The sequence below is a fragment of the Dactylosporangium thailandense genome (assembly GCF_059739745.1).
This window is the reverse complement of sequence record NZ_AP029195.1, coordinates 11,474,700-11,530,802: the sequence shown is the minus strand read 5'-3', so window position 1 is coordinate 11,530,802 and position 56,103 is coordinate 11,474,700. Positions and strand designations below refer to the sequence as shown.

The window sequence follows — 56,103 nt, the reverse complement described above, 5'->3', positions numbered from 1 at the left end:
AGCAGCACCGGGCCCGGGCCGAGCTCGTCGCCCGCCGTGCGCAGGTCGGTCCACGGCCAGGTGCCGGGGGCGCCCTCGTGCTCGCCGGCCCTCCCCCACCGCACCGGGCGGCCGCTCGACTCCCATTCGCGGGCGAACGCCTCGGCGAGGGCGCTCTTGCCGGCGCCCGCCTCGCCCTCGACGAGCGCCACGGACGCGGTGCTGCCGCGGAGCCGGGCGAGCTCGTCGTCGCGCCCGAAGAGCCGCGCCGAGGGCCCGGCGCGGCCGGGCGGGGCGAGGCTCTCGGACTGCGCCAGGATGTCCCGCTCCAGGGCACGCAGCGCCGGGCCCTGGTCGACGCCCAGCTCCGACACGAGGGTGTCGCGGGCCTCGCGCAGGGCGGCCAGGGCGTCTCCCTGGCGGCCGGAGCGGTACAACGCCAGGGCCAGCAGCCGCCAGGACTCCTCGCGCAACGGGTGCGCGGCGACGAACGCGCGCAGGTCCGAGGCCGCCTCCGCCGGGCGGTCGCGCTCCAGCAGGGCCGCGGCCCGGCGCTCCACGGCCAGCTGGTGCAGCTCGTCCAGGCGGTCGATCTCGGCGCGCGCCCACGGCTGGTCCGACCACTCCGCGTAGGCCGGGCCGCGCCACAGCGCCAGGGCCTTGTCCAGGGCCTCGAGGGTGCCGGCGGCCAGCAGGTGCTCGAAGCGGACGGCGTCGACGGAGGCGGGGGCGGCGCGCAGGGCGTACCCGGGCGCGGCGGTCACCAGCAGGCGCGGCTCCGCGCGGGGCGGACGGTCCGGCTCCAGGGCGCGGCGCAGGTCCGCGACGAACGTGCGGATCGCGGCCAGGGCGCCGGGTGGCGCGGTGCCGGACCACACGTCGTCGGCGAGGACACCGACGGGCACGACCCGGCCGCGGGCGACGAGCAGGCGGGCCAGCACCGTGCGGTGGCGGGGGCCCTTGAGCGGTACCGGATCCGGGTCCCGGGCCTCCAGGGGGCCCAGGACGCCGAAGGAGATCACGGCACCGATTATTCGCCGCTGACCCGATGCTGATCGGGCGGGCGCAGGGTGGCGGCATGGAATTCTCGTACCGTCGCGTCGAAGTCGCCCCCGCCGTCTCCCTCAACGTCGCCGTGTGCGGGGCGGGGAGCCCCGTCGTCCTGCTGCACGGCTTCCCGCAGACGCACCTGATGTGGCGGCACGTGGCGCCGGCCCTCGCGGCCGCGGGGCACATGGTCATCTGCCCGGATCTGCGCGGCTACGGCGACAGCGACAAGCCGGACGGTACCGCCGCCTATGCCAAGCGGGTCATGGCCCAGGACGTCGTCGCGCTCGCGCGGGCGCTCGGGTTCGAGCGGTTCGCGCTCGCCGGGCACGACCGCGGGGCCCTCGTCGCGATCCGGGCCGGGCTCGACCACCCGTCCCGCATCACCCACCTCGCCGTGCTGGATGTGCTGCCGACGCTGGATTCCTGGGAGGTACTGCGCGGCACGGCCGGCGTCGTCGGCTTCCACCTGTTCCTGATGGCGGCCCCGGCCCCGCTGCCGGAGCTGCTCATCGCCGGGGCGCCCGACGCGTTCTTCGGGCACTTCCTCGACGCCTGGGGCGACGGTTCCCTGCCGCCGGAGATGCGGCAGCGGTACCTGGGGGCCTCCCGCGACGCGATCCCGTCCATCGTCGCCGACTACCGCGCGACCGCCACGGTCGACGTCGAGCACGACGAGGCCTCCCGGGCCGCGGGCGAGCGGCTCTCGATGCCGGTCACGGTGCTGCAGCAGGACTGGGGCGCCGCGATGGGCTTCGACGCCCGGTCCCGCTGGAGCGCCTGGGCGACGGACCTGCACCACCACACGGTTCCGGCCGGCCACTTCATGGCCGAGGAGGAGCCGGAGCTGGTGACTCGGCACCTGCTTGAGCTGATGGCCCGGTAGCGCGCCCGCGAGAGCGCGCACGGGGGTGCGGGAAACGCAGCATGGCGGTCGAGGAGCCCCGAGCTGGTGACACAGCACCTGCTCCGGCTCCTCGACCGTGCTCCCGCCTCCCCCGTCAGCTGAAGCGGGCGCCCTCGTCGCGGCGGAAGGCCCACGCGGCCAGGGCGGCCATCACGAGGGTCCACGCGGCCAGCGACAGCATCGAGGTCGCCGACACGTGGAAGTCGCCGACCGCGGCCCAGACCAGCTCGACCGCGCCGCGGGTGGGCAGGTACGGGGCGATCGTCTCCACGAAGCCGGGTGCCTGGCCCGGGGCCGAGAGCAGGCCGCCGCCGAACGCCAGCGGGAAGAAGATGATCTGGGCGACGGCCAGGGCGGCCTTCATCGGCAGCGCGTACCCGATGGCGAGGCCCATGAACGTGAACGGCAGCGCGCCGAGGACCACGGCGCCGACGGCGAGCAGCAGGCCCGGCGCGCTCGTGGTGGCCGCGGTGAACAGCCAGCCGATGACGACCACCGGCAGCAGCGAGATGGCCATGAACGTCAGGCCGGACAGGATGCGCCCAGCGAACGCGGCCGCGGGGCCGGCCGGCAGGGTGCGGGTGAACGGGTCCCAGGGCTGGGCGCGGTCCTCGGAGACGCCGACGCCGTAGGTGAACAGGGAGCTCGTCATCACCGCGAACATCACCATGGAGGCCGTGGCGAACGTGGCGCCTTCGGGGTTGTCGCCGGCGAACGGTACGACGAAGAAGAGCATCGACGCGGCCGGGAAGAACGCGCCGCCGACGACGGCGATGGGGATGCGGATCGTCTCGAGAATCCGGAAGCGGGCGTGGGTGAGGGCCAGGGAGGTCATCGCGGCTACCGTCCGGTGCTCGTCAGGGTCAGGAAGGCCTCTTCCAGCGTGGTCGGCTGCACCTGGAGGCCCTGGAAGGGCACGCCGGCGTGGACCAGGTCGCGGACCAGCTGGTCGGCGTCGGGGGTGAGCAGGGAGGTGCGCCCGTCGGCCCGCTCGACGCCGACGACGCCGGGCAGGTCGGGCAGGTCGGCGGCGCTGATGCTGACCCGGTGGATGCCGACCATGGCGCGGATCGCGGCGACGGTGTCGTCGGCCAGGACACGGCCGTGGCCGACGACCACGACCCGGTCCGCGAGGGCCTCGATCTCCTCGAGGTAGTGACTGGTCAGTACCACCGTGCCGCCCTTGTCGGCGAAGTCCCGGATCGCGTCCCAGAGCGCCCGTCGCGCCTGCACGTCGAGGCCGGTGGTGGGCTCGTCCAGGAACACCAGGCTCGGGCGGCCGGCGAAGGCCAGGGCCACGGCCAGGCGGCGCTTCTGCCCGCCCGACAGGCCGCCCGTCTGCCGCCTCGCCAGATCGGTGAGGTCGAAGCGGGCGAGGAGCTCCGCGGACGGTACCGAATCCGGAAAATGACGCGCCACGAACTCCACGCACTCGCGCACCCGCAGCGTGGACGGCAGGCCCGTCTCCTGCGGGGTGACGCCGATGCGGCGGCGGTTCCGCGGGTCGCGCGGGTCACCGCCGAAGAGCTCGACGGTGCCGCCGGTGGGGCGGCGCAGCCCGACGAGGAGGTTGATGAGCGTGGACTTGCCGGCGCCGTTGGGCCCGAGCAGGCCGACGACGCCGCCCTGCGGGATGTCCAGGGACACGTGGTCCAGGGCCAGGGTGTCGCCGTAGCGGCGGCTGACCTCGATGGTGCGGGCGAGCATTACGACTCCTCTTTGGGTGGGTCAATGAGTGCTCGTAAGGCGCTGGTGTAGTCCTCGAACGCGACGCGGCCGCGGTTGGTGAGGCCGGCCGAGGTGGTCGGGGTGCGGCCCCGGAACGACTTGACGACCTCGACATAGCCGGCCTGTTCGAGCTTCGTCAGGTGTACCGAGAGGTTGCCGGCCGTCATGTCGAGCAGCTGCTGCAACCGCGGGAACGTCATCCGGTCGCTGTCGCCGAGGCTCGACAGCGCGGCCATGATCCGCAGGCGCGCCTGCACGTGGATCACCGGGTCCAGCTCACTCACGCTTGCCCCGGAGCTGGAACAGGACCCCGAGCAGGATCAGGCCGCCGCCCCCGCCGAGGGAGATGACGAGCGAGTGCCAGCCGGCCCCGGCCGCGACGCCCGCGATGTTGATGACGGTGAGCCAGGCCCCGAAGACGAACATGTCGCGGGAGACCCAGATCGCGGCGCCGCACATGTACATGGCGGCGACGAGCCCCACGGACGCGCAGGCCCAGAGCAGGCCGCGTTCGGGCTCGGGGAGCAGCTTCGAGAAGTGGCTCATCGTCGTGCCGAGGCCGGTGAAGGCGAAGAACCACGCGAACCCGTACGCCGACCCCTGCCACGACGACCGCCCCTCGACGCCGCGCCCGCGCACCACGCTCACCAGGATCGTGCTGAGCATGGCGAGGGCCATGAGCGCGAAGAGCGTGGCGAGCGGGAGCCAGGCCGGGAGGTTCACGAAGACCCGGCCGTCGGGGCCGTAGCGCAGGAACAGCAGGCCGAACCCGATGAGCCAGGCCAGCCCCCACGGCACGTAGTAGAGCAGCGGGTTGAGCGCGATGGTCTTGGCCGCGTTGGCCTGTTCCTTGTGGATGAGCGCGAGCGATTCAGCAGCCGAGGCGGGCGGCGCATCATCATCGACGGGGGTCATGTAAAGAACTTTACGCCGCAAACTCATTTACGCAACCCTGCGCACGGCTCGCGTGACTGTCCTTGGATCCGCCTTGATACCGATACATCCGTCTTAGAGACCGTCAAGAGGTGTCAGGGCAGTCGTCGTGTTGTGGGCATGCCGGCCCATCGGCAGTGGGTGCGGGCTTGGCGGATGAGTGTGCGGAGGGTGATGATGGCGGCGGCGAGGTAGTGGTAGAAGTCGATGGCCGGCTTCTACGACCCAGCGTCGGCCGGTTTGGATGGGTGCTGGTCGGCCGCGGCGGGCGATGCGGCCGGTCCAGGCTCGTTCGGCGAGGAGTTGCCGGGTCGGGATGGAGTCGTAGCCGGCGTCCAGGTGCACGGTCACGGTGTCCGGCCAGCGGCCGCCGATTTGCGTATGGGCGGCGTCGAGGGTCGGGCCGGGCAGCGGCCCGTCGTGCCGGTTCGCGCCCGCCGCGACGATGCCGAGCGGGACCCCGCCGGCGTCGGTGACGACCGAGCGTTTCCGGCCGCCTTTGCCCCGGTCGACCGGGGACCGGCCCGCATGCGCGCCGCCGGATACGGCTTTGGTGATGCACCCCGTCCACGGCCAGGTCGGTCAGCTGCAGCCCGATCATCCGATCGAACGCGGCCAGGACCAGCGCGTGGATCCGCTCGCCGAGACCGGCCGCCGCCCAGGCCTTCAGCCGGCGGCGGATCGTGGCGTCCGAACAGCCCGGCCCGGCGATCCGCTCATAACCCGACCCGTGCACCAGGGCCTCGATGAGACGCCCTATTGACGGTCCCCTTATTCACGCGTCCTCGGGATTTTTCGGTCCTGGCGCACACTTCGACGGCTCCGGCCTGCCCACGACGTCCGCGAGCCGCGGCCCCCGCTCCCCCGCCTTCGAGCTTGGCCGTCGTGTGATGCGGGCCACGGGAGCCGCTCAGAGCTCGGCCTCGGTCACGGCGAGCCCCAGCAGCCGCCCGCAGCGACCGGCTCCGCCACGGAGAACGGCACCACCCGCCGCCTGATCGCGCGGTGCGACGCGACCCGAACGGCCCCGCTGCGCAGGCCCACGACAGCCGCTTCGGCCGCGACCACCGGCCGGGCCCACCCACCGCGAGCCGACGCGAGCTGGCAACGGGGCCACAGCGGCACCTGCCGCGCGGCCCGACGTGGGCGCATCCTGAGGCCGCGAGCCTGTCCGCCCTCGACCGCGTCGCGCCCCCGAATTCCCGATCCGAACCCACGAACGCGACCCGCCCGGCGACGCCCCGCCAGCCGCACTCCACGGCCCTCGACCAAGACCACGAACGCGACCGACCGCAGCGAAGGCCGGCTGCGCAGCACGTCGGCAGGCCGAACACGCGAGGCCAGGCAGCCGCACAACGCCCGCCGCCCCGGCAGCGCTGCGACACGACCACCAACGACGCCCGCTGCGCAGGCCCACGACGGCCGCCTCGGCCACGACCACCGGCCGGGCTCGGCCCACCGCGACTCGACGCGGCCACTGCGGCACGAACGCTCCGCGACGAAGGCCGGCCCCGACAATTCCAGGCGCGGCCAAGGTCCAAGAGCCCAGGGTCCGGCGTGGTCACGCGCGCGAGCGAGCCAGTCGCGGCCGAAAAAGAGGTCGTCAGCTACAGGTGCGAGCGAGTCCGCCGAACAAAGCCCGAACACGCGGCCCCGGGGCCGTTCCGCTTTATCCCCACGGTACCCCACCCATCCAAGTTGATCTGGGTTTGCGTCACCGTGGCACTACACAGCGGAAGGCCGGCCCCCGTAGGAGCCGGCCTTCCGGTGTGACATGTGTTAGAGGGACGTCGGAGCGGGCTCCAGCGGGTCCACGCGGTGGCGGCCGTCCGGCTCGCCGCCGTCCGACTCCGGTGCCGTCAAAGGCGACGCGTGCTTGCCCTCGCGGCGCAGGCGGCGCTTCTCCTTCGTCGACTCGACCATCGTGTAGAGGGTCGGGACCAGGACCAGGGTCAGCAGGGTCGAGCTCACCAGGCCGCCGATGACCACGATGGCCAGGGGCTGCGAGATGAAGCCGCCCTCGCCCGTCAGGCCGATCGCCATCGGCAGCAGGGCGCAGATCGTGGCGACCGCGGTCATGAGGATCGGGCGCAGGCGGCGCCTTCCGCCCTCGACGACCGCCTCGCGGACGTGCATGCCGGATTCCTGGTACTGGTTGATCAGGTCCATGAGCACGATCGCGTTGGTCACCACGATGCCGATGAGCATGAGCACGCCGATCATGGCGGGCAGGCCCAGGGGCGTGTTCGTGGCCAGGAGCAGGATGATGGCGCCGGTCGCGGCGAACGGGATGGACACCAGCAGGATCAGCGGCTGGGCCACGCTGCGGAACGTCGCCACCATGATGATGAAGACGATCGCGATCGCCGCCAGCATGGCCAGGCCCAGCTGGCCGAAGGCCTCGGCCTGGTCCTGGCTCGCGCCGCCCAGGGTGACCGTCACGCCGGAGGGCAGGCTCAGCGCGTCGAGCTTCTTCTGCAGCTCGGTCGAGACGGCGCCGAGGTTGTCGGTGTCGGCGCGGCCGCTGACCGTGGCGCTGCGGTTGCCGTCGATGCGCGTGATGGCGACCGGGCCGGTGTCCTGGGCGACGTCGGCGATCTGGTCGAGACGCACGAACGGCGGGGTGCCGGGCACCGGGATGGTCAGCGCCTTGAGCTGGTCCAGCGAGGCCGGGGCCGGGCCGGAGCGCAGCACCAGGTCGCGCTGGGAGCCGTCGATGGTCATCTGGGTGAGGTTTTGGCCGCGGTACGCCGCCGCCACGATGCCGCCGACGGCCGCGTCGTTCAGGCCGTACTTCGCGGCGACGTCCCGCTTGACCTTCACGTCGATGCGGGGGTTGCTCGCGGCGAGGTTGTTCTCGATGTCCGCGATGCCGGAGACCTCCTTCATCGCCGCCTGGACCTGCTCGGCGCCCTTGGCGAGCGCGTCGGGGTTGTTGGCCTTGACGATGACCTGGAGCTGGTCGCCGGAGCCGCCACCGCTGCCGCCGGACGTGATCTTCACGGTGCCGAGGCTGTCACCGGCCGCGGCGACCTGGGTGCGCAGCTCGTCGACGACCTTCTCGACGTCGGTGCCGTCCTTCGCGGTGACCGAGAAGTTGGCCGTGTTGCCCGACTGGGCGCCCGCGAAGCCGAAGCCCGCCGAGGCCCCGATCGTGGCCTGGTACGCCTCGATGTCGGAGCGCTTCCCGAGCATGTCCTCGATCTTCTTGGCCGCCGCGTCGGTGGTGGCCAGGCTGGAGCCGACCGGCAGCTCCTGCGAGATGGAGAACTCGGTCTGCCCGGACTGGTCGATGAAGTTGGTCTTCAGCGCACTGGCCAGGCCCATCGTCAGGATGAACACGACGATGCTGAGCCCGACGGTGATCCAGCGGGTGCCCCGGCTGCGGGTGACCCACGAGATGACCGGCACGTAGGCGCGCTGCAGCGGGCTGCGGCGCTCCTTCTCGTGGGCCTTGGCCTCGATCGCCTCGCGCTCCTCGGTGCCGAGGGTCTTGGGCTGGCGCAGGAACCAGTACGCGAGCACCGGCACCACGGTCAGGGCCACGAACAGCGAGGCGAGCAGGGCGACGGCGATGGTGACGGCGAAGGGCCGGAACAGCTCGCCGGCCAGGCCGCCGACGAGGCCGATCGGCAGGAACACGGCGACGGTGGTCAGGGTCGAGGCGACGACCGCGCCGGTGACCTCCTTGACGCCGGTGAGGATGGCGTGGACCTTGGCCTCGCCGTATTCCAGATGTCGTTTGATGTTCTCGAGCACCACGATCGAGTCGTCGACGACGCGGCCGACGGCGATGGTGAGCGCGCCGAGGGTGAGCAGGTTGAGCGAGTAGTCGCCGACCCACAGCCCGATGAGGGCGACGACGACCGACAGCGGGATCGACACCGCGGTGACGAGCGTCGAGCGCAGCGACACCAGGAAGACCAGGATCACCACGACGGCGAAGAGCAGGCCGAGCGCGCCCTCGGTGGACAGGCTCTTGATGGAGGACTCGACGAACGGCGCCTGGTCGAAGACCGACGTGATCTTCGTGTCGCCGCCGAGCTGCTTCTCCAGGTCGGCGAGCTTGTCGCGGACCGCGTGGGAGATCTTCACGGCGTTGCCGTCGGGCGCGGCGGTGACGGAGATGCCGAGGCTCGGCTTGCCGTCGGTGCGCGTGATCGAGGTGGCCTCGACGGTCTTGAGCTCGACCGTGGCCACGTCGCCGAGCTTCGCGGTGGGCGTGACGCTGAGGTTCTTGAGCTCGTCCAGCGTGGTCAGGGTGCCGCCGACCTGCACCGCGAGGGACTTGTCGCCCTCGGTCAGGGTGCCGGCGGGGAAGGACACGCCGTTGGACTTGAGCGCGGCGGTCAGCGACTGCGCGTTGACGCCGGCCGGACCCGCCTTCTGCGGGTTGAGCGTGATGAGCACGTTCTGCGTCTCGGCGCCGGTCACCTCGACCTGGCGCACGCCCTCGATGCCCTGCAGCTCCGGCACGACGACCTGGTTGAGCTGCTGCGCGAAGGCGATCTGGTCGCCCGAGCGGGACGCGGCCAGCACCACGGCCGGCAGGTCGTCGGTGGAGCCGGCGATCACCTGCGGGTCGACGTCCGACGGCAACTGCGTCCGGATACGCGAGATGGCCGTGTTCATCTTGTTGGTGATGTCGTCGACCGAGGAGCCGAAGTCGAACGAGACCTGCACCGTCGCGATGCCTTCGCGGCTGGTGGAGGTGATGTCCGTCAGTCCGGGCACGCCCTGCAGCGCGCCCTCGATCGGCTTGGTCACCTGCTCCTCGACGATGTCCGGCGACACGCCCGGGTAGGACGCGACCACGAAGGCGGCCGGGAAGTCGATCGAGGGGATGAGCTGTTGCTTGAGTTTCGGAATGGCAATGGCGCCGAAGCCCAGGACGACGATCGCGATGATCGCGACCAGCCCCCGGTTCGCCAAACTGAGCCGGGCGAGGAACGACATGTCTGGAGTCTTCTTCCGGTTGGCTTAGACAGACGTTAGTTCGTGTGATGCTAACGGTTCGTCTCGCGCAAAGTTTATCCAGGGGGTACAACATTCCTGTGAACAGTCACAGGGAAGCGCTCCTGCTTCGCGTCGCCGCCGCCGACGAACGGATGCGCGCCCTGCTCGCGTACGACCGCACCAATCCGCTGCTCTCAGTTAACCTCACAATGCAGCAGCTCAAGGTGCTAATGCTCCTGTCGCGGCACGACGGGATCGCCTCGGCCGAGCTCACCCGCCGCCTCGGTGTGAGCCTGGCCACGCTGTCGGGGATCGTGGACCGGCTCGTGACCCAGGGGTACGTCACGCGCACGGAGGATCAGCACGATCGCCGCATCCGCCGCATCCACCTCTCCCCCACCGGGCGCGAGATCCTGCGCGAGCTCACCGACGGCGGGACGAAGGCGCAGCAGCGGCTGCTGGCCCGCCTCGACGACGAGACCCTCGGCATGCTCGCCTCGGTGCTGGAGCGGGTCGTCGAGGTGGCCGTGGCCGACGCCATCGAGCAGGGCGCCGGGCCGGATCACCCCGGCCGCGAGATAGACCGCGCGGCCGCCGGGTAGCCGCACCCCCCATGAGGCGCGCGCTGGTCCTGCTCCTGATCATTGCCAGCATCTCGATCCACGACACGCCGGCAGCCGCGGCAACCCCGGGCGGCATCCACATCCGCGACGGGCGCCTGGTCGAGGCGAACGGGAGCGACCTGGTGCTGCGCGGGGTGAACCACGACTTCATCTGGTACCCGGACAAGAACGGCTCCTTCGCGGCGATCAAGGCCGCCGGGGCCAACGCGGTGCGGGTGCCGCTCGGGATCGGTCGTCAGTTCCGCCGTACGAAACCGCAGGAGGTGCGCACCATCGTCAACCTGTGCCGGCAGGAGCGGCTGGTCTGCATCCTCGACGCGCACGACACGGCCGGCTTCGGCCAGGACAAGAAGGCGGCCCCGATGTCCGACGCGGTCGCGTTCTGGCTGTCGCTGCGGGCCGAGCTCGCCGGGCAGGAGGACCACATCATCGTCAACATCGCCAACGAGCCGTTCGGCGTCGGCGGCGACTGGCCCTGGGTGCAGCAGACCTCGGACGCGATCCGGACGCTGCGCGCGGCCGGGTTCACCCACACGCTCATGGTCGACGCGCCCGGCTGGGGCCAGGACGAGGTGGGCGTCATGCGCGACAACGCCGAGAAGGTCAAGGCGGCCGACCCGACCGGCAACACGCTGTTCGACATCCACATGTACGGCGAGTTCGACAACGCCGCGAAGGTCAACACGTACCTTGGCTCGTTCACCCGGCGCCGGCTGCCGGTCATCATCGGCGAGTTCTCCGGCGAGCACGAGTGGGGCGACCCGGACGAGGACGCGATCATGGCCTACGCCGAGGGGCACTCGGTCGGGTACCTCGGCTGGTCGTGGAGCGGCAACGACAAGCCCTACAGCTATCTGGACCTGGTGCACGACTTCGACCCGGCCAGCCGCACGCCCTGGGGCAAGCGGTTCCTCACGGGCCCGAACGGCATCTCGACGGACACTCGCGAAGCCACGATCTATCGCAACGGTACGGCGGGAGCCTCGCTCAAGGTCACGGACGTGACCTCGAGCAGCGTGCGCCTGAGCTGGCCGCGCCGGGCCGCCGGCACGACCTACCTCGTGATGGCCGTGCGCGGGTCGAGCGAGTCGCGGATGGCGGCGACCTCGCGGCCGGAGATCACGCTGCACGGGCTGAAGGGCTCGACGGAGTACACCTTCGCCGTCTACGCCCGGGGACTGCTCGGCAACCGCTCGCCCCGCTCGGCGCCCGTCTACGCGGTGACGCCGCCGGCCTGAAGCGCCTGCTCGACGGCGTCGCGGACGCGGGCGTCCTGGCGGGTCTTGTTGCGCCTCAGGAGGTACCGGATCAGGAAAATCAGGCCGATCAGCACGGCGAGACCGGCCAGCCACAGCCAGGGAACCGCCCACGTGCGCGCCTCGGCGCTCACCACGGGCAGCGACGTCGTCGAGCCCGAGGCGTCGGTCAGGCGCGGGGTCAGCGACGCGGTCGCGGTCAGCCAGCCGGCCCGCGTCACCCCGTGGACGGGGACCGTCACCTGCCAGGTCTCGCCCGGCAGCAGCTGCGGCGGGGCCTTGACCGCCCCGGCGTCGGCGCGCAGCAGCCCGAACGGGCCGGCCACCGAGACCTTCTGGTCCGCGGAGAGGATCGCGTTGCCGGTGTTGTGGATGGTGTACGTCACCGTCGCGTCACCGCCGTCGAAGTCCACGCGCAGCCCGTCGATCGCGAGGGCCGGGTGCAGCGCGCCGCCGACGCGCAGCTTGACGGCGATGCCGAGGCGCCGCTCCACGTTGATGCCCTGGGCCGCGTCGGGCCGGGTGAGCGCGGTGACGATGCCGCCCGCGTAGTCGCCGGGCGTGGCGTTGGCCGGCACGTCGAGCGTGAACGGGATCTCGGCGGTCTGGCCCGGCTCGATCGCGACCGCCGCGTTCGTGGCGTGCAGCCAGGCGCCGATGCCGGCCGACGGCTTGTCCTTCGTCAGCAGGTCGAGCTGCCCGGTGCCGGTGGTGAAGCCGTCGCCGGCGTAGACGGCCAGGTTCACCGGCGCCTTGCCCCGGTTCGCGACGACCATCGCGTCCTTGACCTGGCCGCCGGGGTTGACGGCGTAGCTGTAGCTGGAGCGGTCGGCGCCGTACGTGTTCGAGGCCGTCCGCACCGTCCAGGCGACGTCGCCCTCCTCCGCGTGCGCGGGTGCGGCGATGCCGACGGCGGCGAGCACCGCGGCGGCGATGACGGTCTTGGTGAATCGCATGGCGTACCTCGCTCGGGAAGGGTGGGGCGGGCCGGAGCCCGCCCCGTGGTGTTCAGCTGCTCAGCGCGGTGATCGTGAGCGTGGCCCGGTAGTCGCCCTTCTCGGCGCTGCCCGGGATCTTCAGGTCGAGGCCGGCCCCCAGCTGGGCGGTGCCCTTCGGGTGGCCCTGCTCGGCGTAGCCCAGCTGCCGGGAGACCGCCAGGCCCTGGCCCTGGTCGTCGTACGACGACACGACCGGCGAGCCCGCCTTCGCCCCCGCGCCGGGCGCGAGGATGCTCGGCGTCCAGCCCAGGTACGAGCCGGAGAACGTCTTGCCGGCGTCCTTGAAGTCGCTGACGCTGGCCGACACCGACCACGGCGCCTGGGTGCGGCGCGTGTCGGTGACGACGATCGGGTTGAGCTTGCCGGTCGCGGCGAAGTACTCGCCGTCGTGCTCCTGCGCGGTGCCGAGGCTGACCAGGCCGTTGTAGCCGTCGATGGTCCAGCCGAACTCGCCCGGCGCCGCGGTGGGCACGTTGACCTGCAGCTGCTGGCCGTCGCCGTGGTACGGGTGGATCGTGACCTTGTCGACGACCGAGCCCACCGGCTGGGCGGCCGGCGTGTTGTTGCACCAGGAGACCTTGCCGAGCTCGACCGCCGCGTTCGGGGCGGCGCAGGTGCCGCTGCGGAGGTTCTGCACGACGAGCTGGCCGCTGCGCACCTCGACCTTCACGTAGGAGCGCACGTGCTCCTGGTTCTGGGCCGAGTTGTACCAGTAGCTGTTCGGGTTCAGCGGGTCGGCGCCGTTGCCCGCGCCGCTGGTGCCGCTGTTGTCGGGGGTCGTGATGTCGTAGTACTTCGACCCCGACGCCGAGTTGGCGGTGACGTACAGGACACCGCCCGGGCCCGGGTACACGTCGGCGGCGCCGGGCTGCTCGGCCGGGTTCGCCTTCGCGCCGTTCTTGATCTCGTAGCTGCGGGAGTAGGAGTGGTCGTGCCCCTGCAGCACCAGGTCCACGCCCAGGTTGGAGAAGGCGGTCGGGAAGTCGACCCGGCGCGTCTTGTTGTCCCCGTCCTTGGCGTGGTCGGCCGGCGAGTAGATCGCGTGGTGGTAGACGAGCACCTTCCACTTGGCCTCGGCGCCGTGCTGGTTGATCACGTCGGTGACGTAGGCGATGTGCGCCGCGTCCCCGCCGCCGCCCTGGGTGGTGGCGTAGGAGTTGCTGTTCAGGTCGATGAACAGCACGTCCTTGTAGATGTACCAGTAGTCGCCGCCGGACGTGTTCGACGCCGGGTTGCCGTTGGCGTAGAGCGGGGCCGAACGGTCCGTGTTCGGGGTGAACAGGTGCTGCTCGTAGGCCTTGCCGCCGACGTCGTGGTTGCCGATCGTCGCCGCCCACGGGTACTGCCGCAGCTTGTCCGAGGACAGGAACGCGTCCCACTGCGACTCGGTGTTGGCCGTCTCGACCTGGTCGCCGCCGGAGACCAGCAGCTCCGCGTTCGGGTTGGCCGCGAGCGACACGTCGAGCGTGTCACGCCAGCCGGCCGCGTCGCGGGCCGTGTCGCCGGACGAACCGATCTGCGGGTCGCCGTAGAACAGGAAGTCGTAGTCGCCCTCGAAGTCCTGCGTCTTGAAGGAGTACACCGGCGACCAGTTGCCCTCGGTGCCGACCCGGTAGGAGTACTGGGTGTTCTCCTGCAGGCCGGTCAGGGTGGCGTGGCGGTTGAACCCGCCGCTGGTGGCGATGTTCGCCCCGCCGATGGCCGCGAAGGTGGCGGCCGAGGCCGGGAACGCGCCGCCGGTGAGCGACGCGGTCGGGGCGAGCTGGACCTGCTGCGCGGTGTCGGCCGAGGAGTACCAGGTCACGATGCGCTGGGACTCGTTGGCGCCGACACCGAGGATGATGCCCGTGAGCGCGGCCGGGTCCGCGGCGGCGGCGGGGGATCCGCTGCCGCCGAGGGCCACGGCCAGGCCCAGGAGCGCCGCCGTGGCCGCTGCGGCCACGCGGGAGGTGCGATGGTTCATCGGATATTTTTCCTTTTCCGATGGGGGTAGGGGAAAAGCTTGATCACGCTTTCGCCGGCTCATGAATCGCGCGTGAACTCCAGCGGGACGCCCATTCACAGCCGCTGGAAGAACCACACCAGCCCCATGAGCGCGACGCCCGTTGCGATGGCACCCGTCACCCATCGCCCGGTTTCGGGGGCTTTGCGGCGCAGCAGGAGCAGCAGCGGGAAGGTGAGCCCGATCAGGCCGAGCTGCACGGCCTCGATGCCGACGTTGAACACCAGCAGCGACCACAGCAGCGTCCACGAGAACGGCTCGTCGATGCCCAGCGCGCCGGCGAATCCCAGCCCGTGGATGAGCCCGAAACAGAACACGACGGCGAGCCGGGCGTTGCCGGTCGCCTCTTTGTTGAGGGCGCTCATCGCGGCGACGACGGCGATGGACAGGGCGATGACCGGCTCCACGACGCCGGCCGGGACCGCGACCAGGCCGAGCGCGGCCAGCATGAACGTGACCGAGTGCGCGAGGGTGAAGCTGGTCGCGGCCAGGACGATGTCGCGCAGGCGGCGGGAGCCGGCGATGAGGGCGACCAGGAACAGGATGTGGTCGATGCCGGTGAGCAGGTGCTCGGCGCCGAGGCGGAAGAACTCCCAGAAGCGTTCGTACCACCGCTGGCCCGTGTCGAACGTGGGGTGCCCGCTGTCGAGGGCGGCGCTGCCGTGCCGGCCGTCGATGGCGTACGTGACGATGGTCTTGACGTCCTTGACGTAGCCCTCGCCGTCCGGGAACAGCCGGGCCTCGACGATGTGGCCGCCGGCCTGCGGGCACGTCCAGTCGATGCGCGTCGTCGCGTAGGGCACGCCCTCCCGCTCCCCCATGGTGAAGGTGCCGCTCGGGGCCGCCGTGCAGCCCCGGACCGTGAAGCGCTCGGTCACGTAGTGGCCGGCCCGCTCCGCGTGGGCGTTCAGGGCCGCGGCCATGGCCGTGGCGTCGCCGGCCTCGAACGCCGCGGTGCCCTCGCGGAACAGGGCGTCGTCGCGCTCGGCGTCGGCCGCGGACACGACGAGGAGGTCGTACTCGAGCTGCAGCTCGGTGTGGATCCGGCCGGCTTCGGCGGTGACGTCGGCGTAGACCGTGGAGGAGAACCCGTGCGCATCGGCCGGGCGCGGCCAGAGGACGGCGAACAGCACGGCGGCGAGGCCGAAGAGCGCGATGCGTGACACGCGGCGTCACGTTGCAGGGCGCAGGTGAACACTGATCTCCAGTTCGGCGAACCGATCAAGAACGTCTTCTCCGACCGGTTGAATAGGCTCAGGGCATCTGCTGGTATTCCGTCTCGTGCGTCGCCTCCTCGCCTGCGGTCTCGCGGCCCTCCTGCTGGCCGGCTGCGGTTCCCGGACCGACGGCTGGGCGCAGCCGCGGCCCATGCCGGCGCCGATCGGCACGCTGGGCCCCGGCTTCGTCGACCCGTCCGCGCCGCCGACGCCGGAGGGCACCATCACGCCGGCGCCCGGCTCGTGGGACGGCGTGCGCCCGGCGCGCGGCTACCGGGTGGTGCTGCTGACCAAGGGCACCGACGCCCCGACGACGGCCCTGGTCACCGCGGTGCGATCGTGGGCGGACGCGGCCCGCGTGGACCTGCGCACGGTGACCGCGGGCGCCGACCCGATCGCCGACATCACGCGGGCGATCGGCATGCACCCGGACCTGATCGTGAGCGCCGGGAACGAGCTCGTCGACCCGCTGGCGGTCGTGACCGCGAGCCATCTGGCGCAGCCGTTCCTCGTCGTGGGGGCCGAGCTCGCCGAGCCGACGCACAACGTGACCGCCGTCGACTGGGCCGGGGCGTCGTTCCGCGGGGAGGGGCTGGGGGCGTCCTCGGCGTACGACGCCGCCTCCTTCACGGCCGAGCGCTGCGACGCCGCCATCCGCGCGGGCGCCGCGGCCGTGCTCACCGGCGTGACCGGCATCGTGGTCTGGCTGAGCTGACGCCCGCGGCGGTCGTCCGGCCGGCTCCTACGCGGCGCCGTCCGGCGCCTGGCCGCCGCCGCGCAGGGTCAGCAGGACCGCCAGGCGCTGGTCCGGGTCCTCGAGGTCCAGGCCGGTCAGCTCGCTGATGCGGCGCAGCCGGCGGCTGCATGCCTGCGAACATGACCATTCACCAACGTGTTGAGCCGGCACCTCATCACTATGCGGAAATTTGTTGCCGTGGCGGCCGTGGCGGCTGTGGTGCTGCCGGGCGGATGCGCGGGGCCGGAGCGTGACGACTCGGCCGTTGGGGTCGCCCCGTATCGATTTTCGCGGCCCCCAAGCCGGCAAGTTTGCCGGTGAAGGCCGCCGACCTCTACGTCGCCGGGATCGCCACGGTCGACGGCGCCGGGCAGCTCGGGTTCGCGGGCGAACCGCCGTTCGTGTCCAAGACGAAGACGGCGGTGAAGCTCGACGACGTCAAGGCCGCGGTCGCCTGACCCGCCGCAACGCTCCTGTGTGTCCACCGACCTTGCGGAGAGCCTGTTCTCAGCAGTCCTGCGATCCGTCCGCAGTCGATCGCAGCGGCAACAGCGTCCGGCTTCGACCAGGGCGGGGGTACGCCTCGGCGGCGGTGGCGAGTTTCACCGCATGGTCCCGTTGTCGTTGCCAGTGGCCGTACAGGGCGCCCTGCTGGGAGAGCCGGTCGACGGCACGGATCGTTTCGGGATCGACGTCGCCCGGCGGTGCATCGCGCCATGGAGTACCGGGCAGCGGCATGAAGGTATGGGCGTGAATCCGGGCGCCGAGATCGGCCAGCTCGCGGGCGAGGCTGAGCGAGGCATCGACGTCCGACTGGTCCTCGCCGGGCATGCCGAAGATCATGTCGACGTTGATGCGGAAGCCCTCCTCGATGCCGAGCCGGGCCGCACGCATGACCTCCTCGACGCCGTGCCCCCGCTTCGCCGCGTCGAGCACGCGGTCGGATCCGGACTGCGCGCCCACGATGATGTTGTTGTTCGCGCAGTACTTCTTCACGAGCTTCAGGGCCTCGCGGCTCACGTGTTCGGGGCGGATCTCGCTCGGGAACGAGCCGAAGAAGACCCGCCCGTTCGGGCCTATGCCCTCCTTGCACGAAGCCAGCAGTTCCTCGACGGCATCCAGGTTCGGCGACTCGTCCTGGCTGCCGTACGACAGGGCCGTGGGCGTGATGAAGCGGACGTCGCGCAGGCCGCGCTCGCGCATCCGGTCGACGTGCCAGCGGACGTTGTCCACGCTGCGGTGACGGAAGCGGGCCGAGAACATGAACGGGGTCTGGCAGAACCGGCACGAGAACGCACATCCCCGCGTGATCTCGAGGGCGTTGAACCGCTGCCAGCGCAGTGAGAAGCCGCGGAACGTGTCGAGCGGCAGGCGCTGCGGCCGGCCGGTCTTGACGACCTTGCCGGCGGCGTCGCGGTATGCCAGGCCGGTGACGCCCGTCGGGTCGCCGCCGGCGTCGACGAGCTTAGTCAGCGTCGTCTCGCCCTCGCCGATGGCGGCGACATCCCAGCCGGCGTCGAGCGTCTGCACCGGCTCGGCGGTGGCGTGCACGCCGCCGGCGACGTGCAGGGCGCCCGGGGCGGCCGCCTTGATGGTGGTCAGCTCGGCCGCCAGCGCCTCGGCGTCCGGCGAGTAGAACGACCACAGCACCAGCACCCGCTTGGCCCGCTCCAGACCCGACGTGATCGCCTCGATCGTGGCGTCCGGCGACTCGGCGAACACCAGCTCGTACGACGTGGTCGTCTCGTGCTCCTCCAGGGCGCCGAGCAGCACGTGGAAGCCGTAGGTGACGGCCTTGCGGTACCGCAGCACCAAGACGAGGTCGAGGTCGGGAGAGCTCACCACCACATCCTGCCAGGACCGGCAAGCCGGGCTACTGCTCGGCCGCGGCCGCACGCTGCTGCCGCTGCGCCCTTCGGAGGACTAGAGGCGCTCGACGGCCGCGGCGAGGGCGGGCGCGTCGAAGCCGCCGGTCGGGAGGGTGGCGACCAGGCGGTACCGCTCCTCCCCCTGCGCGTCGAACAGCAGCGTGCCGCTGTGCTGGACGATGAGCGTCCGGTCGATCCCGGCCGCGCGGTGGGCCGCGACCCCGTCCGACGACACGACGTTCAGGCCGCCCGCGACCCGCCGGATCCGCTCCGCCTGCGCCGCCCCGCCGGGCACGACGACGGCGGCCGCGACCCCGCGCCCGGCGAGCCCGAGCCCCGCGAGCGCCTTGACGTGCCGGACGCAGATCGCACAGCTGGCGGCCCGCATGTAGTACACGACCAGTCCTCTGGCATCCCCGCGCAGCTCCGCGACGTCGACTCCCATGGTCCACTCCCTCATAGGTAATTCAGTTACCAAAATTAGATACGTAACCCAGTTGCGCTGTCAAGGGTCGGTAAGGTCGTGACCATGAGTGCCGAGCCAGATCTGGGCGTCCTGCTCGCCGCCGCCTGTGAGCGCATCGTGCGCGAGCTGCTGGCCTCGCTGGCGGGCACCGAGTACGCCCACCTGACGCCGTCGCAGGCGCTGGCGGCCGTGTTCATCGGCGACGGGCTGGACACGGTGACGCAGCTGGCCGAACGGCTGGGGATGACGACGCAGGCGATCAGCAAGATCTGCGCCGCCCTTGACGCGGAGGGCCTGCTGGAGCGCCAGCCCAACGCGGTGGACGCGCGTAGCCGGCGCCTGACGCTGACGGCTTCGGGGACCGCGGCGGTCGCCCGGATGCGCGCGGCGGGCGCGGCGGCGGAGCGCGCCTGGGTGGAGCTCGTGGGCGAGGAGACGCTGCGCGTGGTCAGGGGCGCCCTGGCGGCGTTCGCGTTCGCGCCGCCGTCGAGCGCCGCCAGCCCCGTGCGGATCCGCTTCTCCTGAGGCCCGGTCCCGGAACGGGTCGTGCGGACCGGTCCGGGGATGCGGACGTTCGGGCGTTCCGCGGGCGGGGCGGGCATCGCTACCGTCCCGCAGATGTACGCCGTCATCGATCTCGAGACCACCGGGCTGCACACGAACCGGCACGACCGGGTGGTCGAGATCGCGATCGTGCACGTCGGCTCGCGCGGGGACATCGAGCGCGAGTGGTGCACGCTCGTCAATCCCGAGCGGGATCTCGGGCCGCAGCACATCCATGGGATCACGGCCGCCGAGGCGCGCGTCGCGCCGCGGTTCGCGCAGCTGGCCGGGGCGGTGGCCGGGCGGCTGCGCGGGCGGGTGCCGGTCGCGCACAACTGGGCGTTCGACGGGCAGTTCCTCGCGGCCGAGTTCGCGCGGATGGGGATCGTGGCGCCGGTGCGGTACGAGGCGGGGCTGTGCACGATGCGGCTGGCCGGACAGTTCTTCCCGGGCTCGTCGCGCGGGCTGGCGGACTGCTGCGCGGCGGCCGGGATCGCGCTCACGCGGGCGCATTCGGCGTTGCACGACGCCCGGGCGGCCGCGGGGCTGCTCGCGCACTTCCTGCGCGTGACCGGGCAGCCGCCGCCGTGGGCGCACCGGTTCGCGGACGCCCCGGACGCGTGGCCGGCGCTGGCGGACAGCGCCGTCGCGGTCGTCGGGCGGCGGGCCGAGGGGCAGGTGGAGGAGCACTTCCTCGGGCGGCTCGTCGATCGGATGCCCCGCTCGCACCGGCCGGACGCGGACGCCTACCTCGAGGTGCTCGATCGGGCGCTGCTCGACCGGCACGTGTCCGCGGCGGAGGCCGACGCGCTCGTCGCGGTCGCCCAGCGGCTCGGGCTCGGGCGGGCCGACGTGGTCGAGTTGCATCGGCAGTACCTGCAGGCGCTCGCCGCGTTCGCCGCCGCCGACGGGATCGTCACGGCCGCGGAGCAGGACGATCTGGAGACGGTCGCGCGGCTGCTCGGGCTCGGTGGCGGGCAGGCCGCGCAGATGGTGCGCATGGCCCGGCACGCGGCCAGCCTGCTCGGCGCGGGGTCGCCGGCGGTGCCTCGGCAACGCGACGGCGACGGGGCCCGGCCGCGGTTCCGGCTCGAGGCCGGCGATCTCGTGGTCTTCACCGGCGACATGGGCGAGCCGCGGGAGGTGTGGGCGGCCCGGGCCGGCGCGGCCGGGTTGCGGGTCGGCGCCGGGGTCACGCGCAAGACGCGGCTGCTCGTCGCGGCCGACCCCGACACCATGTCGGGCAAGGGGAGGAAGGCCGCCGAGTACGGGATTCCCGTCGTGCACCCGGCGGCGTTCCTCGGGATGTTGCCTAGCGGGCGCTGAGGGCCAGGCTGTCCAGGCGGCGGCCCACCGTCGCGTCGACGATCGCCGTGATCAGGGTGGGCTTCGTGGACTTGGCGGGGGCCGCCACGCCCAGGACCTTCGCCAGTTCCTTGATCTGCGGGACCGTCAGCTTCAGGTCGTTGACGTACTGGATGGCGGCCTGGCGGGTCTCCAGCTCGCCCAGCATCGACTCGATCTCGCTCACCGGGCGGGACAGGGCCGCGGCGGGGGCGGCCTTCACCGCCCTGGCGGGGCGGCCGCCCTTCGGGACCAGCTCCAGCTTCGCCGCGCCCGAGGCCAGGTCCGCCAGCTGGTCGGCCGGCAGGGTCTTCACGAAGGCGGCCACCCGCAGGAGTACCTCGTGGGCAAGGTCGGCCGGGTCGGTCATCGCAAGGCTCCGCTCAGGGTCTCGTGCGCGCCAGGAACTCGCTCGTCAGCTGTTGCAGCTCGTATCGTAGGTTCTCCACCGCGGGCGTGCCCGGCGGTGCCAGGACGGCCGGGACCGCGCGCAGGCCGGCCTCCGTCACCGCCGACTTGTTGTCGCGGACCGTCTGGCGGAAGACCGGCATCTCGATCTGGGTCGTCGCCTTCACCGAGTCCTGCTGCGTGTTCAGGGGGCCGTTCGCCGTGTACTGCACCATCGTGTAGACCACGCCGATGATCTCGGGGTTGATCGGGGTCTCCGCGACCGAGTTGTACTCCTCGACCAGGGCCGACAGGCGGGTGCGCAGCAGGTCGATGCCGAGGGTCGACAGGTAGTCGGGGCGGGCCGGGACGATCACGTGGTCGCTGGCCACCAGGGCCGTGCGGGTCACGAGGTTGAAGTTCGGCGGGCAGTCGATCAGGACCGTGTCGTACTTGTTGAACGACGGGTCCGTGAGCGCGTCCGCGAGCAGGCGATAGACCTGCAGGTACCGTGGACTGCTCTTCTGGAACCGCGAACCGCCCAGCCCGGCGGCCAGGTCCAGGTCGGCGTCGACGAGGCCGAGCTGGGACGCGATCAGGTGCAGGTTGCCACCCAGCGGCTGGACCACGGCGTTGACCGCGTGCGGGGCCAGCACGTACTTGAACAGGGGCTCCGGCGCCCGCGTCGCCACGAAGGCCTCGAACCAGGCCCGGATCGTGGGCTGCTCGTCGAAGTCGGAGGGGCGGTAGAAGGAGTACGTCAGGCTCGCCTGCGGGTCCAGGTCGATCAGCAGCACCTTGCGGCCGCGGGCGGCCAGCTCGGCGCCGATGTTCGCGGTCACCGTGGTCTTGCCGACGCCGCCCTTGTAGTTGATGACGGACACGACGCTCATCTGCTGTGGCGGCCCTTCGGTCGGTCGCGGCCCGCGCGCTGGTCGAGCAGGGCCGCGGTGCGCTGCAGCACCTCGTCCCACAGCGGCTGGGGCGAGCCCCCGGCGACCATCGCGGCCAGGTCCTCGGCGAGACGGTCGAGCAGCGAGAGCTCCACCGTCGGGTCGGGGTCGGGCTCGATGACGACCCGGCGCTGGCGCGGGATGCGGCCGGTGACGTCGCCGGCCGGCTCCAGCGGCAGGATGTCGCCGCTGGCCACGATGTCCAGGTAGCGGATCGTGCGGGTCAGGGCGACGAAGAGCAGGCGGTGGCCGCGGGGGTCCTCGGCGACGATCTCCTCCGGCTCGACGACGATCACCGCGTCGAACTCCAGGCCCTTGGCCTCCTGCGGGGAGACCAGGTTCAGGGCGCGGTCGACCTCGCCCTGGTCGGCGCGGCCCCACGGCAGGTCGTTGGCGTGCAGGGCGAACTCGAGCTCGGCCCGCAGGACCGCGGGGCAGACGATCCCCACGAACCGGTTGGCGTCCAGGTGCTCGCGGGCGATCTGGGCCACCCGGCCGGCGCGCTCGACCGGCTCGACGACGTGCGTGCCGGGGGGCTCCGGGCCCTCGCGGACCACAAGCGTCGGCTCGGTGCCGGGCGCGGCGATCGGCAGCAGCATCGCCGCCAGCTCGTACACCTGCCGCGGCACGCGATAGCCGTAGCGCAGGGGCGCGATGGCCCGCGGCTGCTGCGGCGGCAGGTGCTCGGTGATCTCGCCCCAGGAGTCGCGGGCCCACGCGCCGGTGGACTGGGCCAGGTCGCCGGCGAGCGTGAAGGAGCCGTTGGCCGAGCGCCGGCCGATCGCGCGCAGCTGCATCGGGGACAGGTCCTGGGCCTCGTCCACGACGATGTGCCGGTAGCGGCCGGTCGTGCCGTTGACCAGCTCGTCGACCTCGTCGAGCAGCGGGACGTCGGCGGCGCTCCAGACCTGCGCGGAGAGGCGGTCGGCGCCGCGGCGGTACAGCAGCGTCACCTCCTCGTCCGTGAACTCCCCGCCGGCGGCCGCGGCCAGCCGCGGGCGGGAGCCGAACAGGTTGCGCAGGAAGGCGGCCGGGCTCTGCAGCGGCCACAGCCGCTCCAGCAGGTTCTCCACCGGGGCCAGGCGCTCGGCCTCGAGCGGGCCGCCGCGGTCGCGGACGAGCTCGGCGAGGCGGGCCCGCAGCCGCTGGCGGCGCACCGCGTAGGGGCCGCCGGCCTGCCGGGCGGCGGTGACCGCCTCGGTGACCTCGGCGCCGGTCAGGGTGAGGTAGCGGCCGTCGAAGAGCATCCGCTCGGCCGCCTCGGGGGCGCCGATGCGGGCCTCGAGCGCGCGGGCCAGGAACCGGGCCATGCGGGCCTCGCCCTTGAGCCGGCGGGTCGCCGTGTCCTCCTGGCGGCCGCGCTGCACGGGCGGGCCGAGCTGGTCGATGTCGATCTGCTCGACGTCGGCGTCGCCGAGGCTGGGCAGGACGCGGCGGATGTACCGGGTGAACGCCGGATGCGGGCCCACCACGAGCACGTCGCGCGGGCGGAGGCGGTCCTGCTCGTTGTACAGCAGCCACGAGACCCGGTGCAGGGCCACCGCGGTCTTGCCGGTGCCGGGCCCGCCCTCGATGACGAGGCAGTGCTCGAGCGGGAAGCGGATCAGGCGGTACTGCGCGGCCTGAATCGTGGCGACGATGTCGTGCATCTCACCGGTGCGCCCGCGGTCGAGCTCGCCGAGCAGGGCCGCGTCGGGTCCTTCGAGGGCCTCGACGGCGGCGGCCAGCTGCTGGAAGACGAGGTCCTCGAAGTCGAGGACGCGGTTGGCCTCGCTGGTGAAGGTGCGCTTGCGGGCCAGGCCGCGCGGGTTGTCGTGCGAGGCCTCGTAGAACAGCTCGCCGATCGGGGTCTTCCAGTTGACGACGAGCACCTGGCGCTGGTCGTCGAAGATCGTTTCCTTGCCGATGTAGAAGAACTCGCGGTCTTCCTGGTCGATCCGGCCGAACGCGACGTCCTGGTCCGGCTCGCCGAGAGCGTCGCGGCGGCCGCGGCGGAAGCCGGCCAGCCAGCGGCCCGCGCCGGCGTTGGCGGCGGCGTCCGGGGTCTCCCCCAGTTCGGCGCGCGCGCGTTCGCGGTGCTTGTGGGCGAGGTCGAAGTGTTGCTGCTCAGCAGCGATTTCGGCTGCCTTGGACTCCACGGAACTCCCTTTGCCGCACCCAGCGTGCGCCTCACGCTACCTTGCGCCAGGGAGGGTGGTCGATCCCCTCGCGGCCGAATCACCCTCGGACAACGGGTGAATGGCAGGGGCCCGGGTAGCGCCTCACCCGTGGTCAAACGGTTGGCGGTCCGGTCGGCGTTTCCCGCTCTGCTCATGGCGTTGCTGGGTGCGGCCTATGTCACTCCGGCCCGGGCGGGTTCGGCCGAGGGCATCCATGTGGCCGACGGCCGGCTGGTCGAGGCCGGGGGTGAGCCGCTCGTACTGCGGGGCGTCAACCACGGGTACGCCTTCGGTCACGGTCCGTCGTCGGTCTTCGACGACATCCGGGCCACCGGCGCGAACGCGGTGCGGGTGGCGCTCGGCACCGGGCACGAGTGGCCCGCCACCCGGCCGGCCGAGGTCGCCGGGATCGTGGCCCGGTGCAAGGCGGCCCGGCTGATCTGCGTGCTCGACGCGCACGACACCATGGGCTACGGCACGCAGCCCGGCGCGGCCACCGTCTCCGAGGCCGTCGACTACTGGCTCACCCTGCGCGACGTGCTGCGGCATCAGGAGTCGTACGTCGTGCTGAACATCGCCAACGAGCCGTCCGGCCACGCGGTGGACGCGGACTGGCTCGGCAACACCGAGCGCGCGATCGCCCGGCTGCGCGCGGCCGGCTTCCCGCACGCGCTCATGGTCGACGCGCCGAACTGGGGCAACGACGCGTTCCGGGTGATGTACGACCACGCCGCCGAGGTCTTCGCGAGCGACCCGCACCGCAACGTGGTGTTCGACGTGCACATGTACGGGCCGTTCGACACCGCGGAGAAGGTGTCGGGGTACCTCGGGCACTTCGTGGAGCAGCGGCTGCCGATCGTCGTCGGGGAGTTCTCGTCGCTGCACGAGTACGGCGATCCCGACGAGGACGCGATCATGGCGTACTGCGAGCAGTTCGGGCTCGGATACATGGGCTGGTCGTGGAGCGGCAACAGCCCGCAGTACGACTATCTCGACGTGGTGACCGCCTACCGCCCGGGCCGGCTGACCGCCTGGGGACGCCGGCTCGTCGACGGGCCGAACGGGCTGCGGGCGACGGGCCGGCCGGCGAGCGTGTACGGACGGCTGTGGCTCGCGGCGGCCCGGTGAGGCCCGCCGTGCGAAGCTGTGCGGGTGAACGACCTGGAACGCGACCTTCCGGAACTGCCGGAGGTGCTGGGTGGTGTGGATCCGCCCGCGGCGCCGGGTTCGCTCGAGGACAGCGTCCGCTCGATCGAGCGGGCGGCCGGCTCGCTGGCCACGGCGAGCGTCGCGCGCATGGACGAGACGCTGCCCTGGTTCCGGGAGCTGCCCGCCGACCAGCGGGCCTGGGTCATGCTCGTCGCCCAGGCGGGCGTGCGCTCCCTGGTCGAGTGGCTGCGCAACCGCGACTCCGACGGGCCGGCGCCGCCGGACAACTCCGAGGAGTTCTTCGACGCCGCGCCGCGCGCGCTGGCCCGCTCGATCAACCTGGGCCAGACGGTGCAGCTGATCCGGGTCACCATCGAGGTCGTCGAGGAGCACCTGCCGCACCTGGCCGCGCCCGGGCAGGAGACGCCGCTGCGGGAGGCGGTGCTGTACTACAGCCGCGAGGTCGCGTTCGGCGCCGCGCGCGTCTACGCCCGGGCCGCGGAGACCCGGGGCGCGTGGGACGCCCGGCTGCAGGCCCTGCTCGTCGACGCGCTGCTGCGCGGGGACTCCTCCGACGTGCTGGCCAGCCGCGCGGCCGCGCTGGGCTGGGCCGACGCGCCCCCGGTGGCGGTCGCGGTGGGCCGCTCGCCGGGCGGGGAGGCGGCCGCGGTGCTGCACACGGTGTACCGCGCCGCCCGCCGCATCGGCGTGGAGATCCTCGGCGGCGTGCACGGCGACCGGCTCGTGGTGGTGCTCGGCGGGGCCGCGGACCCGATGGCCGCGACCGAGCGCCTGCTGGTCGGCTTCGGGGACGGGCCGGTCGTGGTGGGGCCGGCGGTACCGTCGCTGGACGAGGCGACCGAGTCCGCCCGCGCGGCCCTGGCCGGCTATCGCGCCGCGCCCGCCTGGCCCGCCGCGCCCCGGCCGGTGGCCGCCTCCGACCTGCTGCCCGAGCGCGCCCTGGCCGGCGACGCCGAGGCGCGGCGGATCCTGCGGCAGGAGGTCTACGGCGCGCTCGTGCGGGCCGGCGGTGAGCTGCTGGAGACGCTGGACGCGTTCTTCGCCGGCGGCGGGGTGCTCGAGAGCGCCGCCCGGGGGCTCTTCGTGCATCCGAACACGGTGCGGTACCGGCTGCGGCGCATCGGCGAAGTGACCGGATTCACGCCCCTGGTTCCCCGCGACGCCTTCGCGCTGCGGATCGCGCTGACGATCGGAAGGCTCGATCCGCTCGCTCCGGCCGCGGCGAGCCCGCCCGCAACGGGGTGATTTGCCCGTTTATCCTGTCCGGGACGTGAACACCGGACCGCAGTGGGTAACCGCGTGGATCTGTTGGCACAACACCACGCGATCTTTTGTATGGTTCCTACAAGTGAGGTCGTCCACTTTGGTGTCTAGCGCTACCGGCGTGACTGTAGGGGATCCGGAAAAGTCTTAGACGTGCTTGCCGTACTCGCTCCAGGCCAAGGCTCCCAGAAGCCCGGCTTCCTGGCCCCCTGGCTCGCCCGGCCCGGCGTCGAGGCCCGCCTGCGCTGGTGGTCCGCGCTGTCCGGGGTCGACCTCGTCCACCTGGGCACCGAGGCCGACGCCGAGGAGATCAAGGACACCGCCAAGACCCAGCCGCTGCTCGTCGCCGCCGCGCTGCTGACCGCCGAGCAGCTCCCGCTGCACGACGCCGCGGTCGTCGCCGGGCACAGCGTCGGCGAGCTCGCCGCCTCGGCCCTCGCCGGGGTGCTGACCCCCGAGGCCGCCATCACCCTCGCCGGGGTGCGCGGCCGCGAGATGGCCGCGGCCTGCGCGCTCGAGCCGACCGGGATGAGCGCCGTGCTCGGCGGCGAGCCCGACGAGGTGGTCGCGGCGATCGACGCCGCCGGGCTCTACGCCGCCAACCGCAACGGGGCCGGCCAGATCGTGGCCGCCGGGTCCCTCGCCGGGCTGGAGAAGTTCGCCGCCGAGCCGCCCGCGCGGGCCAAGGTGATCAAGCTGCAGGTGGCCGGGGCGTTCCACACGCCCTTCATGGCCCCGGCCGAGGCCGCCCTGGCCGCGGTCGCCTCCGGCATCACCCCGGGCGCCCCGAGCCGGATCCTGCTCTCCAACCGCGACGGCGCGGCGGTCGGGCACGGCCCGGCCATGCTGCTGCGCCTCGTGCGGCAGGTGACCGCGCCGGTGCGCTGGGACCTGTGCATGCAGACCATGGCCGACCTCGGCGTCACCGCGATCGTCGAGCTCGCCCCGGCCGGCACCCTGGCCGGGCTGGCCAAGCGGGCGCTCAAGGGCATCGAGATCGTCACCGTGAACACCCCCGACGACCTCCCCAAGGCGCACTCCGCCATCGCGCGGCACGGGGGCGCCTTCGCTCTGCCGGCGCATGCGCAGGACAGCGTCGCCGTCGCCACCGCCGCGGGCCCGTTCAGCCCCGCGTGTGACGAGGGCGACCGTGTCGAGGCGGGGCAGGTCATCGGTAGTGTGCAGACCGCGCAGGGCCCGATCGACGTCGCCGCGCCCGGCGCCGGCGTGCTCACCGAGTGGCTCGCGCGCCTCGACGACCCGGTCGCCTCAGGCCGGCCGCTCGCCCGCATTGGAGGCCAACTATGACCCCGGCTGCCGGATCGAAGATCCTGGCCTTCGGCCACTACCAGCCGTCCCAGGTGGTCACGAACGACGACCTGTCGAAGGTGATCGACACCAACGACGAGTGGATCCGTGACCGGGTCGGCATCGCCCAGCGGCGCGTGGCCGGCGCCGAGACCGTCGCCGACATGGCGATCATCGCGGGCGGCAAGGCCCTCGCGGCCTCCGGGCTCACCGCCGCCGACATCGACACCGTCGTGGTCGCCACCTGCAGCTCGATCGACCGCTGCCCGAACGTGGCGACCCGCGTGGCCGCCAAGCTCGGCATCAACGCGCCGGCCGCCTACGACCTCAACACCGCCTGCTCCGGCTTCTGCTACGGCCTGGCCAGCGCCGACCACGCGATCCGGGCCGGTGCCGCCCGCAACGCGCTGGTCATCGGGGCCGAGAAGCTCTCCGACGTGACCGACTGGACCGACCGCACCACCGCCGTGCTCTTCGGCGACGGCGCGGGCGCGGCAGTGGTCAGCGCCGCCGCCGAGGGCGAGGAGCCCGGCATCGGGCCCGTGGTCTGGGGCTCGGCGCCCGAGAAGGGCGACGTGCTCAAGATCGAGGGGTGGCGGCCGTACATCAAGCAGGAGGGCCAGGCCGTCTTCCGCTGGGCGACCACCGCCATCGCCCCCTACGCCCAGGCCGCGCTCGACCGGGCCGGCGTCCAGGGCAAGGACATCGCCGCGTTCGTCGCCCACCAGGCCAACACGCGGATCATCGACGGGATCGTCAAGCGCCTCGACCTGCCCAACGCCGTGATCCTCAAGGACCTCGTCGAGTCGGGCAACACGTCGGCCGCGAGCATCCCGCTGGCGCTGTCCAAGGCGATCGAGCGGCGTGAGATCCCCTCCGGCGCCCCCGTGCTGCTCTTCGGGTTCGGCGGCGGTCTGACGTACGCGGGCCAAGTGATCCGCTGCCCGTAGCGGTCTGTTCATCTTTCATCGACGAGCGCGTCAACCCTAGGAAGGAAAGCTCTATGTCCACCCGTGAAGAGATCGCCGCAGGCCTCGCCGAGATCCTCGAGGAGGTCGCCGGGGTCAACCCCGACGACGTCGCCGAGGAGAAGTCGTTCACCGATGACCTCGACGTCGACTCGCTGTCCATGGTCGAGGTCGTCGTGGCCGCCGAGGAGAAGTTCGGCGTGAAGATCCCGGATGACGAGGTCCCGAACCTCAAGACCGTCGGCGACGCCGTTTCGTACATCGAGAAGTCGCAGGCCTGAGCCACCGCCGGGGTCCCGCCCGGGGCCCCGGCGCACCAGGTAGTGCCGTTGAGGAGTTGTTGAGCAGTGAGTGTTGAGGTCGTCGTCACCGGTCTGGGGGCCACCACTCCCCTCGGTGGAGATGTGCCGTCCACCTGGGACGCCATGCTCGCCGGAAAGTCGGGCGTGACACCGCTGACCCAGGAGTGGGCCGCGCAGCTGACCGTCCGGATCGCCGCGCAACTCGCGGTCGAGCCGACGGAGAAGATCGACCGGGTGCAGGCCCGCCGCCTGGACCGCAGCGAGATGACCGCGATCATCGCCGCTCGCGAGGCCTGGGCCGACGCCGGTTCGCCCGACGTGGACAAGAACCGCCTGGCCGTCAGCGTCGGCAGCGGCATCGGCGGCGCGCAGACCCTGCTCAACCAGGACGACATCCTGGAGGCCAGCGGCCCCCGCAAGGTCTCCCCGCACACCGTGCCGATGCTCATGCCGAACGGGCCCGCCGCCTGGATCGGCCTGGAGCGGGGCGCCCGCGCCGGCGTGCACTGCGTGGCCAGCGCCTGCGCCACCGGCGCCGAGGCGATCTCGCACGCCCTCGACCTCATCCGCCTCGGCCGCGCCGACGTCGTCATCGCCGGCGGCACCGAGGCCGTGATCCACCCGCTGCCGATCGCCGGGTTCGCCGCGATGCGCGCCATGTCCGTGCGCAACGACGACCCCGAGGCCGCGTCCCGCCCCTGGGACAAGGGCCGCGACGGCTTCGTGCTCGGCGAGGGCGCGGGGGCGATCGTCCTCGAGCGCGCCGACCACGCCCGTGCCCGCGGGGCCCGCATCTACGCGCGGCTCGCCGGGGCGGGAATCAGCTCCGACGGGTACGACATCGTGCAGCCCCACCCCGACGGCGACGGCGCGGTGAAGGCGATCGAGTTCGCCCTGCGCGACGCCGGCATCGCCAAGTCCGACGTGGTGCACGTCAACGCGCACGCGACCTCGACGCCGGTCGGGGACCTCGCGGAGATCAAGGCGCTGCACCGGGCCCTGGGCGACCACCCGGTGCTCACGTCGACCAAGTCGATGACCGGGCACCTGCTGGGCGCGGCGGGGGCGGTCGAGTCGATCGCGACGATCCTGGCCGTGTACCACGGGGTCGTGCCGCCGACCATCAACCTCGACGACCCGGACGACGGGCTGGACCTGGATGTGGCGGCGCACAAGGCTCGGCACATCGAGATTCCGGCGGCGCTGAACAACTCGTTCGGCTTCGGTGGGCACAACGCGGCGCTGGTGTTCGCGCGCGTCTGAGTTTTCTTGTTCCGGCCGGCTCTCCCAATCTCTTTTTTGGGGGAGCCGGTCGCGTTTTGGCTCGATATGTCGGGCGCTTCGCGCCGCGACATATCGGATTTATACCCTGACGGGCGATAAGTCCGAAAAGTCGTGGCACGGAGTGCCCGACTTTTCGGGAAACCGCAGGTCAGAGCACGTTTTGGGAAGCGTTGACCGGGCTGCCGTGCGAGCCTGAGTCGCACCTGGGCGCTCGTCCAGCTGGCGGCCGTCGCGGGGAAGGCCCTGCACGGGACCGGCGTTCGGCCCCGCGTCGCACTTAGTTAGGCGCCGAACGCCGCTCGCCGCAGGACCCGCGCGCCCGTTCAACTGCAGGCCCTCGCGGGAAGGCCCGCCGCAGGACCCGCGTGGCCGTTCAGCTACAGGCCGTCGCGGGAAGGCCGCCGCAGGACCCGCGCGCCCGTCAGCTGCAGGCCGTCGCGGGCAGGCCCTGTACCGGGACCGGGGTGCGGCCGGGAGCCTTGGCCTTGCCCAGGAGCACGTCCGCCAGCGCGGACATGGAAGCCCGCGAACCCGAGTACGTCGCCAGCAGGGTGCCCTTCGCGGAGCCGAGAACATACGGCGTGTCCAGCGCCACCGTCACCGCCGCCGTCGAGGACAGATCCGCCGAGCCGCGCCCGTAGCCCACCAGGCGCACCTCGGCGCCGCCCTGGGTCACCACCTCGGCGCCCGCGCCGCGCAGGGCCTCCTCCAGCCAGCCCTTCGCCGTGTCCGCGCCGGCCGCGGTGACCCGCACCGGGCCCGTGACCAGGGCGCCGGAGCACTTGCCGCGCAGGACGGTGATCGCGGCTGCGGCGACCGCCCGCGCGGCGTTCTTGCCGTCCGGGCCGTCGACGACACCGAGATCCTGCTTCGGTACCGCCGCCAGCCGCTGCTTCAGCGCCAGAATCCGCGTCACCGACTCGACCACCCGCTGCTTCGGCAGGCGGCCGGACTTGACCGCTTCCAGGAGCCCCTTGTACGCCGCGCTGAGGCTCGGCGGCATGAGCAGGATGTCGTTGCCGGCCAGGATCGCGCGCACCGCCGCCTCGCCCGGGCCCCACTGCTCGGCCGGGGCCATGTTGAGGGCGTCGGTGACGACCACGCCGTCGTACTTGAGCTTGCCGCGCAGCAGGTCGGTCAGCACCTTGCCGGAGAACGAGGCCGGCACGCCGGGGTCGATCGCCTTCACGTCGAGGTGCCCGGACATGACGAGCCCGACGCCGGCGTCGCGGGCGGCGGTGAACGGCGGCAGGTCCGCGGTCTCGAGCGCCGTGAGGTTCTGGGAGAGCACCGGCAGGCTGCTGTGACTGTCGGTCGTGGTGTGCCCGTGGCCCGGGAAGTGCTTGACGGTCGCGGCGACCCCGGCCGCCTGCAACCCTCGCACGGCCGCGGCGACCTGCGGCGCGACCTTCGCCGGGTCGCTGCCGAACGAGCGGGAGCCGATCACCCCGCCGGGCTGGGTGCCGAGGACGTCGGCGTCGGGGGCGAAGTCGACGTTGAGGCCGATCGCGGCGAGCTCGGTGCCGGCCGCCTTCCAGGCCGCCTCGGTGAGCCCGGGGTCCCCGGCCGCGCCGAACGCGAGCGCCGCCGGCAGCTGCACGATGCCGTCGCGGATGCGGGTGACCTGGCCGTACTCCTGGTCGGTGCCGATGAGCAGCGGCAGCCGCGCGGGCAGGCTCAGGGCCGCCTGCTGCAAACCGGTCGTGAGCTTCGCCACCTGGGCCGGCGACTCGACGTTCGTGGTCTTGTTGGTGCCCGCGGTGGGATCGTCGGCGCTGGAGGAGACGAGGATGATGCCGCCGAGGTGGTACTTCTTGATGATGTCGGCCGGCGTGGACGCCCCCGCGTAGTTGCGGTTGGCCGCCGCCGAGCCCGAGGAGACCTTGTCGGCCGTGTTGCCGTACGCGTACGGCATCAGCAGCTGGCCGACGAGCTCCTCATCGGAGAGCCGTCCGGCCAGCGCGGCCGGGTCCTCCCCCGGCACCAGCGCGGACACGGGCCCGCTGCCGCCCGGGTCGGCGCTGCCCTTCCCGTCGTCGGTGCAGCCGCTCGCGAGCAGTGCGAGGGCCGTCATGGACAGCAGGAGGCGGCGCGTGGGACTCGGCACCGCCCAACTCAATCATGACCATGCAACGGGGGTCTCCTACCCGACCCGGGTGAGCAGGGTCATCGGGACGCCGTCGGCGGCATGGCGGTACGGCTCCAGCTCGACGTCCCAGGGTGCGCCCAGGGCCTTCTCCAGCGTGTGCGCGAGGGTCTCGTAGCCGCGCGCGCTCGCCACGAGGGTGCGCAGCCGGTCCTCGGACAGCACGATGTCACCGTTGGCGCTGGTCGAGCCGCGGAACAGGCCGCGTCCGGGCACGTGCATGAACCGCTCCCCGTCCACGCCGGGGCTCGGCTCCTCGGTGACCTCGAAGCGGATCATCGGCCACTGCCGGAGCGCGGCCGCGAGCTCGCCGCCCGTGCCGGTCGCGCCGGACCACGAGCATTGCGCCCGCCGGGCCGAAGGCTCGACAGGCTGAACCGTCCACTCGAGGCGGACCGGCGCGCCGAGGACGCGCGCGATCGCCCACTCGACGTGTGAGGACACGGCGAGCGGTGTCGAGTGCACGTATATGACGCCACGCGTGGGCACGTAAGACCTCCTGGAGACCGAGGTGCGTCTTCCCCTACGACCTCGTGCTCCGCGGGTCATGCCGGCTAGGCGGTGACTGTTGGGACCAATGATGACGATGTTGTCGGCGGCGCGCCAGAGAATCGGTCACACCGGTGCTGCGAAATGTCCAACGGACGAATCATCCATCAGGTAACGCACGTTTCTTGAGGGCTCTCGCAGGCTGTTACACTTTCTTGTCTTCCATACGCATGCCTCGACAAGGAGTTCCCGCCGTGGCGAGCAACACCTCAAAGACCGCGCGGGCCTCAGTCCGCGCCGGTCAGGCCGGTGCTTCCGGCGCCCTCAGCGTGCTGGGTGAGTTCAAGTACCTCATCCCGCTCAACAAGGGCAAGCACGTGTACGTGCGCAACCTGACCAACGGCAAGACCGTGCACCTCAGCACCACCTCCGACGCCTTCGCCGAGGAGATCCGGGTGCTCGCGGCGGCCGGTCACGCCACCAAGATCCGCGCCGAGATCCAGGCCCTCAACGCGGCCGAGCCGAACAACGGCTGGGCCGCCACCGAGCAGCGCCTCGTCGACGCGGGCGTGTTCGAGGCCGCCTGACCGCCGGTCCTCTGTCATCGCGAACGCCGCCGGGCCGCTGCCCGGCGGCGTTTGTCGTTCCCGGAAACGGACTATCGTCGCGTATCCCCTGTCGGGCGATAAGTCCGAAAAGTCGCGGCGCGGAGCGCCCGACTTTTCGATCAGCGCCCGCGGCGCCCGACCCGCCCCGACAGCGAGGGCCGTCGTCTGGAACGAGGCGTACAGGGGATGTTTGCACTTCAAGCAGCACATGAGCCACCCGCAGGCGCCCGAGATGCGCAGCCTCGCGGGGGAACCCGAGGGTGAGGCAGCGTTGTGAGAGCCGCGGCGCAGGGCTGCCGACCTTTCGACCAGCACGGGGGGACCCGAGGGGTGAGGGGGCGGTGAGGGGAGCATTGCGAGACCAGAGCGTTATGGGTAGATGGGGGGTAATCCTGGAAACATCCGGGTAACAATTGACCATGGGTACCGTCGCTGTCACGCCCGTACGGGCCAAGGACGGCGCCCAGCTGTACGGCGTGCTCCATCCCGCCGCGGCCAAGGTCCCCGGGCAGCGGCCGGTCACGGTGGTCCTCCTGCACGGCTGGACGCTCGACAACCGGCTGTGGCGCCGGCAGATCGCCGACCTGCCCGAGCGGCTCGGCGCACCGGTGCAGATCCTCGCGTTCGACCTGCGCGGGCACGGGCGCTCCGACGCCACCCGCGGATCCGACGCCACCCTCGAGCAGCTCGGCGACGATCTCGCCGAGGTCATCCAGCAGCTCGTCCCGCGCGGGCCGATCGTGCTCTGCGGGCACTCGCTCGGCGGGATGGCGATCATGGAGTACGCACACCGGCACGCGGCCTCGTTCGCGCGCCGCGTGGTCGGGATCGTGCTCGTGTCCACGTCGGCCGAGGGGTCCTCGCGCACGAGCTACGGGCTCAGTCCCCGGCTCGCCCGGGTCATGCGGGTGCTCGAGGTGCAGGGGGCCGGGCTGCTCGCCCGCTCCGGCGCCTGGCGGCCGCACCGGCGGCTGATGCCGCTGCTCGCGCCCGGCGTGCGCTGGCTCGTCTTCGGCCACCGGGTCGACACGAGCTGGGTCGCGCTCACCGCGTCCATGGTCGGCAACGCCCCGCTCTGCGCCATCGGCGGCTTCCGGCCCTCCGTCGACCTGCACCACCGGGTCGAAACCCTGGCCGCGATGCGGGGACTGCCGGTCGCGGTGCTGGTCGGCTCGGCCGACCGCCTCACCCCGCCCGCGTGCGCCGAGACGATCGCGCGGGAGCTGCCCGACGCCGAGCTGCGCGTCTGCGACGAGGCCGGGCACATGCTGCCGATCGAGCGCCCGGACAGCGTGACGGACGCGATCGTCTCCGTGATCCGCCGCGCCGGGCCCCGGAGCCGGCGCACCCCGCGCCAGCGCGCGGCCGTCAAGGCTGTCAAGGCTGTCAAGGCTGTCAAGGCCGTCAAGTCAGGCTGACGCTCACCCCGTCGAGCGTCCGGACGAAGCCGGCGCCGAGCGCGGACGAGGGCGTGTGCACGCCGGGAACCACCTCGCCGGCCATCACCCGCTGGACGGCGCGCAGGGACGCGTCGGCCGTCAGCGCGTAGGCGTTCGGGCCGGTCAGCGTCGCCGCGCGGGTGGCCCCGGCGGCGTCGCGGACCTCGGCCCACGCCTCGCAGCCGCTCGACTCGCGCACGGACGCGGCCGGGCCGCCGGGGCGGACCAGGGCCTGAGCCGCCCGCCGCAGCGGCGGGAACCCGAACAGTGGAGCGAGCACCGCACCCGGCGGGATGGGCATGTAGACGGTGATGTCGGGAATACCGGTCGAATGCCAGGCCGTGACCAGGTCGCCCCAGCGGGTCGCGCCGACCCGGCGGACCCCCGACGGGAACGGCACCGAGCGCGAGGGCCGGCCGAAGCGGGTCGCGACCAGCTCCCCGCCGACGCGCCGCAGCGCGCCGGAGCCCATCTCGGCCAGCGCGGTGCGGGCGGTGCCGCGGGACAGTCCCCCGGGCGCCGAGAAGGCCAGCTCCAGGGCGACCGCCCCGGGCAGCTCGGCGGCGAGCAGCGCGGCGAGGCAGTCGGTCGGCACCACGTCGAACCCGGCCCCGGTGATCATCGCGACACCCGCCGCGCGCGCGGCCTCGTCCTGGGCGAACATCCAGGCGAACACGTCCAGCTCGCCGGTGATGTCGAGGTAGTGCACCCCGGCGGCGAGGCACGCCGCCACCATCGGGCGGGCGGTCGCGGCGAACGGGCCGGCGCAGTTCACCACGGCGTCGACGCCCTCGAGGAGCTCGCGGGACGGGGGGCCGGCGCGCCACGGCAGGCCGAGCTCCTCCGCGAGCGCGCGCACCGGGGCCTGCGAGCGGCCGGCCAGCACCGGACGCTCACCCCGGGTCACCGCGAGGCGGGCCAGCAGGGTACCGCTGTAGCCGTTCGCGCCGTACACCAGACAGCCCACGCTCAGGAAACTATGAGACCCTGGGCGGGAACGGAAGTCTCAAGGGGAGGGTCGGCCGGTGCATCACATCGAGGTGTGGATGGGCACACTCTCCCCGATCTGGGTCTACCTGCTGGTCGGAGCCGTGATCGGCGTCGAGAGCATGGGTGTGCCGCTGCCGGGCGAGATCGCGCTCGTGACCGCCTCGTTGCTGTCCGTGTCCACCTCGGTGAACCCGTGGCTCGTCGCCTCCGCCGCCGCGGCGGGCGCGATCGCCGGCGACAGCATCGGATATCTGATCGGCCGGCGGGGCGGGCGCGCCCTGCTGGAGCGATTCGGCCGGCGCTTCCCGAAGCACTTCGGCCCCCCGCACCTGGCCAAGGCCGAGCGGGCGTTCCAACGCTGGGGCGTGTGGGCGGTCTTCTTCGGCCGGTTCATCGCCCTGCTGCGCATCCTCGCCGGGCCGCTCGCGGGTGCGCTCAAGGTGCCGTATGGCAAGTTCCTCATCGCCAACGCCACGGGCGGCATAGTCTGGTCGTTCGGCACCGTGTTCGCGATCTACTCGCTGGGCCGGGTCGCCGAGAAGTGGCTCAAGGACTTCTCGTGGGTGGCGCTCGCGCTGGCCGTCGTCGCCGGGCTCGCCACCACCTTCTACCTGCGTCGCAAGGCGGCCAAGGAGGCCGCGGCCCTGCGCGCGGAGGCCGAGAAGGAGCCTGCGGGCACACCGTGACCCAGGCCGGCAGGAAGCCGACGGCCACGCCGTGATCGAAACGTCCCCGGCTCGCGAGTAAGCTTTCGGGGTTGTTTTTCGCCGGGCGGCAGGAGTAAAGCGTTGAGCGACGCGGTTCGCGACTCGGAGATCGCCGCTGAGCAGGCCTACCTCGACCGGGTCTACGTGCGGCTGGACCAGCTGCGCGTGTCCGCGGCCGAGGTGGAGAAGGCCGGATACAGCCTGGCCCGGGTCGGCAACTTCGGCGCCCTGGTCGAGCGGGACGCGATGGTGTACCACGCGGCCCGGCGCCGGCGGGCCCTGGAGAGCGAGCACGACGGGCTGGTCTTCGGCCGGCTCGACCTCGGGCCCGACGGGGTCTCCGGTGCGGACGCCGCGGCCGTCGAGCCCGCGGTGCCGGACGGCGAGGTGCGCTACATCGGGCGGCTGGGGCTGCGCGACGAGGAGTACGAGTCGCTGGTCGTCGACTGGCGGGCGCCCGCGGCGGCGCCGTTCTACCGGGCCACGCCCGCCGACCGGATGGGCGTGGTGCGGCGGCGCAGCATCCGCAGTACCAACGAAAAGGTCGTCTCGATCGAGGACGACCTGCTCGATCCGGCCGCGGCCCCCGCCGACCTGCCCGTGATCGGGGACGGCGCGCTGCTGGCGAACCTGTCGCGGGCCACCGGCCGGGGCATGAAGGACATCGTCGCGACCATCCAGCGCGAGCAGGACGACGCGATCCGCTCCCCCGCCTCCGGGATCACGATCGTGCGGGGCGGGCCGGGCACCGGCAAGACCGCCGTCGCGCTGCACCGGGCCGCCTACCTGCTCTACGCCGACCGCAACCGGTACGAGAGCGGCGGCGTGCTCGTCGTCGGCCCCTCGGACGTGTTCGTCGGCTACGTGTCGCGGGTGCTGCCGTCGCTCGGCGAGGACACGGCCTCCCTGCGCTCGCTGGGCCAGCTCGTCGAGGGCGTGCAGGCGACCCGGCACGAGCCGCCCGAGGTCGCGGCGGTCAAGGGCTCGCTGCGCATGCAGCGGGTGCTCGGGCGCGCCGCGCGCGGCCCGGTGCCGGGTTCACCCGACAAGATCCGGATTCTGTACCGGGGTGAGCTGCTCACCCTCGACAAGCCCGCCCTGGACGAGCTGCGCCGCACGGTGCTCAACCTCGGTGTGAAGCGCAACGCCGCCCGGGCCAAGGCCGCCGGGCACGTGCTGGACGCGCTGTGGCGCCAGAGCGTGCAGCTGCTCCCGTCGGGCCGGCAGCAGCAGCGGGCCGAGTTCGCCTCGGACATCGCCGAGCGGCCCGAGTTCGGGCAGTTCATGCGCGGCTGGTGGCCGGTGCTGCGCCCCGCCGAGGTGCTCGGCTGGCTGGCCGACCGCCAGCGGCTGCAGCGGTGGGCGAACGGGATGCTGAGCAACCGCGAGATCGCGACCCTGGCGGCGGCCATCGACCCCGAGTCGCTCTCGGTCGAGGACGTCGCGCTGCTGGACGAGCTGCATGAGTACCTCGGCGATCCCCCGGTGCGCAAGCGCGCCGCCCGCGACCCGTTCCACGTGGCCGAGGGCGTGCGGGAGGTCGCGACGATCTCCCAGCGCATGGCGGCCGCCCGCGAGCAGGCGCTCGAACGCCCGGACGACTACCGCGACTACGCGCACGTCATCGTCGACGAGTCGCAGGACGTCTCCCCCATGCAGTGGCGCATGATCGGCCGCCGCGGCCCGCACGCCACCTGGACGATCGTGGGCGACCCGGCCCAGGCCGCGTGGGCCGACGCCGCGGAGTCGGAGAAGGCGATGGAGGCGGCCGTCGGCACGCGCCGCCGCTCCCTGTTCACCCTGACCACGAACTACCGCAACTCGGCCGAGATCTTCGCGGTCGCGGCCCGGGTCATCCGCGCGGCCCAGCCGGACATCGAGCTGCCGACGGCCGTGCGCTCCTCCGGCATCGAGCCGGTCGAGACCGTCGCGGCGGCCGCGGACCTCGCGGCGGCGGTGCGCTCGGCCGCGGCGGCCCTGCTCGAGCAGGTCGAGGGCACGGTCGGCGTGATCACCCCGACGGCCCGCCGCGCGGAGATCGCCGCGTGGCTCGACGGGCTCGACGGGCAGCGGCTGCAGACGGTCGGGGCGCTGGACTCGAAGGGCATGGAGTACGACGGGGTGCTCGTGGTGGAGCCGGCCGACATCCGCGACGAGGCGTCGACCGGTTTCCGGACGCTGTACGTGGCCCTGTCCCGGGCGACCCAGCGCCTCACGACGGTGGGCACCAGGGACTTCTGAGCCCGCCTCCGGGCTCCGCGGCGGGAGAGATTCGTCGCTTCCTCCTCAGCAAGGCACAGAACCAAACGAGAACCTCCAGTACGGCGACAGTCCTCGGACAACCGGACATTGTCAATGGATCTCGGCTGATGATCAGGAGTGATCTGCCGAGATCAATGCTGCTATGTCCGGAAAAGCCCATCGACGCACATCGGCAGCCCGGGGGACCCGCGCGGGGGGTGCCGCCCACACTTCCCTGTTCGAGTTTGTTGACTTCTGGTCGTCTAGGTTCGAAGCTGTACGCCATGCGAGCGGCCGAGGACTTCCACCGGGCCAGCGGGGCGCGCCGACGTGCGGGAGTCGTAACGTCTGCGGTGGAACCCGTTGTGGGTCCGGTCACTCGCGCAGCCGTGCACACCCCCGCTGCGCCTGCGAAGGGAACGGCGTGATGCTCGCACAGCAACGGCAGGCGGCCATCCTCGATCTGGTCCGCCGCCACGGTGGCGTGCGCGTGAGCCAGCTGGTCCGCCAGTTCGGCGTCTCCGACATGACCATCCGGCGCGACCTCGAGGCGCTGGCCGACCGCGGACTCGTGGACAAGGTGCACGGCGGGGCCACCATCGCCGGGCCCGGCTCCACCGAGGAGCCCGGCTTCGACGCCAAGTCGGTGCGCCAGCGCAACGAGAAAGCGTCGATCGCCGAGCGGGCCGCCAAGCTGATCGAGCCGCACACCGCGGTCGCGCTCTCGGCGGGCACCACCACCGCCGCGCTCGCCGCGCACCTCGTCGATGTCCCGGGACTGACCATCGTCACCAACTCGATCCCGGTCGCCGACACCCTGTACCACGCCGGGCGCCCGGACCAGACGGTCGTGCTCACCGGCGGGATCCGCACCCCCTCGGACGCCCTCGCGGGCCCCGTCGCCGAGGCCGCGATCGGCTCGCTCAACGTGGACGTGCTCTTCCTCGGCGTGCACGGGATGAGCCCGCGGACCGGCTTCACCACCCCGAACCTCATGGAGGCCGGCACAAACCGCCTGCTCGTCGCCGCCGCGCGCCGGCTCGTGGTGCTCGCCGACCACACCAAGTGGGAAATGGTGGGCATCGCGACCATCACGCCGCTCGACGAGGCGGACATCCTCATCACCGACGTCGGGCTGGCCGCGGAGGCGCGCGTGCAGCTCGCCGAGCGCGTCGGTGAGCTCATCGTCGTGGATCCGAACGGTTAACCCTGGAGAACGAGTGAAGCGAACGGTCACCCACCTCGCCGACGGCCGGGAGCTCATCTACTTCGATGAGCGCGACGACGCGTCCCGGGACGCCGTCGACCAACGGGATCTCCCGCCGCCCCCACCGGCGTCGGAGATGCGGCACGACCCGATCCTCGACGAGTGGGTGGCGATCGCCGCGCACCGCCAGGGCCGCACGTTCCTGCCGCCGACCGACCAGTGCCCGCTGTGCCCCTCGACGCCGGAGCGGCAGAGCGAGATCCCCGCGCCCGAGTACGACGTGGTGGTCTTCGAGAACCGCTTCCCGTCGTTCAGCCACCGCGTCGGGCCGGCCCAGGGCGACATCCTGCCCGGGCTCGTGCCGACCCGCCCGGCCGCCGGGCGCTGCGAGGTGGTCTGCTTCACCTCCGACCACAACGCCTCGTTCGCCGCGCTGACGCCCGCCCGGGTGCGCACCGTGATGGAGGCGTGGGCCGACCGCACCGCCGACCTGTCCACCCGCGACGACATCGAGCAGGTCTTCTGCTTCGAGAACCGCGGCGAGGAGATCGGTGTCACGCTCTTCCACCCGCACGGGCAGATCTACGCGTACCCCTTCGTCACCCCCCGCACCCGCCGCATGCTGCGCTCGGCGCGCGAGCACCGGGAGCGCAGCGGCGGGTCGAGCAACCTCTTCGCCGACGTGCTCGCCGCCGAGCGGGCGGCCGGGACGCGGATCGTGGCCGGCAACGAGCTGTGGACCGCGTTCGTGCCCGCGACGGCCCGCTGGCCCTTCGAGATCCACCTGTACCCCAACCGCCAGGTCGCCGACATCCCCGCGCTCACGACCGAGGAGCGCGACGCGTTCGGCCCGCTGTACCTCGAGGTGCTGCGCCGCCTGGACGGGATGTTCGGGCTGAAGATGCCCTACATCGCCGCGTGGCACCAGGCCCCCGTGCGCGTCGCGCGCGACCTGGCCTACCTGCACCTGCAGCTGTTCAGCACCCGGCGGGCGCCGGGCAAGCTCAAGTACCTGGCCGGCTCCGAGTCGGCGATGGGCGTGTTCGTCAACGACGTGCGACCCGAGCAGGCCGCCCAGATGCTGCGGGAGGTCATCCTGTGAGCGGTCCGGAGCGAAGCGGAGGAGCCGATCACCATCGGCTCAGGGCTGGAGCGCCGTCACCGGAGCTTGCGGAGGTGACGGCGTGAGCACGGCGCTGGAACGGCTCCCCGACGGTCCCTGGGACGCCGTGTGGGCGAGCCCGGGCCGGGTCAATCTCATCGGCGAGCACACCGACTACAACGACGGCTACGTGCTGCCCTTCGCCCTGCCGCACCTGACCGTCGTCGGCGGCCGCCGTACCGGTGGCGAGTCCTGGACGGTGTCGTCGGAGCAGACCGGCGAGACGGTGACGTTCGGCCCCGACGACAAGGTCGAGGGCTGGGCCGCCTACGTCGCCGGGGTCGTGTGGGCCCTGCGCGAGGCCGGCCACGATGTCCCGGGCGCGTCCCTGGCGATCGCGTCCGACGTGCCGTTCGGGGCCGGGCTGTCCTCGTCGGCCGCGCTGGGGTGCGCGGTGATGGCGGTGCTGGTGGACCTGGCGGGGCTGGACGTGCCGATGGCGGTGCGGCCGCGGCTGGTCCAGCGGGCCGAGAACGAGTACGTGGGGGCCCCGACCGGCATCATGGACCAGTCGGCCTCGACGCTGTGCCGCGAGGGCCACGCGCTGTTCCTGGACTGCCGGTCGCTGGCCACCGAGCAGGTGCCGTTCGACCTGGCGGCGCAGGGGCTGGCGATCCTCGTGGTGGACAGCCGGGCCCCGCACGCGCACGTGTCGGGCGAGTACGCGGCCCGCCGGCGCAGCTGCGAGGAGGCCGCGAAGATCCTCGACGTAACGGCGCTGCGGGACGTGGAGCCGGCCGGGCTGGAGGCGGCCCTCGCGCGGCTCGACGACGAGGTGATGCGCCGGCGCGTGCGGCACGTGGTGACCGAGGACCAGCGGGTGCTCGACACCGTGGAGGCGCTGCGCGCGGGCGACGCCCGGCCGATCGGGCCGCTGATGACCGCCTCGCACGAGTCCATGCGCGACGACTACGAGATCACCGTGCCCGAGGTCGACACCGTCGTCTCCGCGGCCCTGGCCGCGGGCGCGTACGGCGCCCGGATGACCGGGGGCGGGTTCGGCGGGTGCGTGCTGGCCCTGGTGGACGCCGAGCGCTGCGAGGCGGTCGAGGCGGCGGTGCGGGGGGCGTTCGCCGATGCCGGCTTCGCGCCCCCCGACGCCTTCGTGGTCACCCCGGCGGAGGGGACCCACAAGATCCGTTAGCAGACCAGGCGCGCGTCGGCCCAGTCGGCGTGGTCGTAGTCGATGCTGCCCGCGCCGCCCAGGACCAGGCGGACGTTGGAGCGGCCGGTGACGTCCACGTCGATGGCGACCGGCGCGCCGGCCGTCACCGTCGGGCTCGTGTACAGCGTCGTGCCGTCGCCCAGCACCGAGAACGTCACGCCCGTCGAGCTCGTGCCCACCTCGGCGTCCAGGCCGCCGACGGCGGTGAACCGGGTGCAGCCCGCGGACGGCACGGTGATGTCGCTCGCCGCGTGGGCGCCGACCCCCTTGGGGTAGGACACGCCGCCGACGGTGATGACGCTGCCGTCCGCGGCCGCCTGCTCCCCGTTGGACATGTCCCGCTCCGGCTGGCCCCAGCCGTTGCTGGTCGCGCCCCAGGTGCGGTCGCTGACGGCCGAGCCCGAGCCGGTGCCGCCGCAGACCAGGGCCGGGCTCCCCCAGTCCGCGTGGTCGCTCGTGATGCCGTTCGTGCGGGCGTCCGTGACGCGCAGCTCCAGGTTCAGGTAGCCGCCCGTCGACACGGTCAGGCGGGTGGGCGCCTGGCCGCCGGTCTTCACGCCGGAGTAGCCCAGCAGGCGGCCGTCGCCGTAGACCGCGAAGCGCACCGAGCCCGCGGTGCCCGTCTCGTTGTCGACCCCGACCTGCGCGGTGAAGGTGCGGCAGGCCCGGCCCAGGTACACCTGGACGGCCGAGTCCGCGTGCACGCCGAGGCCCTTGGCGAACGTGGTGCCGCCGATGTTGAGCGTCCCGCCGTCACCGGCCGCCTGCTCGCCGTTGGCGCGGTCGCGCTCGACCGGGCCCCAGCCGTTGCTGGACGCGGCCCACGTCATGTCGCTGACCTGGTAGGTGCCGGCCGCGGGGGCCCCGGACAGGGAGCCCGCGCGGGTGACCCGGAACATGGCGACGCCGTGGGAGGGCACCGAGGCGCTGAGCGCGCCCGTGGTGGTGCCGGTCGCGCCGGTCCAGAGGTTCTTGGTGGCGTACGAGCTGGAGCCGGCGAGTCCGAGGGCGGCCGCGCTCGTCGAGACGGTCGCGGTGGCCCCGCCGCGGTTGAACAGGACCACGGCGACCGATCCGTCGCTCATCGGCTTGGCCCAGACCTCCTGGTCGCCCGTGTCGGCGATGCGGCGGCCCTGGGAGCCGCCCCAGTCCCGGTTCACGGCGATGACGTCGGCGTTGCGCAGCACGCCGAGGGTCGTGGCGCTGACCGAGCGCAGGTCGTTGCCGAGCAGCAGCGGCGCGGACAGCAGCGACCAGAGCGAGAAGTGGGCGACGTTCTCGTCCTGGGTGAGCGAGCCGTTGCCGACCTCGAGCATGTCGGGGTCGTTGTAGAAGCCCTTGCGCGCGAACGGCTCCAGCCCGGCCTGCTGGTCCAGGATCGAGGTGATGCTGCCCCAGCTGGCGTTGATGTCGCCGGTGGTGCGCCAGGAGCTGCCCCCGACGTTGGGGCCGAAGACCCACGGCTGGTCGTCGCCCCAGTTGCAGATGCTGTAGACGATCTGCCGTCCGGTGGCCTTCAGCGCGTCGCCCATCGCCTTGTAGCGGTCGTAGGCGGGGCGGCCCTGGTTGTTGCAGTTGTCGTACTTGAGCAGGTCCACGCCCCAGGAGGCCCACGTCTGGGCGTCGGTGGTCTCGTGGTCGAGGCTCGCGGGCAGTCCCTGGCAGGTGGCGGTGCCGGCCGAGGAGTAGATGCCGAGCTTGAGGCCGCGGGCGTGCACGTAGGTCGCGATGGCCGCGATGCCGCCCGGGAAGCGGGTGGGGTCGGGCTGCAGGCGGCCCTGGGCGTCGCGGGTGCTCGCCATCCAGCAGTCGTCGATGTCGACGTAGGTGTACCCGGCGTCGCGCAGGCCGGTGCTGACCATGGCGTCGGCGGTCGCCTTGATCAGATTCTCGTCGATGTTGCAGCCGAACCGGTTCCAGCTGTTCCACCCCATCACGGGGGCGGTGAGGGGGCCCGGCTGCGGCGTGGCGGTGGCCGATGCGGGCGATGTGACGGTCACCAGGACCGGGACGGATGCCGCGAGGGCCAGGCCGAGGGTCGTGGCGGCGGCGGTCAGGGCGCGTTGCAGCGCCCCGGAAGATCGGATCATCGCAGCTCCCAGGCAGTACGAGATCGAATATGTTGAATATTGTTGTACGCCGCTCCCCATCCCCGCACAAGGTCCCCCATCGATGTCGGTCAGGCATCGATGGGGTCTCGGTCATGTGACAGTTGGTGTTTGGTTTTGGTCGGGTGGGTGGAAAGTCTTGACAGAAAAAGTTGGAGGATGAGTGAATGCGATACACCTCGATGAGGTCCCGCACAGACACCCCAGTCGACCCCTCGCTCAAGGGAGTTGCACCATGATCGATATGCGTGGCCACTGGCGGCCCGCTCTGGCCGTGCTCAGCGCCGCGGCCCTGCTGATGACCGGCTGCGCGAAGTCCGAGGACGACAACGCCGGTTCCGGCACGTCGGCGAACGCCTCCGCCGCCGCGCAGGCCACCAAGTCGGCCGACGCCTCCGGCGCCAGCTGCACGCTGCAGCAGTTCGGCGGCACCAAGATCGACCTGAAGACGGCCCAGGTGGGCTTCTCCCAGTCGGAGAAGGAGGCCAACCCGTTCCGCATCGCCGAGACCCAGTCCATCAAGGACGAGGCGAAGAAGCTGGGCATCCCCGAGGCCAACCTCAAGACGACCAACGCCGACTCGAAGTTCGACAAGCAGATCACCGACGTGAGCACCCTGATCGACCAGGGCGTGCAGCTGCTGATCGTCGCGCCGCTGAACTCCGACGGCTGGGACTCGGTGTTCGCCAAGGCCTCGGCGAAGAAGATTCCGATCATCACGATCGACCGGAAGATCAACGCGAAGAGCTGCACCAACTACCTGACCTTCATCGGGTCGGACTTCGCGGAGCAGGGCAAGCGGGCCGCCGACAAGATGGCCAAGGCCCTCAACAACACCGGCACGGTCGCGATCCTGCTCGGCGCGCCTGGCAACAACGTCACCACGCTGCGCACCAGCGGCTTCAAGGACGAGATGGCCAAGGTCGCCCCGGGCATCAAGATCGTCTTCGAGCAGACCGGCAACTTCTCCCGCGAGGAGGGCCAGAAGACGGCCGAGCAGCTGCTGCAGGCCAACCCGAACGTCAACGGCATCTACGCCGAGAACGACGAGATGGCCCTCGGCGCGGTGACCGCCCTCAAGGGCGCGAGCAAGAAGGCCGGCGACGTCAAGATCGTGACGATCGACGGCACCAAGGGCGCGGTCCAGGGCATCGTCGACGGCTGGATCTACTCGGTCATCGAGTCCAACCCGCGCTTCGGCCCGCTGGCCTTCTCCACCGCCGAGAAGTTCTTCAACGGCGACGCGATCCCGGAGAACATCATCATCTCCGACCGCGAGTACGACTCCACCAACGCGTCGTCCGACATCGGTCTGTCCTACTAGGCCTGGCACCCCGGTCCGCGCCAGGCCCCCGCCTGGCGCGGACCGGGGTTCGACGCGTGAAAAGAGGCAACATGTCCCTGCTGGAAGTCACCGGGGTCAGCAAGCAGTTCCCTGGCGTGCGCGCGCTCGACGACGTCTCGTTCACGCTGAACGCGGGCGAGGTGCACGCGCTCGTCGGCGAGAACGGCGCCGGCAAGTCCACCCTGATCAAGGTCCTCACCGGCGTGTACCGCCCGGACGGCGGCGAGGTGCGCTACCAGGGCGAGCCGGTCTCCTTCGGCGGCCCGCTGGACGCCCAGGCGGCCGGGATCTCCACCATCTACCAGGAGGTCAACCTCGTCCCGCTCATGAGCGTGGCGCGCAACCTCTTCCTGACCCGCGAGCCGCGCAACCGCCTCGGCCTGGTCGACGTCGCCCGGATGAACCGCGAGGCGGCCGAGATCCTCTCCGGCTACGGCATCACCTCCGACGTGCGCCGCCCGCTGGGCCTCATGCCCCTCGGCGCGCAGCAGATGGTCGCGCTGGCCCGGGCCGTCATGGTCGACGCCAAGGTCGTCGTGATGGACGAGCCGACCTCCTCGCTCGAGCCCCGCGAGGTGGAGACGCTCTTCGGCGTCATCCACCGGCTGCACGAGCGCGGCGTCGGCATCATCTACGTGAGCCACCGCCTCGACGAGCTGTACCGCATCTGCGACAGCGTCACGATCCTGCGCGACGGCAAGCTCGTCCACGCGGGCAAGCTGGCCGATCTCGAGCGCGTCCAGCTCGTGTCGCACATGCTGGGCCGCCCGGTCTCGGCCGAGCGCTCGTTCACCAGCTTCGCCGGCGAGCACGACGCCGCCGGCGGCCCGCCGGTGCTGCGGGCCACCGACCTCAACAGCCGCCACCACCTCGCCGGGGTCAGCTTCGAGGTCCGGCCGGGCGAGGTCGTGGGGCTCGGCGGCCTGCTCGGCGCCGGGCGCAGCGAGACCATCAAGGCGGTGGCCGGCGCGCTGCCGCTGGACAGCGGGGCGGTCGAGGTCGACGGCCGGCCGCTGCGCCGCCCGACCCCGGTCAGCGCGCTGAAGGCCGGCATCGCCGTGCAGCCCGAGGATCGCAAGGCCGAGGGCATCGCGCTGGGACTGTCGGTGCGGGAGAACATCGCCCTGGCGATCCTGCCCCGGCTCGCCACCGCCGGCGTCGTCTCCGAGCGGAAGATCGACGAGATCGTCGACACGTTCATGAAGCGCCTGCGGATCAAGGCGTCCAGCCCGCACCAGCGGGTCGGCGACCTCTCCGGCGGCAACCAGCAGAAGGTGCTGCTGGCCCGGCTGCTGGCGACCGGCCCGAAGGTGCTGCTGCTGGACGAGCCGACCCGCGGCATCGACGTGGGCGCGAAGGCCGAGGTGCAGGCGCTCATCGACGAGCTGGCGTCCGAGGGCCTCGGGGTGGTGCTGGTGTCCTCCGACGCCGAGGAGCTCATCGAGGGCTCCGACCGGGTCGTGGTCCTGCGTGACGGCGCCGTGGTGGGAATGCTGCGCGGCGAGGAAGTGACGACGGAGCATTTGATGAACGTGATCGCGGTGGCCTCGTCATGACCGACACGACGGCTGTCGACAAGATCGATCTGTCCCGCTGGCGCCGGCTGCTGCCGGTGTACGGCGTGTACGTGGCCCTGCTCGTGCTGGTGCTGTTCAACGTCGTCTACACCGACAACTTCCTCGAGTGGTCGAACCTGCGCATCCAGCTCGTCCAGGTCACCCCCGTGGTGATCGTGGCGCTGGGCATGGCGCTGGTCATCGGCACCGAGGGCATCGACCTGTCGGTCGGGTCCGTGATGGCCCTCGGGGCCGCGATCATCCCGCTGTACCTCGGCTACGGCCCCGTCCCCGCGATCGTCCTCGCGCTCGTCGGCGGGCTGGTCATCGGCCTGGTCAACGGCGGGCTGGTGGCCTTCGTCGGCCTCCAGCCGATCGTGGCGACGCTGGCGATGCTGGTGGCGGGCCGGGGCATCGCGCTCGTGCTGTCCAGCGGGCGCTACAAGGACATCCACGACCAGAACTTCATCGAGATCGGCACGGGGCAGTTCTTCTACGTGCCCTACACCGTGTGGATCGCCGCGGTGCTGGCCGTCGTGGTCGGCTTCCTGGTGCGCCGGACGGTCTTCGGCCGGCGGCTGCTGGCCATCGGCGACAACCGCCCGGCCGCGGTGCTGGCCGGCGTCCCGGTGCGCCGGGTGCTGGTGACGGTCTACGTCATCAGCGCGGTCCTCGCCTCGATCGCCGGCGTCATCCAGGTGGCCCGGATCGGCTCGGCCGACGCGTCGCGGATCGGGCTGCTCATCGAGCTCTCCGCGATCACCGCGGTGGTCGTCGGCGGCACCCCGCTGACCGGCGGCAAGGTGCGCGTGCTCGGCACCGTGGCCGGCGCGCTGCTCATGCAGCTGCTGACCGCGACGATGATCGCCAACAACTTGCGCGACTCGACCGCGCAGATGGTGCAGGCGGTCATCATCCTGGTCGCCGTGTACGCGGCCCGCGAACGGAGGACCCGATGAGCCAGACCGTGGTCACGCCCCCGGCCAAGGCGGCCCGGGCCGAGGCCGCCTCGATGCGCACCGAGCGGATCGTCGAGCTGGTGCAGCGCCAGGGCGCGCTCGCCGTGCTCGTGCTCGTGATCGTCGTCGGCGTCGTCACGTGGGACAGCTTCCGCACCTTCGACAACCTCGGCACGGTGCTCATCTCCACCGCGCCGCCCGCGCTCATCGCGCTCGGCATGACCTTCGTGATCATCAGCGGCGGCATCGACCTGTCCGTCGGGTCGCTGTACGTGCTGGGCGGGGTGCTGGCCGCCTGGGCGTCGCAGTTCGGCACCTGGGCCGCCTTCGCGCTCCCGCTGGCCGTCTGCGGGGTGTTCGGGCTGGTGCAGGGGCTCATCATCGCCTACGCGCGGCTGGCGCCCTTCATCGTCACGCTCGCCGGGCTGCTCGGGGCCCGCGGGCTCATGCTCGCCCTGTCCGACGAGGGGGCCGACACCTACCTGGTGAAGACGGACTCCTTCAAGCACTTCGGCACGGGCGAGCTGGGCGGGATCGGGTACCCGGTCTACCTCGTCGTGGTGCTCTTCGCGGCCGGGATGCTGCTGCTGTACCGCAGCCGCTTCGGCCAGTCCGTCTACGCCATCGGCGGCAGCGAGGACGCGGCCCGCCTGATGGGCGTGCGGATCCGCAGCACCCAGGTGCGGGTCTACGTGCTCTCCGGCCTCCTGGCCGGGCTCGCGGGCACCATCAACGCGGCCCGTCTCGGCTCCGGCGTCACGGTGCTGGGCACCGGCATGGAGCTCGACGCGATCGCCGCGGTGGTCGTCGGCGGCACGCTGCTGACCGGCGGCGCGGGCACCCTCGGCGGCACCATCGCCGGCGTGCTGCTGCTGCAGGTGATCCAGAACATCATCAACCAGATCGGCACCGTCACGTCGGCCTGGCAGACGGTCATCAGCGGGGCGTTCATCGCGCTGGTGGTCGTGGCGCAGACCTACCTGGCCCGGCTGCGCCGGGTGGCCTCCGGTTAGTGGGGTGGGGGGCCCGCGAGGGGAGCGTCGCCGGAACCCGGCGGCGCTCCCCTCGCGTTTTTCTGCAACTTGCAATAGCTGACGCTGCGATGCCGGCCGCACACCGTGTGCGACCTCGACCTTCCGCGCGCTTACACGATGTCCTCCTTGCCACCCGCACTGGAACATCCGCGTTGGAGGTTGCGCGTGAGCGTGCCCGGATACCGCGACACGCAGGGACGGCCCTGGGACGACCACGCCCCCGTGGATCCCGCCGAGGCCGAGGACTTTCTGGCTCTCTTCCACCACGAGCAGCCCGGGGGGGAACGGGCGTGAGCGCCTGGCCCGGGTCCGCGACGAGATCGCCGAGACCGGCACGTACGTCCACACGTACGCCGAGCTCGTCTTCGGCGCCCGGGTCGCCTGGCGCAACGCGAGCCGCTGCATCGGCCGGCTCTACTGGCGCAGCCTCGTCGTGCGCGACCTGCGCAAGGTGACCACGCCCGGCGAGGTCGCCGACGAGCTCGTCCGGCACCTGCGCCTGGCCGGGCAGCGCGAGCGGCACGTGATCCGCCCGATGATCTCCGTCTTCGCCCAGCACATCCCGGGGCGGCCGGCCGTGCGGCTGTGGAACGACCAGCTGATCCGCTACGCCGGGCACCGCCACCCGGACGGCACCGTGGTCGGCGACCCGCAGTACGCCCAGTTCACCGAGACGCTGCGGCAGTACGGCTGGCACGGCAAGCCCGACAACCCCTTCGACGTGCTGCCGCTGGCGCTCGAGGCCCCCGACGGCTCGGTCACGCTGCGCGAGCTGCCCGAGGACGCGGTGTGGGAGGTGCCGATCGAGCACCCGGAGCTGCGCTGGTTCGCCGAGCTGGGGCTGCGCTGGCACGCCATCCCGGCGATCGCGAACATGCGCCTGACCATCGGCGGGGTGGACTACCCGCTCGCCCCGTTCAACGGCTGGTACCTCGGGACCGAGATCGGCGCCCGCAACCTCGCCGACCACGACCGGTACAACCTGCTGCCGCTCGTCGCCGCGCGCATGGGCCTGGACACGTCGACCGAGCGCTCGCTGTGGAAGGACCGCGCGCTCGTCGAGCTCAACCGCGCGGTGCTGTGGTCCTTCGACCAGGCGGGCGCGCGCATCAGCGACCACCACACCGAGTCGGAGCGGTTCCTGGCCCACATCGCGAGCGAGGAGCGCGGCGGCCGCCCGACCCCGGCCGACTGGTCGTGGGTCGTGCCGCCGATGAGCTCCTCGACGCTCGGCGTCTTTCACCGGTACTACCCCGAGGCCGACCAGCGCCCCGCGTTCTACCTGGACGCGGAGGCCCGCGAGCTCGGCCGGCGGGGACGCTCCCCGATCACCCCGCCCGCGGCCGCCCGGTGCCCGGTCGCGCACGGCGAACGCCCGCAGCTGCCCCGCCCACGCCCGATGCCGGCGGTCGTCCCGCCGGTGCGCCCCGCATCCCCGGACGTGCTGGTGATGGAGGCGCCCCCGGCGGTGCCCGAGCAGCGCTCGGGCTGGTTCAACCGGTTACTGCGCCGCTGAGCCCTGGAGGACCTCGGCCAGGGCGTCCACGGCGAGGTCGATGTCGGCCTCGGTGACCACCAGCGGCGGCGCGAGGCGCAGTGTCGAGCCGTGGGTGTCCTTGGCCAGCACGCCGCGGGCCATGAGGCGCTCGCTCGCCTCGCGGCCCGTCATGAGCGCGGGGTCGATGTCGATGCCCGCCCACAGGCCCCGGCCGCGCACCGCGGTCAGGCCGTGGCCGACGAGCGCGTTCAGCCGCCGGTGCAGGTGGGCGCCGACCTCGCGGGCGCGGGCCTGGGGCTCGCCGGTCTCCAGCAGGGCGATGACGGCCCGGGCCACGGCGCACGCGAGCGGGTTGCCGCCGAACGTGGAGCCGTGCTCGCCCGGGCGCAGCACGCCGAGGATGTCGGCGTTCGCCGCGACCGCCGACACCGGGACGATGCCGCCGCCGAGGGCCTTGCCCAGGATGTACATGTCCGGCACCACGGACTCGTCGTCGCACGCGAACGTGGCCCCGGTGCGGCCGAGGCCGGACTGGATCTCGTCGGCGACGAAGAGCACCCCGCGCTCGGTGCACAGCCGGCGCACGCCGGGCAGGTAGCCGCGCGGCGGTACCAGCACCCCCGCCTCGCCCTGGATCGGCTCCAGGAGCACGGCCACGGTGGTGTCGTCGATCGCGGCCGCGAGCGCGTCGAGGTCGCCGTAGGGCACCACGACGAAGCCGGGCGTGTAGGGCCCGTAGTCGGCCCGGGCCTCGGGGTCGGTCGAGAAGCTCACGATGGTCGTGGTCCGGCCGTGGAAGTTGCCGTCGGCCACGACGATGGTGGCCCGGCCGTCGGGGACGCCCTTGACCTTGTACCCCCACTTGCGCGACACCTTGATCGCGGTCTCCACGGCCTCGGCCCCGCTGTTCATCGGCAGCACCAGCTCCTTGCCGGTGAGCCGGGCCAGGTCGGCGCAGAACGGGCCGAACTGGTCGTGCAGGAACGCGCGGCTCGTGAGCGTGACCCGGTCGAGCTGCTCGCGGGCGGCGGCGACGAGGCCGGGGTGGCGGTGGCCGAAGTTCAGCGCGGAGTAGCCGGCGAGGCAGTCGAGGTAGCGGCGCCCGTCGACGTCGGTGACCCAGGCGCCCTCGGCCTCGGCGATGACGACCGGCAGCGGGTGGTAGTTGTGCGCGGTGTGCTGTTCCGCCGCCTCGACTGCCGATGCGGTGCGACTGTCGACGCTGTCTCGACTGCCGACGCTGTCTCGACTGCCGGCGCTGTCGCGACTGCCGGCGCTGGTGCGATTGACGACGCTGGTCATGCGCGGACCTCCAGGGTGCAGCACTTCGGGCCGCCGCCGGCCTTGTGCAGCTCGGAGACGTCGACGGGGACCGGCTGGAACCCTTTCGACGCTAGCTCCCCGGCCAGGCGGACGGCGGCGGATGGCAGGACGACCCGGTGGCCGTCGCTGACCGCGTTGAGGCCCAGCACGGCGGCGTCCTCGGCGGTCGCGAGCACGGCGTCGGGGTACAGCCGGCGCAGGACCGCCTGGCTGCCCGCGGAGAACGCGCCCGGGTAGTACGCGATGGTGTCCTGCGACAGCACGGTGAGCGCGGTGTCGAGGTGGTAGTAGCGCGGGTCGACGAGCTGCAGGGTCAGCACCGGGCGGCCGAAGAGCTCCTGCGCCTCGGCGTGCGCGGCGTGCTCGGTGCGCAGCCCGGTGCCGGCCAGGATCCGCTCGCCGGCCAGCAGCAGGTCGCCCTCGCCCTCGTTGACGCTCTTGGCCGGGTGCACGTCGAAGCCGTTGCGGGCGAACCACTCCAGGTAGGCCGGGCCCTCGTCGGCGCGCTCCGGGTGGCGGAACTGCGCGCCGTAGACCCGGCCGTCCACCACGGTCGCGCCGTTGGCGGCGAAGACCATGTCGGGCAGGCCGGGGACCGGGTCGATGAGCTCGACGGTGTGGCCGAGCGACAGGTACAGCTCGTAGAGGGTCGTCCACTGCGCGACCGCCCGGCCGGCGTCGACCGGCTGGGTCGGGTCCATCCACGGGTTGATCGCGTAGTCCACCGCGAAGTACGTCGGGCGGCACATGAGGTAGCGACGACTCATGGTCACAACCTACGACCCGTCCGGACGACGAACCATTGCGATCCGGTGCTTGATGGCGCAGTTTTGTTGTGCAGTACGACAGCGAAATGACGAATCGTTGCGCCTATTGCAGCTCGCGCCAGTTGCCCGGCTGGGCCAGCAGGCCGGAGACGCAGTTCATCGCGCTGTCCTCGTCGGCGAACTCGTAGCGACGGCAGCGCCCGTCCGCGCCGCCCTCCCGCGACTCGACCCACCAGATGCCGGCGTCCTCGAAGAGGTAGACGTCGCGGCGGGCCAGCCGGCCCCAGGTGCCGTTCCACCAGTGCTTTCTGCGCTCCATGGTCCACTATTCGAACACATGTACCAACATCATCGGTAGGGCGGGGTTAGCGAATGCCCGGTCTGGGTACGCCTGCACCATGTCGGCGGATCTCCTCGAGCTCCTGACGGCCGAGCACCGCCGGCTGGAGTCGCTCTTCGCCGACGCCGAGACGGCCCCCACCCCGCGGCGGCGCCGCGAGGCCGTGGCCGCCGCCGAGGAGGCGCTGCGGCGCCACATCGACGCCGAGTCGCGCTTCCTGCACCCGGCCCTGCGCGAGCACCTGCCGGCCGGGCCGGACATCGCGGCGTACGAAGACGCCGAGCACGCCTCGTTCGGCTCGCTCGCCGCGGGCGGCTTCGACGCCGTGCGCGAGCACATGCAGGAGGAGGAGACCGAGATCTTCCCGCGGCTCGCCCAGGCCTGCCCGGCCGGGGAGCTGCGGCGGCTGGGCGATCTGCTGGCGAATTCGGTGCGTGTGACGGAATGACGCGGCGGGTAAGCCGTCATGCATGGCAGTTTCCGAGGACAGGCAGCCGCTGATCGCCACGCTCAAGAAGGCCGCGTTCCACCTCAAGGACGCGGGCATCCCCTTCTGCCTGGCTGGCAGCTTCGCGGTGTACGCGCGCGGCGGCGAATCCGTCGACCACGACATCGACTTCCTCATCAAGGAGGAGGACGCCGGGCGGGTGCTCGCCTCGCTGGCCGAGGTCGGCTTCCGCGGCGAGGTGCCCCCCGAGGGCTGGCTGGTGAAGGCCTGGGACGACACGGAGCACGGCGACCTCCTGATCGACTTCATCTTCTGCCCGGTGCAGCGGCCGGTGACCGACGCGACCTTCCAGGACACCGACGTCATCGCGGTCAACGCCTGCCACATGCCGGTCCTCTCGGCGACCGAGCTGATGATCCACAAGGTGCTCACGTGGTCGGCGCACTACTGCGACTTCGCGCGCGGGCTGCCGGTGGCGCGCTCGCTGCGGGAGCAGATCGACTGGCCCCGGGTCTACCGGGAAACCGCCCACTCGCCCTACGCCCATGCTTTTCTGTTCTTGATCGACCGCCTCGGTGTGATGTCGATGGCCGAGGCCAACGCGCTGGCGGCGGCCGTCTAAGGGGGAACACGATGGCAACGGACCAGTACGTCGAGGGCGAGCTGCAGCACCTGCTCGCCGAGGACGAACGGATCACCGAGCAGGGGATCCGCTTCGTGCGCACCGACTCCGGCATCGCGCTCGTCGGCGAGGTGGAGAGCGCCGAGCGCCGCGACACGATCTGCCGGGTGGTCGCCGAGGCGTTCCCGGACCTGCCGGTGCAGTGCAACATCGGCTTGACCCGGGTCCACGAGCCGGACGAGGTGGAGGAACTGTGAGCGAAGGCGGCGGCGTGGCGCAGACCGATGACGGCACTGTTCGCGTGGCGGCGGTCGGCGACGTGCACCTGGATGCCGACGTCGTGGGCCGCTACCGGCCGGCGCTGGAGCACCTCGGCGCGAAGGCCGACCTGCTGCTGCTCGCCGGCGACCTGACCCGGCACGGCACCGCGGCCGAGGCGGTGTGCGTGGCCCGCGAGTTCGGCGGGCTGCCCGTGCCGGTGGTCGCGATCCTCGGCAACCACGACTACCACTCCGACGAGCAGGAGGCGGTGGCGGCGGTACTGCGCGACGCCGGCCTGATCGTCCTGGAGTGCTCCGGCACCGTGCTGGAGTGCCGCGGCGTGCGCATCGGCGTCGCCGGGACCAAGGGCTTCGGCGGCGGCTTCGCGGGCGCCTGCGCCAGCGAGTTCGGCGAGCCGGAGATGAAGGCGTTCACCAGCCACGGCCGCGAGCTCGCGGCGCGCTTCGGCGAGAGCCTGGCCGCGCTGGACTGCGACGTGCGGATCGCGCTGACGCACTACTCCCCCGTGCCGGAGACGCTGCTGGGCGAGCCCCTGGAGATCTACCCGTTCCTGGGCTCGTACCACCTGGCGCAGGCCATCGACGGCGCGCCCGGCGTCGGGCTGGCCGTGCACGGCCACGCGCACGCGGGCTCGGAGCGCGGCACGACGCCGGGCGGGGTGCCCGTGCGCAACGTGGCCCACCCGGTGATCCGGCAGGCCTACAACGTGTACCAGCTCTCGTCGGTGCTCGCCCCCGCCTAGGTGTTCTGTCCCCGGTCCGGCTTCACAGGGGCTCGACCAGCTCCCCGCGCAGGAACGTCAGGGCGTGCGTCAGCAGCCGCGACACGTGCATCTGGGAGATCCCGAGCCGGGCGGCGATCTGCGTCTGCGTCAGGTTGCCGACGAACCGCATGGCGATGATCCGCTGCTCGCGCTCGGGCAGCCGGGCGATGAGCGGCCGCAGCGACTCGCGGTCGTCGACCGCCTCCAGGGCCCGGTCCGCCCCGCCGAGGAGGTCGGCGAGCTCGGCCGCGCCGCCGTCGCCGCCGGCCGGGGCGTTGATCGACAGGGTGCGGTACGCGTGCCCGGACTCCAGCCCCTCGATGACCTCCTCCTCGCTGACCCCGAGGCGGCCGGCGAGGTCGGCGACGGTCGGCGAGCGGCCGAGCTCCTGGGCCAGCTCGCCGGAGACCTTGCCGAGCTCCAGGCGCAGCTCCTGCAGCCGGCGCGGGACGCGCACGTCCCAGCCCTTGTCGCGGAAGTGCCGCTTGAGCTCGCCGACGATCATCG

At 72.3% G+C, this 56,103-nt stretch carries 53 protein-coding genes and 2 pseudogenes (2 of these 55 running past the window's edge); 30 read left to right on the top strand and 25 right to left on the bottom strand.

Features of this window, described 5'->3' with window-relative positions:
* Positions 1–1,001, bottom strand: partial view of an ATP-binding protein gene (locus tag AC6JBM_RS51835; RefSeq protein ID WP_497980879.1) — the 5' end (the start) only. It extends 1,789 nt beyond the left edge of the window; the window shows 1,001 of its 2,790 coding nt (coding positions 1–1,001); its start codon is at positions 999–1,001; its stop codon lies beyond the left edge, outside the window.
* Between the two features lie 56 nt (positions 1,002–1,057).
* On the opposite strand from AC6JBM_RS51835, the gene AC6JBM_RS51830 reads away from it, so the two are divergent.
* Positions 1,058–1,912: an alpha/beta fold hydrolase gene (locus AC6JBM_RS51830; RefSeq protein ID WP_497980878.1), complete on the top strand. Its 855-nt coding sequence runs from the start codon at positions 1,058–1,060 to the stop codon at positions 1,910–1,912.
* 115 nt (positions 1,913–2,027) lie between these two features.
* On the opposite strand, the gene AC6JBM_RS51825 is transcribed toward AC6JBM_RS51830, so the two are convergent.
* The 6 genes and pseudogenes from AC6JBM_RS51825 to AC6JBM_RS51800 form a co-directional block, all read right to left on the bottom strand.
* Positions 2,028–2,768, bottom strand: a complete 741-nt coding sequence (locus AC6JBM_RS51825) for an ABC transporter permease (protein ID WP_497980877.1) — start codon at positions 2,766–2,768, stop codon at positions 2,028–2,030.
* Between the two features lie 5 nt (positions 2,769–2,773).
* Positions 2,774–3,640: an ABC transporter ATP-binding protein gene (locus AC6JBM_RS51820; RefSeq protein WP_497980876.1), complete on the bottom strand. Its 867-nt coding sequence runs from the start codon at positions 3,638–3,640 to the stop codon at positions 2,774–2,776.
* Complete coding sequence (locus AC6JBM_RS51815; protein WP_497980875.1) at positions 3,640–3,945, bottom strand: winged helix-turn-helix domain-containing protein; 306 nt, start codon at positions 3,943–3,945, stop codon at positions 3,640–3,642. The genes AC6JBM_RS51820 and AC6JBM_RS51815 overlap by 1 nt, the downstream gene beginning before the upstream one ends.
* Positions 3,938–4,576, bottom strand: a complete 639-nt coding sequence (locus tag AC6JBM_RS51810; protein ID WP_497980874.1) for a transporter — start codon at positions 4,574–4,576, stop codon at positions 3,938–3,940. Before AC6JBM_RS51810 ends, AC6JBM_RS51815 begins: the two co-directional genes overlap by 8 nt.
* Positions 4,577–4,689: 113 nt before the next feature.
* Positions 4,690–5,345: pseudogene (locus tag AC6JBM_RS51805) on the bottom strand (transposase); the annotation flags it as partial.
* A 1,028-nt stretch (positions 5,346–6,373) separates the two neighbouring features.
* Complete coding sequence (locus tag AC6JBM_RS51800; protein ID WP_497980873.1) at positions 6,374–9,550, bottom strand: efflux RND transporter permease subunit; 3,177 nt, start codon at positions 9,548–9,550, stop codon at positions 6,374–6,376.
* A 209-nt stretch (positions 9,551–9,759) separates the two neighbouring features.
* Here AC6JBM_RS51800 and AC6JBM_RS51795 point away from each other — a divergent pair, with 209 nt between their 5' ends.
* Together AC6JBM_RS51795 and AC6JBM_RS51790 are read left to right on the top strand one after the other, a co-directional pair.
* A complete protein-coding gene (locus AC6JBM_RS51795) occupies positions 9,760–10,152 on the top strand; it encodes a MarR family winged helix-turn-helix transcriptional regulator (RefSeq protein ID WP_497980872.1) in 393 nt (130 codons plus the stop codon).
* A gap of 11 nt (positions 10,153–10,163) precedes the next feature.
* A complete protein-coding gene (locus tag AC6JBM_RS51790; RefSeq protein ID WP_497980871.1) occupies positions 10,164–11,411 on the top strand; it encodes a cellulase family glycosylhydrolase in 1,248 nt (415 codons plus the stop codon).
* Here the strand turns inward: AC6JBM_RS51790 and AC6JBM_RS51785 are convergent.
* From AC6JBM_RS51785 to AC6JBM_RS51775, 3 genes are all read right to left on the bottom strand, one after another.
* The gene (locus AC6JBM_RS51785) at positions 11,387–12,385 is read right to left on the bottom strand and encodes a COG1470 family protein (protein ID WP_497980870.1); all 999 of its coding nucleotides are present in this window, start codon (positions 12,383–12,385) and stop codon (positions 11,387–11,389) included. The genes AC6JBM_RS51790 and AC6JBM_RS51785 overlap by 25 nt on opposite strands.
* Positions 12,386–12,437: 52 nt before the next feature.
* On the bottom strand, positions 12,438–14,390 hold the full coding sequence (locus AC6JBM_RS51780) for a fibronectin type III domain-containing protein (protein WP_497980869.1): 1,953 nt from the start codon (positions 14,388–14,390) through the stop codon (positions 12,438–12,440).
* Between the two features lie 95 nt (positions 14,391–14,485).
* Complete coding sequence (locus tag AC6JBM_RS51775) at positions 14,486–15,595, bottom strand: HupE/UreJ family protein (RefSeq protein WP_497980868.1); 1,110 nt, start codon at positions 15,593–15,595, stop codon at positions 14,486–14,488.
* A gap of 115 nt (positions 15,596–15,710) precedes the next feature.
* Here AC6JBM_RS51775 and AC6JBM_RS51770 point away from each other — a divergent pair, with 115 nt between their 5' ends.
* Positions 15,711–16,361 (top strand): hypothetical protein, encoded by a 651-nt coding sequence (locus AC6JBM_RS51770; protein ID WP_497980867.1) that lies wholly within the window; start codon positions 15,711–15,713, stop codon positions 16,359–16,361.
* Positions 16,362–16,388: 27 nt separating this feature from the next.
* On the opposite strand, the gene AC6JBM_RS51765 is transcribed toward AC6JBM_RS51770, so the two are convergent.
* Complete coding sequence (locus AC6JBM_RS51765; RefSeq protein ID WP_497980866.1) at positions 16,389–16,553, bottom strand: helix-turn-helix domain-containing protein; 165 nt, start codon at positions 16,551–16,553, stop codon at positions 16,389–16,391.
* Positions 16,554–16,699: 146 nt separating this feature from the next.
* Between AC6JBM_RS51765 and AC6JBM_RS51760 the strand changes: the two genes are divergently transcribed.
* A complete protein-coding gene (locus tag AC6JBM_RS51760) occupies positions 16,700–16,840 on the top strand; it encodes a hypothetical protein (RefSeq protein WP_497980865.1) in 141 nt (46 codons plus the stop codon).
* Between the two features lie 49 nt (positions 16,841–16,889).
* Here AC6JBM_RS51760 and AC6JBM_RS51755 read toward each other — a convergent pair whose 3' ends face one another.
* A complete protein-coding gene (locus AC6JBM_RS51755) occupies positions 16,890–18,224 on the bottom strand; it encodes a TIGR04013 family B12-binding domain/radical SAM domain-containing protein (RefSeq protein ID WP_497980864.1) in 1,335 nt (444 codons plus the stop codon).
* A gap of 81 nt (positions 18,225–18,305) precedes the next feature.
* Complete coding sequence (locus AC6JBM_RS51750) at positions 18,306–18,695, bottom strand: hypothetical protein (protein ID WP_497980863.1); 390 nt, start codon at positions 18,693–18,695, stop codon at positions 18,306–18,308.
* An 84-nt stretch (positions 18,696–18,779) separates the two neighbouring features.
* Between AC6JBM_RS51750 and AC6JBM_RS51745 the strand changes: the two genes are divergently transcribed.
* Positions 18,780–19,241, top strand: coding sequence for a MarR family winged helix-turn-helix transcriptional regulator (locus AC6JBM_RS51745; protein WP_497980862.1), 462 nt, complete (start codon positions 18,780–18,782; stop codon positions 19,239–19,241).
* Positions 19,242–19,334: 93 nt separating this feature from the next.
* On the top strand, positions 19,335–20,585 hold the full coding sequence (locus AC6JBM_RS51740; protein ID WP_497980861.1) for an exonuclease domain-containing protein: 1,251 nt from the start codon (positions 19,335–19,337) through the stop codon (positions 20,583–20,585).
* On the opposite strand, the gene AC6JBM_RS51735 is transcribed toward AC6JBM_RS51740, so the two are convergent.
* Genes AC6JBM_RS51735 through AC6JBM_RS51725 form a run of 3 tightly spaced genes read right to left on the bottom strand, consistent with a single transcriptional unit; the run spans position 20,572 to position 24,081 of the window.
* Positions 20,572–20,973, bottom strand: coding sequence for a hypothetical protein (locus tag AC6JBM_RS51735; RefSeq protein ID WP_497980860.1), 402 nt, complete (start codon positions 20,971–20,973; stop codon positions 20,572–20,574). The two genes, AC6JBM_RS51740 and AC6JBM_RS51735, sit on opposite strands and share 14 nt — an antisense overlap.
* A 13-nt stretch (positions 20,974–20,986) precedes the next feature.
* The gene (locus tag AC6JBM_RS51730; RefSeq protein ID WP_497980859.1) at positions 20,987–21,883 is read right to left on the bottom strand and encodes a ParA family protein; all 897 of its coding nucleotides are present in this window, start codon (positions 21,881–21,883) and stop codon (positions 20,987–20,989) included.
* Positions 21,880–24,081, bottom strand: a complete 2,202-nt coding sequence (locus AC6JBM_RS51725) for a HelD family protein (protein WP_497980858.1) — start codon at positions 24,079–24,081, stop codon at positions 21,880–21,882. The genes AC6JBM_RS51730 and AC6JBM_RS51725 overlap by 4 nt, the downstream gene beginning before the upstream one ends.
* Positions 24,082–24,255: 174 nt before the next feature.
* On the opposite strand from AC6JBM_RS51725, the gene AC6JBM_RS51720 reads away from it, so the two are divergent.
* The 6 genes from AC6JBM_RS51720 to fabF all read left to right on the top strand — a co-directional run bounded on the left by AC6JBM_RS51720 (position 24,256) and on the right by fabF (position 30,376).
* Positions 24,256–25,230: a glycoside hydrolase family 5 protein gene (locus AC6JBM_RS51720; protein WP_497980857.1), complete on the top strand. Its 975-nt coding sequence runs from the start codon at positions 24,256–24,258 to the stop codon at positions 25,228–25,230.
* A 75-nt stretch (positions 25,231–25,305) separates the two neighbouring features.
* Positions 25,306–26,517, top strand: a complete 1,212-nt coding sequence (locus AC6JBM_RS51715) for a PucR family transcriptional regulator (RefSeq protein WP_497986726.1) — start codon at positions 25,306–25,308, stop codon at positions 26,515–26,517.
* 171 nt (positions 26,518–26,688) lie between these two features.
* Positions 26,689–27,843 carry an acyltransferase domain-containing protein gene (locus AC6JBM_RS51710; RefSeq protein WP_497980856.1) on the top strand — a complete coding sequence of 385 codons (1,155 nt, stop codon included), beginning with the start codon at positions 26,689–26,691 and terminating at the stop codon, positions 27,841–27,843.
* Entirely contained in the window at positions 27,840–28,793 is a 954-nt protein-coding gene (locus tag AC6JBM_RS51705; RefSeq protein ID WP_497980855.1) for a beta-ketoacyl-ACP synthase III, read from the top strand. The genes AC6JBM_RS51710 and AC6JBM_RS51705 overlap by 4 nt, the downstream gene beginning before the upstream one ends.
* A 53-nt stretch (positions 28,794–28,846) precedes the next feature.
* A complete protein-coding gene (locus AC6JBM_RS51700; RefSeq protein ID WP_350618774.1) occupies positions 28,847–29,092 on the top strand; it encodes an acyl carrier protein in 246 nt (81 codons plus the stop codon).
* Positions 29,093–29,158: 66 nt separating this feature from the next.
* Entirely contained in the window at positions 29,159–30,376 is a 1,218-nt protein-coding gene (gene fabF / locus AC6JBM_RS51695) for a beta-ketoacyl-ACP synthase II (protein ID WP_497980854.1), read from the top strand.
* A gap of 442 nt (positions 30,377–30,818) precedes the next feature.
* Here the strand turns inward: fabF and AC6JBM_RS51690 are convergent, their stop codons facing one another.
* Positions 30,819–32,471, bottom strand: a complete 1,653-nt coding sequence (locus AC6JBM_RS51690) for a glycoside hydrolase family 3 protein (protein WP_497986725.1) — start codon at positions 32,469–32,471, stop codon at positions 30,819–30,821.
* A 69-nt stretch (positions 32,472–32,540) separates the two neighbouring features.
* On the bottom strand, positions 32,541–33,032 hold the full coding sequence (locus AC6JBM_RS51685; protein WP_350618768.1) for a DUF3145 domain-containing protein: 492 nt from the start codon (positions 33,030–33,032) through the stop codon (positions 32,541–32,543).
* Positions 33,033–33,286: 254 nt separating this feature from the next.
* Here AC6JBM_RS51685 and AC6JBM_RS51680 point away from each other — a divergent pair, with 254 nt between their 5' ends.
* Positions 33,287–33,619: a hypothetical protein gene (locus AC6JBM_RS51680; protein ID WP_497980853.1), complete on the top strand. Its 333-nt coding sequence runs from the start codon at positions 33,287–33,289 to the stop codon at positions 33,617–33,619.
* Positions 33,620–33,781: 162 nt separating this feature from the next.
* Here AC6JBM_RS51680 and AC6JBM_RS51675 read toward each other — a convergent pair.
* Positions 33,782–33,880: pseudogene (locus AC6JBM_RS51675) on the bottom strand (regulatory iron-sulfur-containing complex subunit RicT); the annotation flags it as partial.
* 179 nt (positions 33,881–34,059) lie between these two features.
* On the opposite strand from AC6JBM_RS51675, the gene AC6JBM_RS51670 reads away from it, so the two are divergent.
* Positions 34,060–35,058: an alpha/beta fold hydrolase gene (locus AC6JBM_RS51670; RefSeq protein WP_497980852.1), complete on the top strand. Its 999-nt coding sequence runs from the start codon at positions 34,060–34,062 to the stop codon at positions 35,056–35,058.
* On the opposite strand, the gene AC6JBM_RS51665 is transcribed toward AC6JBM_RS51670, so the two are convergent.
* Positions 35,045–36,046, bottom strand: a complete 1,002-nt coding sequence (locus AC6JBM_RS51665; protein WP_497980851.1) for a saccharopine dehydrogenase family protein — start codon at positions 36,044–36,046, stop codon at positions 35,045–35,047. The two genes, AC6JBM_RS51670 and AC6JBM_RS51665, sit on opposite strands and share 14 nt — an antisense overlap.
* A gap of 58 nt (positions 36,047–36,104) precedes the next feature.
* Between AC6JBM_RS51665 and AC6JBM_RS51660 the strand changes: the two genes are divergently transcribed.
* The 5 genes from AC6JBM_RS51660 (at position 36,105) to galK (ending at position 42,530) form a co-directional block, all read left to right on the top strand.
* Positions 36,105–36,755, top strand: coding sequence for a DedA family protein (locus AC6JBM_RS51660; protein WP_497980850.1), 651 nt, complete (start codon positions 36,105–36,107; stop codon positions 36,753–36,755).
* Between the two features lie 102 nt (positions 36,756–36,857).
* Positions 36,858–39,017 carry a HelD family protein gene (locus AC6JBM_RS51655; protein WP_497980849.1) on the top strand — a complete coding sequence of 720 codons (2,160 nt, stop codon included), beginning with the start codon at positions 36,858–36,860 and terminating at the stop codon, positions 39,015–39,017.
* Positions 39,018–39,444: 427 nt separating this feature from the next.
* Complete coding sequence (locus AC6JBM_RS51650) at positions 39,445–40,224, top strand: DeoR/GlpR family DNA-binding transcription regulator (RefSeq protein WP_360370246.1); 780 nt, start codon at positions 39,445–39,447, stop codon at positions 40,222–40,224.
* Between the two features lie 13 nt (positions 40,225–40,237).
* Entirely contained in the window at positions 40,238–41,326 is a 1,089-nt protein-coding gene (gene galT, locus AC6JBM_RS51645; RefSeq protein WP_497980848.1) for a galactose-1-phosphate uridylyltransferase, read from the top strand.
* Positions 41,327–41,408: 82 nt separating this feature from the next.
* Positions 41,409–42,530, top strand: coding sequence for a galactokinase (gene galK / locus AC6JBM_RS51640; RefSeq protein WP_497980847.1), 1,122 nt, complete (start codon positions 41,409–41,411; stop codon positions 42,528–42,530).
* Here galK and AC6JBM_RS51635 read toward each other — a convergent pair.
* On the bottom strand, positions 42,527–44,641 hold the full coding sequence (locus AC6JBM_RS51635; RefSeq protein WP_497980846.1) for an NPCBM/NEW2 domain-containing protein: 2,115 nt from the start codon (positions 44,639–44,641) through the stop codon (positions 42,527–42,529). The genes galK and AC6JBM_RS51635 overlap by 4 nt on opposite strands.
* Before the next feature lie 253 nt (positions 44,642–44,894).
* Here AC6JBM_RS51635 and AC6JBM_RS51630 point away from each other — a divergent pair, with 253 nt between their 5' ends.
* The 6 genes from AC6JBM_RS51630 (at position 44,895) to AC6JBM_RS51605 (ending at position 51,069) form a co-directional block, all read left to right on the top strand.
* Positions 44,895–45,983, top strand: coding sequence for an ABC transporter substrate-binding protein (locus tag AC6JBM_RS51630; protein WP_497980845.1), 1,089 nt, complete (start codon positions 44,895–44,897; stop codon positions 45,981–45,983).
* A 71-nt stretch (positions 45,984–46,054) separates the two neighbouring features.
* Positions 46,055–47,560, top strand: coding sequence for a sugar ABC transporter ATP-binding protein (locus AC6JBM_RS51625; RefSeq protein WP_497980844.1), 1,506 nt, complete (start codon positions 46,055–46,057; stop codon positions 47,558–47,560).
* Positions 47,557–48,519, top strand: coding sequence for an ABC transporter permease (locus AC6JBM_RS51620; RefSeq protein WP_497980843.1), 963 nt, complete (start codon positions 47,557–47,559; stop codon positions 48,517–48,519). Before AC6JBM_RS51625 ends, AC6JBM_RS51620 begins: the two co-directional genes overlap by 4 nt.
* Positions 48,516–49,532 (top strand): ABC transporter permease, encoded by a 1,017-nt coding sequence (locus tag AC6JBM_RS51615; protein ID WP_497980842.1) that lies wholly within the window; start codon positions 48,516–48,518, stop codon positions 49,530–49,532. Before AC6JBM_RS51620 ends, AC6JBM_RS51615 begins: the two co-directional genes overlap by 4 nt.
* A 186-nt stretch (positions 49,533–49,718) precedes the next feature.
* Positions 49,719–49,847, top strand: coding sequence for a hypothetical protein (locus AC6JBM_RS51610; protein WP_497980841.1), 129 nt, complete (start codon positions 49,719–49,721; stop codon positions 49,845–49,847).
* Positions 49,848–49,851: 4 nt separating this feature from the next.
* Positions 49,852–51,069: a nitric oxide synthase oxygenase gene (locus AC6JBM_RS51605; RefSeq protein ID WP_497986724.1), complete on the top strand. Its 1,218-nt coding sequence runs from the start codon at positions 49,852–49,854 to the stop codon at positions 51,067–51,069.
* Here AC6JBM_RS51605 and rocD read toward each other — a convergent pair.
* The 3 genes from rocD to AC6JBM_RS51590 all read right to left on the bottom strand — a co-directional run bounded on the left by rocD (position 51,055) and on the right by AC6JBM_RS51590 (position 53,460).
* On the bottom strand, positions 51,055–52,353 hold the full coding sequence (rocD, locus tag AC6JBM_RS51600; protein ID WP_497980840.1) for an ornithine--oxo-acid transaminase: 1,299 nt from the start codon (positions 52,351–52,353) through the stop codon (positions 51,055–51,057). The two genes, AC6JBM_RS51605 and rocD, sit on opposite strands and share 15 nt — an antisense overlap.
* Entirely contained in the window at positions 52,350–53,141 is a 792-nt protein-coding gene (gene ddaH, locus AC6JBM_RS51595; protein WP_497980839.1) for a dimethylargininase, read from the bottom strand. Before ddaH ends, rocD begins: the two co-directional genes overlap by 4 nt.
* 103 nt (positions 53,142–53,244) lie before the next feature.
* Positions 53,245–53,460, bottom strand: coding sequence for a hypothetical protein (locus AC6JBM_RS51590; protein WP_497980838.1), 216 nt, complete (start codon positions 53,458–53,460; stop codon positions 53,245–53,247).
* 79 nt (positions 53,461–53,539) lie between these two features.
* On the opposite strand from AC6JBM_RS51590, the gene AC6JBM_RS51585 reads away from it, so the two are divergent.
* The 4 genes from AC6JBM_RS51585 to AC6JBM_RS51570 are packed head-to-tail and all read left to right on the top strand — an operon-like array spanning position 53,540 to position 55,575.
* Positions 53,540–53,929, top strand: coding sequence for a hemerythrin domain-containing protein (locus AC6JBM_RS51585; protein WP_497980837.1), 390 nt, complete (start codon positions 53,540–53,542; stop codon positions 53,927–53,929).
* A 22-nt stretch (positions 53,930–53,951) separates the two neighbouring features.
* Positions 53,952–54,551: a nucleotidyltransferase family protein gene (locus tag AC6JBM_RS51580; RefSeq protein ID WP_497980836.1), complete on the top strand. Its 600-nt coding sequence runs from the start codon at positions 53,952–53,954 to the stop codon at positions 54,549–54,551.
* A gap of 11 nt (positions 54,552–54,562) precedes the next feature.
* Positions 54,563–54,808, top strand: coding sequence for a hypothetical protein (locus AC6JBM_RS51575; RefSeq protein WP_497980835.1), 246 nt, complete (start codon positions 54,563–54,565; stop codon positions 54,806–54,808).
* Between the two features lie 14 nt (positions 54,809–54,822).
* Positions 54,823–55,575: a metallophosphoesterase family protein gene (locus tag AC6JBM_RS51570; RefSeq protein ID WP_497980834.1), complete on the top strand. Its 753-nt coding sequence runs from the start codon at positions 54,823–54,825 to the stop codon at positions 55,573–55,575.
* A 22-nt stretch (positions 55,576–55,597) separates the two neighbouring features.
* On the opposite strand, the gene AC6JBM_RS51565 is transcribed toward AC6JBM_RS51570, so the two are convergent.
* Positions 55,598–56,103, bottom strand: partial view of an RNA polymerase sigma factor SigF gene (locus AC6JBM_RS51565; RefSeq protein ID WP_497980833.1) — the 3' portion only. 289 nt of this gene lie beyond the right edge of the window; the window shows 506 of its 795 coding nt (coding positions 290–795); the start codon falls outside the window, past its right edge; the stop codon is at positions 55,598–55,600.

What these genes read in the sequence shown, in the direction of transcription:
- AC6JBM_RS51670 (WP_497980852.1), top strand. Translation starts at nt 34,060, where the DNA reads ATGGGTACCGTCGCTGTCACGCCCGTACGGGCCAAGGACGGCGCCCAG.
- AC6JBM_RS51635 (WP_497980846.1), bottom strand. Translation starts at nt 44,641, where the DNA reads ATGATCCGATCTTCCGGGGCGCTGCAACGCGCCCTGACCGCCGCCGCC.
- AC6JBM_RS51790 (WP_497980871.1), top strand. Translation starts at nt 10,164, where the DNA reads ATGAGGCGCGCGCTGGTCCTGCTCCTGATCATTGCCAGCATCTCGATC.
- AC6JBM_RS51720 (WP_497980857.1), top strand. Translation starts at nt 24,256, where the DNA reads ATGGCGTTGCTGGGTGCGGCCTATGTCACTCCGGCCCGGGCGGGTTCG.
- AC6JBM_RS51825 (WP_497980877.1), bottom strand. Translation starts at nt 2,768, where the DNA reads ATGACCTCCCTGGCCCTCACCCACGCCCGCTTCCGGATTCTCGAGACG.
- AC6JBM_RS51585 (WP_497980837.1), top strand. Translation starts at nt 53,540, where the DNA reads ATGTCGGCGGATCTCCTCGAGCTCCTGACGGCCGAGCACCGCCGGCTG.
- AC6JBM_RS51780 (WP_497980869.1), bottom strand. Translation starts at nt 14,390, where the DNA reads ATGAACCATCGCACCTCCCGCGTGGCCGCAGCGGCCACGGCGGCGCTC.
- AC6JBM_RS51820 (WP_497980876.1), bottom strand. Translation starts at nt 3,640, where the DNA reads ATGCTCGCCCGCACCATCGAGGTCAGCCGCCGCTACGGCGACACCCTG.
- ddaH (WP_497980839.1), bottom strand. Translation starts at nt 53,141, where the DNA reads ATGAGTCGTCGCTACCTCATGTGCCGCCCGACGTACTTCGCGGTGGAC.
- AC6JBM_RS51615 (WP_497980842.1), top strand. Translation starts at nt 48,516, where the DNA reads ATGAGCCAGACCGTGGTCACGCCCCCGGCCAAGGCGGCCCGGGCCGAG.
- AC6JBM_RS51740 (WP_497980861.1), top strand. Translation starts at nt 19,335, where the DNA reads ATGTACGCCGTCATCGATCTCGAGACCACCGGGCTGCACACGAACCGG.
- AC6JBM_RS51580 (WP_497980836.1), top strand. Translation starts at nt 53,952, where the DNA reads ATGGCAGTTTCCGAGGACAGGCAGCCGCTGATCGCCACGCTCAAGAAG.
- AC6JBM_RS51810 (WP_497980874.1), bottom strand. Translation starts at nt 4,576, where the DNA reads ATGACCCCCGTCGATGATGATGCGCCGCCCGCCTCGGCTGCTGAATCG.
- AC6JBM_RS51705 (WP_497980855.1), top strand. Translation starts at nt 27,840, where the DNA reads ATGACCCCGGCTGCCGGATCGAAGATCCTGGCCTTCGGCCACTACCAG.
- AC6JBM_RS51795 (WP_497980872.1), top strand. Translation starts at nt 9,760, where the DNA reads ATGCAGCAGCTCAAGGTGCTAATGCTCCTGTCGCGGCACGACGGGATC.
- AC6JBM_RS51800 (WP_497980873.1), bottom strand. Translation starts at nt 9,550, where the DNA reads ATGTCGTTCCTCGCCCGGCTCAGTTTGGCGAACCGGGGGCTGGTCGCG.
- AC6JBM_RS51690 (WP_497986725.1), bottom strand. Translation starts at nt 32,471, where the DNA reads ATGACGGCCCTCGCACTGCTCGCGAGCGGCTGCACCGACGACGGGAAG.
- AC6JBM_RS51730 (WP_497980859.1), bottom strand. Translation starts at nt 21,883, where the DNA reads ATGAGCGTCGTGTCCGTCATCAACTACAAGGGCGGCGTCGGCAAGACC.
- AC6JBM_RS51630 (WP_497980845.1), top strand. Translation starts at nt 44,895, where the DNA reads ATGATCGATATGCGTGGCCACTGGCGGCCCGCTCTGGCCGTGCTCAGC.
- AC6JBM_RS51735 (WP_497980860.1), bottom strand. Translation starts at nt 20,973, where the DNA reads ATGACCGACCCGGCCGACCTTGCCCACGAGGTACTCCTGCGGGTGGCC.
- AC6JBM_RS51830 (WP_497980878.1), top strand. Translation starts at nt 1,058, where the DNA reads ATGGAATTCTCGTACCGTCGCGTCGAAGTCGCCCCCGCCGTCTCCCTC.
- AC6JBM_RS51620 (WP_497980843.1), top strand. Translation starts at nt 47,557, where the DNA reads ATGACCGACACGACGGCTGTCGACAAGATCGATCTGTCCCGCTGGCGC.
- AC6JBM_RS51700 (WP_350618774.1), top strand. Translation starts at nt 28,847, where the DNA reads ATGTCCACCCGTGAAGAGATCGCCGCAGGCCTCGCCGAGATCCTCGAG.
- AC6JBM_RS51745 (WP_497980862.1), top strand. Translation starts at nt 18,780, where the DNA reads ATGAGTGCCGAGCCAGATCTGGGCGTCCTGCTCGCCGCCGCCTGTGAG.
- AC6JBM_RS51590 (WP_497980838.1), bottom strand. Translation starts at nt 53,460, where the DNA reads ATGGAGCGCAGAAAGCACTGGTGGAACGGCACCTGGGGCCGGCTGGCC.
- AC6JBM_RS51750 (WP_497980863.1), bottom strand. Translation starts at nt 18,695, where the DNA reads ATGGGAGTCGACGTCGCGGAGCTGCGCGGGGATGCCAGAGGACTGGTC.
- AC6JBM_RS51625 (WP_497980844.1), top strand. Translation starts at nt 46,055, where the DNA reads ATGTCCCTGCTGGAAGTCACCGGGGTCAGCAAGCAGTTCCCTGGCGTG.
- AC6JBM_RS51575 (WP_497980835.1), top strand. Translation starts at nt 54,563, where the DNA reads ATGGCAACGGACCAGTACGTCGAGGGCGAGCTGCAGCACCTGCTCGCC.
- AC6JBM_RS51650 (WP_360370246.1), top strand. Translation starts at nt 39,445, where the DNA reads ATGCTCGCACAGCAACGGCAGGCGGCCATCCTCGATCTGGTCCGCCGC.
- AC6JBM_RS51785 (WP_497980870.1), bottom strand. Translation starts at nt 12,385, where the DNA reads ATGCGATTCACCAAGACCGTCATCGCCGCCGCGGTGCTCGCCGCCGTC.
- rocD (WP_497980840.1), bottom strand. Translation starts at nt 52,353, where the DNA reads ATGACCAGCGTCGTCAATCGCACCAGCGCCGGCAGTCGCGACAGCGCC.